This window comes from Pseudonocardia sp. ICBG1034 (assembly GCF_020131375.1).
In the GTDB taxonomy this organism is placed as follows: domain Bacteria; phylum Actinomycetota; class Actinomycetes; order Mycobacteriales; family Pseudonocardiaceae; genus Pseudonocardia; species Pseudonocardia alni.
Window position 1 is genome coordinate 1 of the sequence record NZ_JAHLEK010000027.1, and the last position, 56859, is coordinate 56859.

The window sequence follows — 56859 nt, forward strand, 5'->3', positions numbered from 1 at the left end:
AGGCGGACAGCCCCTCGCGGGCGTCGTCGGTGCCGAGCGCGCGCAGGAAGTTGTGGCGTTCGGTCGCCAGCCCTTCCCGCAGCGGCTGGTCGTGGGCTCGGCGGGCGGCGTCCGCGGCGAGTGCCACGGCGCGCGGCGCGTTCCCGGCGATGCGGCGGGCCAGCCCGATCGCGGCCGGGACGACCTCGTCATCGTCGACCACGTCGGCGACCAGCCCGGCGTCGCAGGCCCATGCGGCGTCGACCGCGTCGCCGGACAGCAGCATGCGCATCGCCTTGGCCTTGCCGACGGCGTGCACGAGCCGCTGCGTGCCACCGGCCCCGGGAATGACCCCGAGCTTGACCTCGGGGACGGCGAACCGGGCCGAATGGCCGGCGATCGCGATGTCGCAGGCCAACGCCAGCTCGCACCCGCCGCCGTACGCGATGCCGCGCACGGCCGCGACCGTCGGTGTCGGGTAGTCGGTGAGGACGTCGAAGAGCCGGTCGAACGGCAGCTCGTCGGTCGGCGCGGCGCCGATCATGGCCGGGACCTCGGCGATGTCGGCGCCGGCGCAGAACGCCGGGCCGGCGCCGGTGACGACCACGACGCGCACATCCGGGTCGGCGGCCGCGTCGGTGAGCCGGCCGGTCAGCTCGGCGACCAGGTCGCGGCCGAGCGCGTTGTAGGACCCGACGTGCTCCAGCGTGAGCAGTGCGACCGGGCCGTGCCGCTCGGCGGAGACCAGGGTCTCGGTGGGCTGCTCAGTCATCGGTACCGCCGTAGTGACCGGCCCACGTCGTGCGGATGGTCTTCTTGTCGCACTTGCCGACGCTGGTGCGGGGGATCTCGCTGACCGTGATGAAGGACTCCGGCAGCTGCCAGGACGCGAACGCCGACGACAGGTGCGCATGCAGGTCCGCGAGCGTCACCTCGTGCCCGGGGGTCGGGACGATGAGCACGAACGGCCGCTCCTGCCACTTGGGGTGCGGCAGCCCGACGACCGCCGCCTGGGCGACGGCGGGGTGGCCGGCCAGCAGGTTCTCCATGTCGATGGAGGAGATCCACTCGCCGCCGCTCTTGATCACGTCCTTGAGCCGGTCGGTGACCTTGAGGTAGCCGTCCGGGTCGATCGTGCCGACGTCGCCGCTGCGCCACCAGCCGCCCGTGAAACGGTCGTCGGCATCGGCCATGTTGTGATAGCGCGTGGTGATCCACGGGCCGCGCACACAGATCTCGCCCTGGGCGACGCCGTCGTGCGGGACGTCCTCGCCGGCCGCGTCGACGAGCCGGACGTCGACCAGGGTGGCGGGGAGCCCCTGCTTGCGCTTGAGCTCGAGCAGGTCGTCACCGGACAGCCGGGCACGCACGCCCGGCTTGTACCGGTTCATGGTGACCAGCGGCGTGGTCTCGGTCGCGCCGTAGGCGTGCACGATCTCCGCGCCGGTCAGCTCGGCGAAGCCGCGCATCAACGACAGCGGCGGCTCGGTCGCGCCCGACATCATCCGCAGCCGTCCCAGGTCGGGCTTGTCCTCGAGCGAGCGGATGTAGTCCAGCATCGGCCCGAAGATCGCGGGAGCACCGTTGGTGACGGTCACGTCCTCGGCGATCAGCGCGTCGGTGAGCGGCCTGGTGTCCTCGGCCGTGTACCGGCCCGGCAAGACGATCTTGTTGGCGGTCAGGGTGGCCGCCTGCGGCAGGCCCCAGGCCTGTCCGTGGAACATCGGCGTGATCAGCATCGTGCAGTCGTCGAGGGTCATGCCGATGTTCGTGGCGAGCGAGAAGGAGTGCAGGCAGATCGCGCGGTGCGAGTAGTAGACGCCCTTCGGCCGGCCGGTGGTGCCGGTCGTGTAGCAGGCGCCGTAGGCGGAGCGTTCGTCGATCTCCGGCCAGTCGATCCGGGGCGCCGCGGCAGCGACGAGGTCCTCGTAGTGGTGCACGTTCGGCAGCGTCGTGCTGATCTGGTCGAGCGGCTTGTCCGTCAGCACGACCCACGCGGTGACGTCGGGCAGCATCGGGGCCACGGCCTCGGCGACCGGCAGCAGCGTCTCGTCCACGCAGACGATCGAGGTCCCGCTGTCGGCGACGACGAAGGAGAGGTCCTCGGGCCCCAGGCGCAGGTTGAGCTGCACCATCACCGACCCGAGACCGGGGATCGCCCAGTAGAGCTCGTAGTGACGGCGGCTGTTCCAGTCGAGGATGCCGACCCGGGTGGCCGGGCCGGCGCCGAGGCCGGCCAGGGCGTTCGCCCCGCGCACGATGCGGTCGTAGGCGTCGGCGTAGGTGTAGCGGCCCCAGCCGCCGTCCGGGAGCCGGTAGACGATCTCGCGGTCGCCGTGGGTCCGGGCGGCGTGCCGGATCAGGGTGGTGGTGTTGAGCTGGACGTCGTCGCCCATCGTGGACGGGTATCCGGTCACGACGGTGCGGGTGGGTGCCGGCACGAGGGACTCCTTCGTCGGTGCGCGGGTGGGGTCAGGGGAGGCGTTCGATGACGGTGGCGTTGGCCATGCCGGCGGCTTCGCAGACGGTGAGTAGGCCGTAGCGGGCCTCGCGACGCTCCAGCTCGTCGAGGAGCTGGGTGAGCAGGCGTCCGCCGGTCGAGCCGAGCGGGTGGCCGATCGCGATCGAGCCGCCGTTCACGTTGAGCTGGTCGTCCGGGTAGCCGAACTCGTCGCGCCAGAGCATCGGGACGGGCGCGAACGCCTCGTTGACCTCGGCCAGGTCGATGTCAACGATCGTCAGCCCGGCCCGGTCGAGCGCGGCGCGGGTGGCGGCGAGGATCGCGGTGAACTGCAGAACCGGGTCGTCGGCGGCGACCGCCATCGACACGATCCGCGCCCGCGCCCGCAGGCCCACCGCCTCCGCGTACGACCGGTCGGCGACGAGCAGCGCGGCGGCGCCGTCGCTGATCTGGGACGAGTTCGCGGCGGTGATCGCGCCCGCCGGGTCGAAGACCGGCGTCAACGTGGCCATCCGCTGCCGGTCGGGCGCGGCGCGGATGCCCTCGTCGCGGGTCATCGGGCCGTCGACGCCCTCCAGCGGCACGAGCTGCGCCGCGAAGTGCCCGGCGTCGGTCGCCGCGGCGGCCCGCTGGTGGCTGCGGACGGCGAAGTCGTCGAGCTGGTCGCGGGTGTAGCCCCACTTGGCGACGACCAGCTCGGCGGACGGACCCTGGGCAGGCAGGTTGCCCTCGAACCGGGCGAGCGCCCGCTCGCCGTACCACTCGCCCCGCGGCCCGCTCGGGTCGAACAGCGGACCGAGATCGACCCGCGACATCGACTCGACACCGGCGCCGATCGCGACGTCGTACTCGCCGGAGCGCACGCCCTGCGCCGCGAAATGGACCGACTGCTGACCGGAGCCGCACTGCCGGTCCAGGGTGGTGCCGGGCAGACCGATCGGCAGCCCGGCGCCGAGCAGCGCGGTGCGGGCGACGTTGCCGGTCTGCTCGCCGCGTTGCAGGGCGCAGCCCACGATCACGTCGGCCAGCGAGTCCGGGGCCACGCCGGTGCGGTCGACGAGGTGGGTGAGGGTGTGCGCGAGCAGGTCGACCGGGTGCCAGTCGCGCAGCTGCCCGCCGCGCTTGCCGACCGGGGTGCGGACGGCGTCGACGATCACGGCTTCTCGGGTCATGCGGCGTCTCCTGTCAGCGGGTGCGGGAATCCTTCACGTTCCTCAGCCATCCAGGGCCCCCCGGAGCCGGTGCTTGAGGATCTTGCCGGACGGGTTGCGCGGCACGGCGCCGATCGTGAGCTCCCGCGGGAGCTTGTAGCCGCTGAGATGCGTGCGGCCGTACTCGCGCAGCTCGTCGAGCGTGAGCGTGGCGCCCGGGGCGAGGTCGACGACGGCGACGGCGATCTCGCCGTACTCCTCGCTCCGGCGCCCGACGACGGCCAGGTCGCCGACCGCGGGGTGTGCGGCGAGGACACCCTCCACCTCCGCGGAGTAGACGTTGGCCCCGCCGGTGATGATGAGGTCCTTCAGGCGGTCGACGAGGGTGATGTAGCCGTCCTCGTCGATCCGGGCGAGGTCGCCGGTGTGGACCCATCCGTCGCGCACGGTCTCGGCGGTCGCCTCCGGCTTGCGCCAGTAGCCCTTCATCATCGACTCGCCGCGCATGATCATCTCGCCGACGGTGCCCGGCTCGACGTCGTTCCCGCTCGGGTCGACGATCCGCACCTCGGTGTTGGGCACCGCGACCCGACCGCTGGCCTCCGGGCGCGCGACGACGTCGTCGTGGTGCAGCAGGATGCCGCCCGGGCCGCCCTCGGTCTGGCCGCACGCCTGCACGATCCAGGCGTCGGGCAGCGCTGCGACCAGGGCCTCGGCGGTGCGGGCGGGCATCGGTGCGGCGCCGTAGAGGCAGATCCGCAGGCGCGAGAGATCGCGAGCGGCGAGGTCCGGCAGCCGCAGCAGGTGGGTGTACATCGTCGGGACGCCGAAGAAGAACGTGATCCGCTCGCGGGCGAGGGTGTCGGCCACCGTGGCCGGTTCGAACGCCGGGAGGATCACGTGGGTCGCTCCGAGCATCACCCCGTTCAGTAGCAGCATGTTGAGGCTCGCCGAGTGGTACAGCGGTGCGACGTGCAGCATCCGCTCCCCGTCCCGCAGACCCATGCCGATGCTGGAGTTGATCCCGACCCACAGCACCCGGCGATGGTCGAACAGTGCCCCCTTGGGCCGCCCGGTGGTCCCGGACGTGTAGATGATCAGAGCGTCGTCGTCCTCGGAGACCTCGACGTGGGTGGGCCGGGCGGCGTGGTCCCGGGCGGCCGCGCGGACGTCCTCGTATCCCTCGACGGTGCCCAGCGCCAGCGGCTCCGCGTCGCCCGTCCGGTCGGGCAGCGAGTGCCACGCCCGGACGCCGTCGGCGACCTCGGGCCCGAACAGCAGGAGCCGGGCCCCGGTGTCGGTGACCAGGTAGTCGATCTCCGTCGGTGCCGAGCGCGGGTTGATCGGCACCACGATCGCGTCCAGGCGGAGTCCGGCGTAGACGGCGACGACGAACGCGTCGCTGTTGCCGGCCAGCAGGAGCATGCGGTCGCCCTGCTCGAGACCACGCCCGGCCAGCTCGGCCGCCAGCTCGTCCACCGCGCGGTCCAGCTCGGCGTAGGTGAGCGCCACGTCGCCGAACTGCACGGCGACCCGGTCGGGACAGCGGCGGGCGGTGCGGGCGAGGACGCCGGCGAGGGTGGTCATCGCATCTCCTGGAGGGTGTCGTCGACGGTGGGCCCGACCGAGACGATCGGGATGTCGAGCTCGTTGCCGAGCTCCTGCCAGTGCGTGCTGTCCGCCGTGGCGAACCGCGCGGCGAGCTCGGTACGGGTGCGGCCGACGGCGTCACCCAGCCGCGCGACGAAGTGCGGCTCGACCGCGCCGACGGCGACGTATCCGTCGGTCGTCGGGTAGATCCCGTACCCGGGGCTCCCCCCGCCGAGCACGTCGCCGGGCCCGGTCAGCCCGTGCCGCACGCCGGCGGCCGCGTCCCGGGCGACCCGGTCGAGCACGACCGGCTGGTGCACCGCGGCACCGCTGCGATCACGCAGGCGCAGACCAGCGACGGCGGCGAGGGCGGCCCGCTCCCCGCCGAGGAGGTCCGCGACCGGGACGGTTGGGACTGCCGGCGGCTGCAGCGTGCCGTGCGCGGCCTGGTAGGTCAGGTCGTGCCCGGCCTCGCCGGCGCGCTCGCCGTCGTAGCCGACGATCTCGACGTGCACCAGCCGGTGACGGCTCACGCTCTCGCGCAGGCCCAGCCGGTCCAGTGCCGCCGGGCGCATCGCGGTGAGCAGGACGTCGGCCGTCGCGAGCCGCTGCTCGAGCCGCTCGCGGTCGGGCGCGTCGCGCAGGTCGAGGGGCACGACCTGCTGCCGGGCGGTCAGCTCGCGGTACCAACCAGGCGCCGCGACCTGCAACGCGTCCCCGGCCGGCGGCTCCACCTTGACGACGTCGGCGCCGAGGTCGGCGAGCCGTGCCGCGGCCACCGGGCCCGGGACGTTCACCGCCAGCGACACCACGCGCACGCCGTCCAGCGGCGCGGCCGCCCCTCGGTCCACGTCGTCTCCCATCCTCGAAAATGACTATACATACGTACAGTAACCTAGGTGAAGCGTATAGTTCGCGGTGTGATCGACACAAGGGGCGGGGTCGTACTATGCGTGCCGTGACGGTGCAAGCCCGGTTGGCGACATGAGCGAGCGATCGCGGCCGCGCCGGACCGAGGACCTCACGGCCCGGGCACGGATCCGTCACGCCGCGCTGGAGCTGTTCGCGGAGCGCGGGGTGGCGGGCACGCCGATGCGCGCCGTCGCGGCCCGGGTGGGGGTCACGGTCGGGCTGATCGTCCACCACTTCGGCACGAAGGAAGCGCTGCGTGAGGCGGTCGAGCTCGACATCGTCGACCGGTTCGCCGACGCGATCCTGTCCGCGCCGGCGGACGGCTCGGGTGCGGATGTGGCCGCGGCCCGCGACCGTGCCGTGGCCGCCATGCTCGCGGAGAGCCCGGCCGTCGTGGACTACCTGCGGCGCGCGGTCTTGGACCCGCACGGCGAACGCGGCGACCTCGTCAGCAAGCTCAGCGCGCTGGCCGCGGACCAGGTGGGCGAGCTGCGCCGCCGTGGCCTCGCCTCACAGCGCAGCACGATCGGCGAGCAGGTCCTGACGATCATGATCAGGCAGCTGGGGCAGGTGTTCCTGCAGCCGCTCGCCGACCGGATCATCGACGAGTTCGGCGAGAGTTCGGACGACGCGCCGTCGCCCCTGATTGTCGTGCGCCTGGAGCACCGAATCGACACGTTCCCCGGTCAGTGAACCCGCGACGCCTGGAGACGTCCGGGCGCGCGGCCGCGGTCAAGTCGCATTGCGACTCCGTCACGGCTGGCTCTGGTTCTGGCGGTCAGGAGGACCCCGCCGCGTGACCGCCAGCGTTCACTGAGCGTCCCGCAAAGCGATCGGCTTACGGCACACTTTTGGACTCGCTGCTCGGCTGGCTGCGCCCGGCTTGTGAACGATCAGAACAGGGTGTCGCGCACGCGCAGCGGCCGGTACCCGGTGGGGTCGAGCTGGGCCAGCTCGCCATCGATGTCGACGTCGATCGTGCCGAAGAAGTTGATGTTCTCGCTGTGCGCCGGCGAGATGTGCGCGAGCACCTCATCGTCGATGCGCCGGCCCGCCGCGCGCATCGACTCCACCGCCAGGCCGTAGTACTCGGTCGTCCAGGCCACGACGGCGTTGGTGACCAGGGTGAGACACCACGCCTGCTCGGTCTGGGCCTGCAGCTGTCGGGCACGCACGGTTCCCTCGTGGGCGTAGAGCAGGTCGCGCTTGAGCGCGTGCAGCGACTCGCCCTTGTTGAGCTGACGAGAGATCCTGCGCCGGTAGGTCGGGTCGGACAGGTAGCGGGCGGCGTAGATCGTGCGCCGCAGCGCCCCGTACTCCTTGAGCGCGGCGGCCAGCGCGTTCTGCCGAGACGACGCCGAGAGTTCCCGACGATCAGCGACGCGGTGGCGTGCCCGAACTTCAGCGACCCGGCCAGGCGCAGCAGGTCGTCCCAGTGCTCGGCGATCAGCTCGACGTTCACCCGCCGGGTGAGCAGCGGCCCGACGTGGGGGTAGTCGGTCTCGGCGCGGGCCTTCGCGGCGATCCGGTGCAGCGTGATCTTGCCCAGGTCCCGGATCCGGGGCGAGAGCTGCAGGCCGAGCAGGTCGAACAGGCCGAAGTTGACCAGGGTGACGCCGTGGGTGTCGGTGGCGTGCTCGGTGATCGGGGTGTCGGTGGCGTTGCCGAGGATCTCGTCGAGCACGTAGTGGGCCTCGCGCTTGGTCGCGACGATGATCTTCGTGCCGTAGGTGGTGTGCTGGTCGGTGACGTGGGTGTAGGTCGAGAGGACCTGCCCGCCGTGGATGGTCATCTCCCGCCCGGTCGTCGTCTTGCCCCGCACCGGGAACCGTTGCCCGTCCGAGGAGGACAGGGTGCCGGTGCCGAACACCTCGGCCAGGGGCATCCGCTGGTGGTGGTCGATGATCGCGAGGTTCGCCGCGCGCAGCGTCTCCTCGCGCACGTACCACTCGGCGGTCCAGGCGAGGATGTCGTAGGAGATCCCGCACGCATCGGCCATCCGGGTCAGCCCGAGGTTGGTGGAGTGGCTGAGCAGCACCGCGATCAGGTTCCGCTTCAACTCCGGAGAACGGGTCTGCTTCCCGCCGGCGTGGGTGAAGCAGTCCAACAACCCGATCCGCCCGTCGAGCTCGATCAGCAGCGACACGATCGGCGCGAACGGCAACATGTCGGTGAGCTCGGCCTTGAGCGCGACCGCCTCGCCGGGGATGTCCTCGGCGGTCAGCGGGGAGATCACCAGGTCGCCGGCGTCGTCGAGGCGGACCGGGCCGTCACCGGTGGCCAGGACCTGCTCGAGCTCGCCGAGCGCGCCGGTCAGCTCGTCGCCGACCGCGGCCAGCGCGACCGCCGGGTCGGCGGACTTGCCGACGAGCCCGCAGAACGACGCGCGCTGCAACGACCACTGATCGGCGGTGAGCAGGTAGGCGGCGGGGTCGGCGTAGCGGCGCGAGCCGGGCACGTACACGTCCCCGGTGCGCAGCCCGTCGCGGAGCCCGAGCAGGGTGCACAGCTCCCAGAAGTGCCGGTAGGCGCTGGTGTTCCCCGATGCGTGGGCCGCGTCGAGGTAGCCGCGCCAGCGCGTGGGCACGAATCCCGTCAGGGCACCGGCCGGGACCCGGCGGGCGCCGGTGGCGTTGAGCCCGCGCAGGATCTCCACCGCCGCGAGCAGCTCGGCCGCCGCGGTGCCGCCTGCGAACTCCACCGCGGCCAGGACCTGCGGGGTGAACTGCCGCAAGTACCCGTAGGACGACACGTCGAGCGCGCCGAGGTGGCCGTGATCGCGGGGAAGGCGGGGAACGGCTTGGGCCATCGCCGCCCGGATTCGTGTCCATCCGATCCGTTCACCCCGGAGCACGCTGCCGATGTCCTCGTCGGCAATCGTGGTGTCGGCGATGACGGCCAGCAGCTCGTCGAGCAGCGCCTGGCGGTCCTCGCCGGCCTTGCCCCGTTCGGCCAGCGCGTCGCGCATCGTGCGCTCGGCCTTGCCCTCGCGCGCCGACACCGCCTGGTCGAACAGGCTCACTACCTCGTCGAGCACGTCGGTTGCGGACTGGGCCAGCAGCGTGAGCAGGATCGGGTAGCGGCGCTGCGGCTCCCGCCGCTCGAGGGCTTGGGCGGTCAGCCGGCGCCCGACCGTGGCCAGGAAGCGGCGCCGCTCGGCCGGCAGGACCGACAGATCCAGGGCGTCGGCGCCCAGCCCGCGCAGGAACTCCAGCTTCGTGACCTCGGCCTTGATCCCGGCTGGTGAGGCCTCGACCGGGGCGGTGCTCAGCCATCGCAGCCGGGTCATCCCGACCGCAGGATCGACCACCAGCAGCCCGTCGAGCCCGGCACAGCGCTGCGGCGTGAACTCGTGCGCGAGCCGGTCGTAGGTCTCTCGCTGGGCCTCTGCGCGGGCGTGCGCGACCCGCTCCAGCACGGTCACCGGGCCCGGCCGGATCACCTGTACCGAGATCAAGTACTCACACGCCAGCCGGAACAACAACGTCGGCGAGTCGTGCTCCATCGCCCGCGCCAACAGGAACTCGTCGAACTCCTTGAACTCCAGCGACGTCGGCACCCGCCAGCCGCGGTACTGCGCTACCAGTCGTAGATGCTCGGTGCGGGTCTTCGCCCGCCGGCCGTAGTGCCGCAGCACGCCCGGATCGACGGCGAGCTGGTCAGCCAGCCGGGCGACCGCCACCGGTGGCGCGGCGGCGACGTCGTCGGGCACGAACCCCAGCCACGGCAGCGTGCACAACGCCACCGACAGACCCAACCGGTCCGCCGGTCCGCGGCCCCGGCCCGGGTCGACGAACGCGACATCCGCCGGCGCCAGCGTGAAGAACCGGAACAACTCCTCCCGGCCGATCTCCGGGAACCCCCGCAGCCGCTCCAGCTCCTCGTCCGAGAACACCTGCGTCGCCAACCGCGACCTCCCCCGCGCGACCACCATCCGCAGCTCAGGAGGCTACTCAGCCGTATCCGCCCGATCTTCGGCGAGTACTACGGCGACCCCTGCCAGGTCCGACCTCGTTACCGGTGAACCGGTTCCCACCGGATCCAAGATCGTTCCCACCCGATCCACAGAACTTCCCCGGGCCGAGGACTCCCCCGCCCGGACCTGGCGGTCTGCCCCCCTGCGGCGCTCGGGGGTGAGCCGCGTCGCGGGACGCTGGTCGTCGACGACCCGGCGCCCGGCCGACCGACCGCACCGCGGCCAGGCCTCTGGTCCGCACCCGGAGCACGACGACCGGACCGGGCAGCCAGCAGCGGGACCCACCCGGCCGTCGGTGCCGCGCCGGTGTCGCGGAGCACCTCGTCCAGGCAGCGCCACCGAAGCGCCACCCCGATGGGGGGTGACGGTCAGCGGGGGCGAGCCTCCGATGTCGTGCAGGAACGACACCGGAGGCCGTGCGTCGGGGTAGGGGTCGGCCGGGAACTCGCGGTCCGGCCGGGGGACGGGGTCCATGCGCTCGGACCGTAGAGCAGCGGACGTCGTGCGCTCAGCGGCGTACCCGGGGGTGGAGGCGGCGCAGCAGCGCGATCGCCAGCGCGAACAGCACCAGCACCGAGGCCGCGGTGGCGACGACGACCACCGGCATCGGGGTGCCCGCGGGCAGCAGGAACTGCGGCCACAGGATCGCGACCAGCATGCACACGCCGGCGATCAGGCCGCGCTGAAGCGCCGAGACCTCTGGCGGGAAGAAGATCAGCCGTCGCAGGGTGGACATCCGGCGATGCTACGGGGCTGTCGGGAACCGATCACTGGTTCCCGTCATCCGTCGGTGATGGCCACGTACACCACGCGGGGAGAACCGGACATCGCGAGCCGCATGGCGAGCGTCGGGGTGTGGAATGTCCGGGCTCGGCGGCTGTGTCAGCGGTGGGTCAGGGTGCACCACATCGCAGTGGTGCCGGTTTGCAGCGCGGACAGGGTGAGGGTGTTGTCCTCGACGGTGTAGCGGCCGGTTCCGGGGAAGGCCCGGTACTCGGGCGGTTCGGTGAAGGTCAGACTGAGCTGGTCGTCGTCGGTGGAGTACGACCCGGACGCCAAGATCGAGCGTCTCACCAGTAGGGACGTGAAGGTGAAGGTGTCGTCGTCGGCGAAGTCGAGGGTCAGCGGCGCCTGGACCGCGGAGGCCTGGGGTGAGGCCGAACAGGTGCCGACCCACTGTCCGCGTAGGTCGGAATCGGGTCCGGCGCAGCCGGTGAGTCCACCGGCGATCAGGAAGACGGTCAGTGCCGCGATCCGGAGCCGGCCGCACCGCGCGACGCCCCGGACGGCTCGCTTGATGATTCCGGCCGGTGTGATCCTCTGACTCAGCTGGTTCGGGCTCATGCGGGGCGCTCTTGGGAGACACGGGGGCCGGGGTGGCAGTCGGGACAGACCGGCCCGGCGGGGCCGGTCAGCCGCCAGCCCACGGCGGTCAGCCAGGTGCGGGCGGGCGCGGGCAGCGCCTCGTCGGGGCCGGCGGCGAGCTCGCCGACCAGTAGCGGCCCGTCGCCGCAGAGCAGGCAGGTCAGGTCGGTGATCGGCCCGGCGGGCGGGCAGGCCCGGCAGTAGCGCGCGGTGGTCGGGCCGTCGGGGCCGGGGATCAGCCACACCGCGCTCATCAGGATCTGCTGCAGCGGGTCGGCCGCGGCCTGTCCGCACCGGTCGCAGCACAGCGACGGCCCGGCGCCCGGGGCGTGAGCGGGCGGCCCGGTCGGGGTGGCCATCACCGGTCGCGGCGGGGCGGTGGGCCCCCGGTGTGGGGGAGGACCAGCCTGATGAGCAGGGGGAGGGGATGCGGGTCCGGTGGGGAAGGCGGAGTTCACGGGGCCTCACTCCTGAGCATCGGGGGCGATGGGTCGGATCTCGTCGGCAGGTGCGGTGTCGGTCGTGGTGACGGGTGTGGTGGCGGTGGGGCCGGGCCGGCGCTGCGCCGCCCGGGGTCGGGCCTGACGTCCGCTCGTGCCTCGACGGGACCCGGAGTCGGTCGCGAGGCCGGTGTCGGGTTCCGGAGTCCGGCCGGTCACCTGTCCGCGCAGCCGCGCGAGGTCGGTGCGCAGCTCGGCGAGCTGGGCGCGGTGGCGGGTCTCGGCGTCGGCGAGGCGCTGTTCGCCGTAGGCGCGTTCGCGGTCGACGTCGTGGGCGAGCTGCTCGCGAAGGGCGGCCAGGCTGCTCTCCGCCGCGGCGCGTGCGGCCCGGTGCTCGACGGCCTGTTCGCGGACCTCGTGCAGCTCGTCGGCCAACCGGGCGCGGTCGGTCTCGGCCCGGTCGAGGTCACGGCGGGCCGCACCCAGATCTGCGGCGGCGGTGTCGCGTTCGCCGACCAGCACCTCCACCTGCCGGCGGGCGTCGGCGAGCTCGGTCTCGACGCGAGTGTGCTCGCGGGCCAGCGCTGCCAGGTCGGCGGTGACCCGGGCGGACTCCGCGGTCGCGGTGTCGCGGGCGGCGATCGCGGAGTCACGTGCGGCGGTGAGCGTGTCCCGCTCGGCGAGGGCTGCGGCCAACTCGGTGTCGCGCTGCTCGAGCTCGGCGCGGACCTGCGCGACCTCGCCCTCGAGGACCTCCCGCGCGGCGATCGCGGTATCCCGGGCGAGCTCGGCGTCGGCGCGGGCCTCGGCGGCGTCGGCGGCTTCGGCATCGGACGCGGCCGCGGAGCGTCGCGCGGCCTCGGCGTCGGCGCGAGCGGCGCGGGCCTGGGCGCGGGCCTCGTCGGCCACGGCCTGCGCGGCGTCGACCTCGGCGCGCGCGGCCCGCTGGGCCGCGGCGATCTCCGCCGCGACCGCCTCGGGATCGGCCAGCGTGTCCAGGGCGTCGCGCAGCTCGCTGCTGCTGTGGTCCAGGCGCGCGATGAGCGCAGCGACCTGGTCGGTCACACTCTGACCGGCGCGGGCGATCGGGCGGGCCAGCGCGTCGTCGACCTCACCACGGCGCCGGGCGGGCGTGCCGCCGTCGAGGATCCGCTTGGCGTTGACGCGGTCGTGCATGACCCCGCCCACGACCTGATAGCAGTACTTCGGCCGTCGCCCGGACCCCGCGTACTCCATGGTGTTCGCGCACCCGCCCGGGAACTGGCACGGCTCCAGCTCGGGCCGGCGCAGCTGCGCCCGCCACGCCGGCCCGCCCGAGGACCCCTCGGCCGCGAGAGCGCCGGCCGCGGTCGGGGCCTCGGCGTCGGCTCGGACGTCCGCCGCCGCGCCGTCATCGGCCGGGATGCCCGCAGAGGGCTGCTCGCTCACGACGCCGATCCTCCGGCAAACGTATCGTTACGTCAATAGTTATGTAATAAGTAATGTTGCACCGCAACGATACAAAACACCTTCAGGCTTGGCGGGATCATGCAGGGAGTGCCGCCGAGCAGAGCTGCGTGCCAGGCGACAGAAGCAACGTTATGTTGCGTAGCATCTCGATGCGGGTGTACCGGCATCTCTGTCGTCGCATAGAGCGGCCTGTCAGGTAGTGGACACATCTGCGCTAGACTCGGTGGTATGTCGGAGCAGGTAGACGATGCGGGACATGCCGAGGTCGTCGTCAATCGGGACGGTCGGATCCTGATCCCCGCGCAGGTGCGTCGTGACCTGGGGTTGGCTGCCGGGTCGACGCTGTTGCTGTCGGTTGAGGACGGGCGGGTGGTGATGGAGTCCCGGGCGCAGCTGGTCGCGCGGATGCGCCGGGAGATCGCCGCGGAGTGGCAGGGCGACCCGCAGGACTCGGCTGCCGACGAGCTGATCGCCGAGCGCCGGGCCGAGGCCGCGACCGAGGACACCTCCTCGTGACCGGGCCGGACCGGGCTGCGGTCAGCGAGTCCCCTGGCTCCCGCGGCCCGGCGGTGCTGGACGCCTCGGCGGTGCTGGCCTGGCTGCGCGCCGAGCCCGGCGCCGATGTCGTCGAGAGCTACCTTGAGGCGGCGGTGATCTCGGCGGTGAACCTGTCGGAGGTCTACCAGAAGCTGGCCCAGCGCGGCGTCGACGCCGACCGCACCCTGCGCCAGCTGCGCACCCTGGGGATCGGCATCGAACCGGTCACCGCCACCGACGCCGTCACCGCCGCGACCCTGTGGCCGGCCACCCGCACCGCTGGACTCTCCCTTGGCGACCGGTGCTGCCTGGCCCTGGCCACCCGCCTCGCCGGCCCGGCGGTCACCGCCGACACCGCCTGGACACAGCTCGACGTCGGGGTGGCGGTCGTACCCATCCGGTAGACCCCCTGGGTGCCGGCACCCCACCTGTTCGCCAGACGAGCAAGGGGGCACGGACATGTCCACGCCGCACGCTTCCCCGTCTACCCCGCACCCCCGCCTGCGCTCCCGGTCGACGTGAGCGACCTGTGGGGTGCACCGCCACTGGTTGCTCGCTCCCTCACCCCTCCGGCAGGTGTCAGGTCAGTCGAGCGCCGTCACTCATCGACGGCCGCCGTCGTCCCTCGCATATGGTCTGGTCGGTCGCCTGCCGTCGCGGTCGTCTAGGTGGTAGAAGGACCCATCATGGCAACCGCAGTGCTTGCTCCGGACCTCCAATCGAGTGTGGACCGATTCGCTCGATCGCTGATCGTGCCCCGCCGGCTCCTTGCCTTGCATCCCCGAAAGCAGGGTGGTGCTGGCGACGCGGCGGCCCTGGCCCCAGCCATCACGCAGTGCGTCATTCCAGCGTTTGAGGGCTTTGTCGAAGACTTTTTCGCCACCGTGCTGTATCGACAAGGTCAAAGCTTCGCCCAGATCGTCAAGAAGATGAATCTTACCAACCCGGACATCGCCGAGTTCACTGGCTTGGTGGTGAAGGAGTTCCCCGAACTAAAGCGACTGGTCGGAACTGACTTCGAGGTAACTGTGTTCGCGCCACCCCCCGTAGGCAAGAGTTTCTGGACCGACAAAGATCTGGTGTGGAATGAGGCGGTGGAAGCCGCACGGGGTTGGATGCAGGTGCGCCATTGCCTAGCTCACGGACTCGCCAGTGGCTGGCGCAGCGAAGTCTGGCCGGGACCAGTTAAGAAGGAAGTGCCCCCGGCGTCGTCGGTGCTGCGCCGGATGCCCACCGGCAAACACTCCCTAGCACTGCACGGTGCTATCAGTTGCGCTCGGATCTATCTAGCCGGCGCCCAGCACCTCGGTGACCTAGTTGCCAATCACCTGCATGAGACGCTGAACTGGTCGGGAGTTCCCGAGTTCCCGCTTCGTGCTGCTCCGGCAGCCGATTAGCGCCCGAAGCGCTCCAGGTCGTCGTTGTGCGGGTTCCGGCGTGGTGGCGGGCGCCGCTCTCGGTGACCTTGTAGCCGATGCTGTAGGCCTGCGACGGGCCGTAGGCGCAGGCGACACTGCAGGATTGATGAGGCGCCCTGAAGTGACCCCCGTCAGCCGGGCAGCCCCGGGTGGCACCTACCCGGCGCGGGGTCCCGGCGAAGTCGGCCCGGCCCGCTACCGTCGCTGATCGTGTCCGACGGTCTGTCCCACGAGCGCGCTCCGGCGGCGACGCCGGCCGGGCTGCTGCCAGTCACCGACCTCGACGACAGTCCGCTCTCAGCCGAAGAGATCGCCTACGGCCAGGCCTCGAAAGCCTCGGCCACGATCGAGGCCTACCGCACCGACTGGCAGGAGTTCTGCGACTGGTGCGCCCGCGAGCACCACGCCCCGGCACCGGCCCCACCGGCCGCGGTCAGCGGGTACCTGACCGCCCTGGCACGGGCCGGCGCGAAGGTCTCCACGATGAGCCGGCGCATGGCCGCGATCCGGTTCTTCCACGCCCTGCAGGACCTGCCCGACCCGACCAGCCCGGCCCGGGTCACCACGGTCTGGGAGGGCATCCGCCGCGTCCATGGCGCCCCACCCGACCAGGCGCCGCCGCTGATGCCCCCACAGCTGTTCGACCTCGTCGCAGCCACCGCCACCACCCGCGACTTCCGCACCCGCCCATCCGAGCCCGACCTCGCCGGCGCCCGCGACCGCGCCCTGCTGCTGGTCGGGTTCTTCTCTGCGCTGCGCTGCTCCGAACTCTGCGCGCTGACCGTCGACAACGTCCTGCCCCACGAGCGCGGCCGGACCCTGGTCATCCCCTCGTCGAAGACCAACCAGCGCGGCGAGCAGACCGAGCTCGTCGTCCTGCCCTACGCCAGCCACCCCGATGCCTGCCCCGTGCGCGCCCTCGACGCCTGGCTCCAGCTCTCCGGAATCACCGAGGGCCCGCTGCTGCGCCGGGTCTCCACCGGCAACCGGCCCGCCCCCACCGGGCTTCATCGGGCCTCGGTCAACCGCCGCATCACCGAGCTCGCCGCCGCCGCCGGCCACGCCGAGCAGGGCTACTCCCCGCACTCCCTGCGAGCCGGGTTCGTGACCTGGGCACATCTGCGCGGTGCCTCCGACCGCGAGATCGCCGCCCAGACCCGACACCGCTCCCTGGCCTCGGTCGGCGGCTACGTCCGCGTGCAGACCGCATGGAGCTCGAACGCCGCCACCAACATGGGGCTGTAGTCCCTCAAGTAGGAAATGATGCGCCTGGTGCAACAACACGACAGCTCGTGACAGCGCAGCACTGTGTAGGTCATGCGCGGCGGCGCCAGTACGTGCTCCGTTGGGAGGTTTCAGCGTCCGAGCAGCCCCGGGATCCATGCGGCGGCGCGGGGGGCGGGCTGCCCACGATAGGCGGGCGCAGCACCGCCGTCCTGCAATTAGGACGTTGGCGCGCCAGCGATCTCAGCCGGTGAAGTTGTAGAGACGTGGACCACGTGGCGTTTCGGATTCAATGGATAGCGAGACATCCGAGTATTCTCCAGGCGTCTCCGCGCAGATCTCGGGAGTCGATTAAATCCCGCGTAACCAGGACGGCCATCGTTTCCGCGGCCGCAGTCGATCAGTGGTGCGACCAATCGTGTCGACATCATTCGACCCATCCAGCGACGAGGAGTCGATGCCCGCGGGGTCGCGGTCGTCGACGTGGGTGTCGCCTGAGGGAGGAAGGGTAGCGGTGCACAGCCACCGCACCGAGACCGCCCGTGGATCGAATTCCTCGATATCAGATGTGCGATGTTCGGCGATGACGTCGAGCAATGAGGGACTGAGCAGAAATCGATAGCGCGCAATTTGTTGCAATAGCATCCGGGTATCCGGGTCTGCCGTTGGATCGTCACCCATACTGGTCCGGCAGATCTTGAAATTGCCGACTCCGTGCAGACGAGCAGCTTTTATCAGCAGTATCAACGTGGTCTGTCGATCGACCTCCCGAGTGACGAGTGGGTCGACCAGATAGTGGGGCGGCAGACGCAGCGCCGGCGCCACCGCCGCCCCATCGTCAGGGCTGTGCCTACCGGACAGGACCGCCGCGACCTGACGCTCCAGGGCGGGCTGCAGAGGGGGATCGAGCGCGCTGACGTGGGCGATGACCGTGCGCCGGCGGGCCACGTCGAGGTCGTCGTCGAGCAGATCAGTCACCACGTCCATAGGCAGCCTCACCATTCGTGCATGAAGAAGTCTCCGCTGGGCCTCAGCATCTCAGCGCCCATCAACCAGCGGCGGGTCAGGTACTGGCGTGGTCCTCGCCGATGTCGGCCATGCGGGCGTCGAGGAAGTACTCCCACCAGTACTCCGGGCGACTCGCCGGTGCCGGTGTCTCGGCGTCGAGCAGCGCTACCTGGGTCGGGCGGGCGCCATAGCTGGAGTCGTGGCCCCGCAGTGGCGGGAACCGGTCAGGGAAGTACCGGGGGCGATTAGCTCCCCGCTCGATGGTCAGCGCTGGCGGCTGCCGGCCGTCGGAGCCGGCCTCGTTGAGGGTGTCGTCGTAGCGGCGGCGTTCCTCCTCGGTCACGCGATGCTTACCCGGGGCGCACTCGCGCCGGTCGATCGCGATCGCGAGGTTGGTGACCGCGGCCGGGAGCCAGCGCACGTGCCACTCGGCCACCAGCTCCGCGCGGGTGCCGGGGGCGCTGGAGGAGATATAGAGGCTACGCAGCCACGCGAGCTCACGCACCGCGCGCGGGTGCACCGGCCAGCAGTCGGGCAGCTCGAGACGTGTGAGCTGATAGTCGTTGTTGAGCACTTCGGAGACGAATCCCGCCAGGGCGTCCCACGCGGCGTGCTTGTCGCCTCGGTCCAGCTGCGACCAGCGCAGCGCCGGGGTCAGCGACAGCGCCTCGTCCTCTGCGTCGCCCGCGCCCGTCGCGGCCGCCTCGACCGCGCCCCCGAGGGCGGCCACAGCCTGCTCGACGTCGTCAAGCCTGGGGCTCATGCGGCCGAGGATGTCGGCGATCTCAGCGACGTGACCTGCGGTCTCGTCGCTCTGCCGGGTCGTGGCGTCGAGCTGTCGCAGAACCTGGCGCAGCTGCTCACCGACCTGCACTGCCCACGGCCGGGCCGCGCCGGGAGCGGGTCGCTCCCCACCCGACGGCGGGACGGGGCCATCGCTGGTCACGGTGACCGATCTCCTCTCGTCTCAACGACATAGCAGTGGCTGGTCCGGCGCACGTGGGCGCCGGACCAGCCAGAACTAGGCGGCCACCTGATCTGCAGCATGCCCGGCGGCACGAACAGCAACGCTCGTGGGAGCCTGCGTGATGATCGCAGGCGGCGGGCGCAGGTCAGACCGTTCCCACACCGGGCTGACCCGCACCATCGTGGCCGGGGTCGCGCGATGGATCAGCAGCGCGTGCCACTGCGGGATCGTGCGCACCCGGTCAACCGGACACACCCGCACCTTCTCGTAGCGCTCCTCACCATCACCGGTGGGCACCGGCTCGTGCCGGTCCCCGCACAGCACCGAGGCCTTCTCCAAGTCCTCACGCAGCGACAGCCCCCCGAAAATGACCTTGGCGTTGGTGGCGTTCCAGATCGTCTCGCCACCCTTGGCGCCCCAACGCTGGGCGAGCTGAGACGGTGACTGCACCGCCCACTCGATGTGGATCCCACGGCCACCAGCGTCGGCCACCCAGCGGTCCAGCGGCACCGGAGTGATCAACGCAGCCTCATCGAGGAACAACCCCAGCGGCGGATCCAGACGCCCCTTCGGCCGCGACGACGCGACCCGTTTTGCCGTCTCGAACAGGTGGCCGGTCATCGCCGCCAGCAGCGGCGCGATCGAGGCATGCTCGCGGTCCGAACCGACCACGAACAACGATCCGCGACCAGCGAGGAGCTGTTCGGCATCGAGCTCCTGACCACCATCACTACCAGTGACCAGGGCAGCAACCTGCGGATCGGTCATGAACTTCACCGCTTCGGACAAGGTCATGAAGATCGAATCGCGGGTCTTGCGGGCATCGGTCGCCAGAACCTGACGCAGAGCATCCAGCGTCCCCTCCGGGACACGTCCGCCGGGATTCCGGCCCAGGATCTGCAGAGCCTCACCGGCTCCGCCACTGCGCGCGTCACTCGTCGGGGAGAACACCCAACGGGCAACCCTGGCCATATCCGCGCCGGACAGGTCCGCGGCCATCAGCAGCGCGGTGAGCACACTGACCGACCACTGATCCCAGCGATCACCACCGTCCTCGCTCGTCGACACACCACCAACCATCAACCCAGCCCGCACCGCAGCCACCTGCGCGTCCGCGCACCCCGACACCGGAGACCACCACACCGAGGACCTCAGATCACCGAGCTGCTCGGGGTTGAACAACCACACCGGGCCCTGCTGGGCTCGTTTCCCGGCGCAATAGTTGTACAGATCAGGTTTGGTCGAGGTCGCCAGCAGCGGGCCGTCGTGATCGAGGATGTGATGCCCCATCAACGCCGTCTTACCGGTCTGGGGCGGGGCCACCAGCCCGATCACATCCCGATGCGGCGCGTAGCAGTCGGTACCGATCACCGGTCCGACCACCGAACGACCCAGCCAGGTCCCGCACCGGCGCACCGGCAGCCGCTCCACCAGCCCGGGCACCAGCACTCCTCCGGGGGCGGGCCAGCTGACCTCCGCGGTGACGCTGGGGCGGGTCGCCGCCGCGGCGAGACGCACCGCGTGCGCAGACAGGTGCCGATGCAGGTCCCACCACCCGGCCCACCCCTCGCCGCCGAAGCCGGTCCGCACCCGAGCCCGCTCGGTATGGGCATACGCCGCCCGGCCGGGCGGGATTGCCAGCACCGCCACCCCGACCGCCGTCAGGACAGCACCGGTGACCACGACCATCACATCGGGCAGGATCAGCAGTCCTACCCCCAGCACCAGCCCTGCTGCCGACACCGCGCCAGGCAGGGCCTGGCGCCACAGCAGCAGCGCCGACGCGGCCGCGGCGAGCGCGCCGACCACGGTCGCCACAGTCGCCGGACCACACAACAGCACCAGGCCCAGCAGCAGGCAGCAGGCAGCGGCTGCCTGGACCAGGCCCCGGGACAGGGCCCTCGCCATACGCTCGCCGAGGCCCGCCCACACCGCGGAGGCCACGATCGAACGGGCCAGCGGTAGCAGGACCCACCACCACACCCGGCTGACAGCCCGCCGCATCGAGACCAACGCAGCAGCTCCCTGCCTCGAAGGCTCCGAGGAGCGACCCGACGTCGAGTCGTGGTGCTGATCGTCGGCCGTCCCCGCTCGGTCCTGTCCGACCTCGACGGTTGCCGTGGACTCAGGGTCGTGGGCCATGCTGTGCAACTCGGCGGGGTTCATGCGCCCACACCCACCGTCTCGCCACGATCATGCCCGACGAGGACCAGCGCATCGGAACCACCGGACGAGCAGGCGTGCTCCGGGGCGGTAGACATGCCGGAGGGCCGGGGCTGATCGGTAGTGCGCTCACTCTGTCCCATGCCGAGCTGGCGCTCGGCTTCCTCAATATCGCGGCGGCCGGTGCGTGGAGACTGGCCGAAGATCGCGCCGACCTGGGATCCGGTGAGCTCCACCGACGGTACGAGGCCTGCGCGGATCAGGTCCTTCACCTGCTCGACCCGGACTGCGGGGTCCGCGCGGAGCAGTTCCTCACGCTCCCAACGCACCCCGCCGCCCGCGCAGGCCACCGGGAGACCCTGCGGCTCGGCAGCACCGTCCTCGAGCGCTGCCGAAGCTCGCGGCTCCGCAGCCTCCACCACGGCCGGTTCGGCGGCAGCGATACCCGCCGCCACGGCAGCCTCAGCCACCGTCACCGGACCGTCTCCCGAGTCCGCTGCAGCAGCCTTGACCGCCGCGGTGAGACGATCCCGGATCTCTGGCGCAGCCTCGGTCGCGACGAACACGACCAGCGGCGGAACCGAGTGCAGCAAGATCAGCCCCGGATCCAGCGCTCCCCACGCCTTCCAGGTGTTCATCGCATACGTCGCGCCCAGCGTCGCCCAGCGAGCACGACGAGCCCAGGCCGGCGTCGCCAGCTGCCACCGGGAGGTCGTCTGCTCCGCCAGGACCACCGCGATCAACACCAGTGACACCATCGGATCGAGCAGCCATGCCGCCCACCAGCCCGGCGACCACTCCTCGGTCCCCTCGGCGCCGAACTCCTGCACGTTTGTCATGCAGAACGCCATCCCGAGCACGATCCCGGTCCACATCAACCGGTTCACCTGGCTCCGGACGCGCTCCACCTGAAGGGCAATCACATCCGGGTGCGTCGACAAGGCGCGTACCTGCGCCGAGTGCTCGGCCTCGGCGGCCAGTTCCGCAGCCTGTTCGCGCAGCGACTGCGCGGACTTACGCGGCCACATCGAGACCACCCGCCGACGTTGCGAGACGAGCCGTCCGAGCCCGAAGGCCACGCAGCCAACTCGCCGTCTCACGTCGAGACCTCTGCGCATCTTGCCCCGCAAGATCCGGGGCGGGCGCCGCCTCGACGGCGCACCCGCGGCACGGCACACCGGCCGCCACGGTCAATGACGCCGGATCGACCAGCAGGCCACACAGCGCGCGGTAGCGCCCGGTGGCCCGGCCGACGGTGAGCTCGTCCGCTGCAACCTCGTGCTCGAGTCCGTCGCCGACAGCGGTCACCAGGACGTTGTCGTCCTGCCGGCTGCGAGCAGGCGGCCAGTCATTAGCGGTGAGGCGGGCATCGGCCGACCCTCCGAGTACCGCCACCACCGGGCGCGCGGGCCGCAGGTGAGGACTCGCGGGTGGGCCCTCGGGCCGGTGGTCTCGGTTTGGGATCCTTGACATGACGGTCGTGCTCCTCGTGCTCGACGGCTGGGTGAGCGCGATCTGTCAGGCCTCGGCGGATGTGGCTGCATCCGTCGGGGCCGCCCACCGGCACATGCCGGGGAATCGCACCTCCGCAGCTTATCCAGTGATACGATGGATAACAAGCGGCGATCTGACGGTTGGAGGGCGCCGCACCTGCTATCCAGTGAGCGATTGACTAGCTGGTCGAGACCGACCGACACTGACCTGGTCACACCCTGACCGGGAGGAACGCCGATGACCGAGCACGTGCCCCATCTCGAGATCCGCACGCTCGTAACCACCGCCAGCGAATGCGGCGAGAGCCGAGTCTGCCCGTCAGTCCACGAAGTCGTCGGCGACACCGAAGACCTGTGGGTCGTGTCCAAGCGGACCACCCCGGCCGAGGCTGCCCCTTTCCAACACCTGCTCGACAAGGGCGAAGTCGTCGGCTGGATGCCTGCCGGGCTGCTCCCGGCCGAGTGCGACGCAGTCGCGCGCACCCGTGGGGTTACTGGACCTGGCCTCCATCCGGATCGGGTGTACGTGATCTCATCCGAGGTCACCGGAGAGGTCGAGCTCATCGCCTTCGCGGAGCTGTTCGACCCCATCACCGAACAGCTCGGGACGGTCAAGGCACAGGTCCTGGAGGGAGTAGCAGCATGATCGACGAACAGCAGCTCGAAGCTGCCATCGACAAGCACTTCCACCACGCCGGGGACCGTCTGTTCCGGATGGAGTGCCTCCCCCGCTACATGGCGAGCGAGGGCGAGGAGAGCGACTTCCAGCGCTACCTCGCCGGGGCTGACGGACCCGACATGGAACGCAAGGAGCAGTGGCTTGCCATCCTGCGGGGCGAAGAGGCCCGCGGGCTGATCTCTTATCGCGTGCGCGCCTTCTCCAACGCCATGACCGAGTACGAGCGGTACGAAGCTGACTGGTGCTACGTCCACAACGCCGCAGCCGGGGAGGACATCTCCGTACTCCGCGCTGGCGAGCACGACACCCCAGCGACGTTCATCCGCGAAGACTTCTGGCTGGTCAATGACGCGCTGCTGATCCCGATGCAGTACGACGAGCACGGCCGCTTTCTGAGCGCCGACATCGTCACCGACCCCGACCTGATCGCGCCGTACCTGCGGGCACGCGACGACGCCCACTCGGCGGCGGAACCGTTTCGCGTGTGGTGGGACCGGCACCCCGAGCTGCACCACCGCCAGAGGGCAGCCTGAGCTCAGTGCCCGATGCGCAGTCGAGTAGCTCACCGGACAGCCTCCCGCTGTCCGGTGAGCTACTGCGCGCGCTGCGCGAGCAGACCGGCCTCAGCCAGAACCAAGCACGCAAGGCAGCCGGCGTCGGGCAGTCCTCGCTGTCCCGCACCGAGGCCGGCGAGTCTCGACCGACCCCACGACTGGTGCGCGCGGTGCTGCAGGTTTACGCGCAGCAGGGCGTCGACTCACTGACCCCCAAGCGCATCGACGAGCTCGTCGAGCAGGCACGAGCCCTCGAGGCCGAGCGTGTGGACGCCCGTGTCGTCCTGCAGAGCGGGAGCGCCCATCGGTTCCAGTGGCGCATTCACGAGGCCGAGCGAGTCGCCCGCCTGGTGCGCTCCTACCACCCCTCGGTGATCATCGGCCCGCTGCAGACACGACGCTACGCAGGCGCGGTGTTCACCCCCGACGCACAGCTCGACGAGCAGGACGCGGCTCAGTCCGTCGACGCCCGCATGGAGCGGGCGCAGCTACTCGCCGATCCCGGTCGCTCCTGGCAGATGGTGCAGAATGAACAGGCCCTGCGCTGGCCGGTCGGCAGCTACGGGCAACAGGCCGAGCAGCTGGAAAGCATCGCGCGCATCGCTGCCCAACCGAACGTCATCTTCCGGGTGCTGGCTCTGGACACTGTTGCACCCCGTCCCGCGCCGGTGTCGGGCTTCCACCTCTACGACGACACACAGGCACTCGTCGGCACCGAATCCGGCAGCACCTTGATCCAGGACCCCGACCTCATCGCCATGTACGCGCAGCTGCACGCCGAACTCTCAGAACTCGCTCTATCCGAAGCCGAGTCACTGGAGCTGGTGCGACACCTGGTGGACGACTACCGAGAACGAAGCTAGCCACCTGCCGCTTGCACATGCGACAGACTGAGGCAGCACTCATCCGAGGAGACACAGCCACCACACACCACACCGCGGACAAGCAGGCGCCGGCCGCAGCTGCGATCGAGCAGGCGCGGCGCCTGGATCCAGCGCTGCGCGCGTTCCTCTCCATCGGTCTCGACACCGGCGCGCCACCTCATCCAGGCGACACAGCTGAGTCTCCGCTGGACGGTCTACCGATCACGGTCAAGGGCGAACGAGGCGCCCGGCTCCCTGGCGTACAAGGTCTTCTCCGAGCCGGCGCCGTGCCCATCGGGGCCACAACCGTCCCTCGTGGCCGGCGCGGCTACCAGACCTGGGGCTACACCGATCGCGGTCCGACGCGTAACCCGTGGCGCTCGGATCTGTCTCCCGGCGGGTCGTCGGCCGGCGCGGCCGCGGCAGTCGCGGCCGGGATCGTCCCGCTGTCCTGCGGTAGTGACGGGGCCGGGTCGGTCCGGATCCCGGCAGCGTGGTGTCACGTGATCGGCTTCAAGCCGAGCACCGGCCGCGCCCCCACCTCCGACCCGACTGGGCTCGCCGTACCCGGTGTGCTGGTCCGCGAACCCGCCCTACTGCGGCCCTGGGCCGCAGCCGTGCTCCTCGACTGGTCCCTGCATGCAGCGATGTCAGAGACCCCTCTGGCGGCCGCAGGCTGGTCGGCCACCCTCGGTTTCGCGGGGCCGCACCTCGACCCCGAGGTCGCCGAGATTGCCGAGCGGGCAGCTCAGGCCCTGTGCGCCCGCGCCGGCCTGGCCCTGTCCCGACCGGGGGTCCACCTAACCGATCCCGAGAGCGCGTGGATGACTCTGCGCAGCTCCACCTCGAGCGCAGCAGACCGGCGCCTCGCACAGCGAACGCGACACGACAACAACAATCGGCTCGCCGAGCTTCTCCAGAACTTCGACCTGTTGATGACGCCCACGACCCCCGGGCGAGCACATGGCCACGACGGTCCCGGCGCACACCTGAGCGTCGCACTCACCTGGGGCATCAACCTCTCCGGGCACCCCGCAGTGAGCGTCCCGGCCGGTTTCACCGCCGACGGCTGCCCGGTCGGTCTGCAGATCATCGCCCGCCCCCGCGGCGACGAGCTGCTGCTGCAGCTCCTCGAGAACCACGTACCGCCGGCCCCGATCGCTCCCCTCGCGCAGCAGGCCATGACGAACCTGGAGCCGTGAACGATGATGACCGCTATGACTACGGCCCACACCCACGGCCTGACGCTGGCCAGCGACGCGATCCTGAGCTGGCCGCACCGCTACGGGGCGACCACGTCGTGCCTGGCGCGCCTGCGCGGCACCCGCGACCCGGCAGCAACCGACCGCCTGCTGCTGACCGTCGTGCTCAGCGAGCTGCGCGGCCAACCCCGCGGCCACTACGTCCTCTCCGACGTCGCCGGCGCCGCGAACAGCGCACGCGCCCAGCTCGTGCCGGGCAGCGTCGACCCGGGCGCGATCACGTGGCTGGTGCACCACGGCGAGTTCTCCAGCGCCGACCCGACCGGACCGGAATCGCTGACCCGCGTCGACCTGCACTGGACCCTCGACCGCTACAGCGTCCCGGCCTGGGACGAGGTGACCCGACTCGACTACGACGACTCCCGCCAGCTACTCGACGGGCTCCGCCTGCGCCCGGTCGACGAAGTCCTCGCCGCAATGCCCTGGGACATCCCCCGACCCCGACAGGACGGCGGCGACACTGGCGCACATCAGGGATGATCGACACACCCCAGCCCCGCACGATCCCCGGCCGCGCGATCCTGGCCGAGGTGCGTGACACCTACCGCGACGCCTACGCCGCCACCCTGCAGCAACACGGGACTCGCATGATGGTCGTGCGGTTCGCGCCGACCACCCATGACACCGTCTGGGCCGCCCGGATGGAGGCATCCCGCGTCTCGGCCGAGCAGAAGGTGCGCACTTTCACCGCGCTCGGCGCCACCCCAGACCACATCGTCGTGCCCGACAGCGCCGGCATCAGCGAGATCGCCGGCATCATCCACCGCGCCAACGACGACCCCCAGGTCGCCGGGATCATCGTCCAGGCCCCGCCACCGCAGCCCGTGCTCGCGCTGCTCAACGAGATCGACCCCGCCAAGGACATCGACGCCCTCGGCATCTTCGCGCCACGCACGGCGTGCGCGACCGCCGACGGCGTCGTACGCGTCGCCGAGCCCTACCTACCCGACGCCCGCATCGCGGTCGTCGGCAGCAGCGGCTTCGTCGGCTCCGGTGTCGTAACGCTCCTGCGCCAGGGCGGCCACGATCCGATGCTGTTTGAGAACGGGGACGACCTGCGCCGTCTCCGCGACGCCGACGTCGTGCTCTCGACCACCGGGAGCCCGTGGCTGCTGACGCCCGACCACATCCACCCCGGGCACCGCCTGGTCGTCGACTCAGGATTCACCCCACACCCGGACGGGCCCCGCGGTGACCTCCACCCTGATGCTGCAGCTCAGCCGCAGGTCGTCACCCCTGTGCCCGGCGGAATCGGGCCGGTGGAGATGGCGGTACTCGCCGAACGCCTGCTGCATCAACGCGCCGCTCCCGAGCTCGGTGCCTGGCGGTTCCACGGACTGGACACGCAGCACCAAACCCTGACGACAGTGCACGACGATGTTGACCATCAGCTACAGCATCGCCACGAGCTCCAAGGCCGGGAGCCTGAAGCCCAAGAGCTGGGCTACGACCGCAACGAGGAGAACGGGCTCGACCTGAGCTGATAGGCGCACTACTCCGCCCTTCCGGCGGGGGCTCGGGTCGGGGAGCCGGGCGAAACACGGAGTCGCGGCGCGTCGGCTCAGCTGTATCAGAAACCTGTGGCAAGATCCCGCGCATGCCGAAACGGGAAGCCCACGGCGGGCGCCCCTCCAAGGGGGCCCGCGACACGATGGTGACCCGGCTGCCTGCCAACGAGGGCGCCGCGGTCCGTCAGCTGGCCGTCGACCTCGACTGGAGTTACTCCGACACGCTGGCAGCCTTGATCAGGCTCGGCATGCAGCACCGTGAACAGCTGCCGATCACATCCACCAGCCACGATCAGGAGGAGCTGCCTCTGAACAAGGCCTCCTAGACAAGAACGAGGCGACCCCCCGGCCAGGGGGCCGCCTCGGTTCGTTCTCGCATCAGGTCGGACCAGCACCCGCCTGACGCCGTAGCCCCGGCGAACCGGGGCCAATCCCCCACCTACGAAGAAGGGGCGCTTTCGCGTGTCCAGGATACATCCTGGGCCGGGAGCCAACCACCACAGACACGGGGCGAGTTCGTCGTGCCCAGAACCAGAGCGCTCGCCAGCAGCGGGCACCGGGTTCTGCACTCTGTGTTACGAGCACGGCGCATTCACCCTGGCCTCCGGTCCTTCCCAGCTCTGCCTGCTCCACCAACTGCCACTCAATGCTCAGCGGGCAACCGACAACTTCGGCATCCGCGCCGCGGTCGCACCGAGCCGTACTCCTCGGGGTAAGGCCGCCCGCCGCCGCAGCGGACCTGCCAGCGGCCCCGGCCGTAGGAGTCGGGCGCTACCGCCGAGCAGACGGGCGCAGGCTCGCGGTGTCGCCAGAGCCCGCGCTCGCCACCGCGCCGGGTTCGTCCCGCACCCTGGCTGGCGCCACTTCATCGACCGCGAGTACCGGGTCCTGACCGCCCAGCCCGAGGCCCTCGACCACGTCGCTCGCCTCGTCGACGACGAGGACTGGCGCTCGGACAAACGCCGCAGCTGGTCAGCGATCCTGCACAGGCTGGTGTGCCACATGGACTGGGAGACCGGACTGATCACCGGACTCACCACAGAACGGCTGGGCGCCGCAGGCGGCCGGGCCGAGCGCACGGTCTCCCGCGTCTTGGCCTGGGCCCGCGACTGCGGGCTGCTCGTCGTCGTCGAACCCGGCGCGAGCGCGGAATTCCTCGGCACCGACACCGGCCGGACCCCCACCTACGCGCTGGTCGCCCACAGCCCGCTGCCCCGCCTCGACGCTGGTCTGACCCTCGACGACGAGGCTGCCGATGAGCAGCGTGGATCCCAAGGTCAGAGCACTGTGGATGAAAGTGGCGACCTCCCCACTACTCACGTGTCTACTAAGCCCTTGTCGGGCGGCAGACGGCCGCAACTCGGCTCATCACCCGCCTGGCACCCCTACGACGTCCCCGGCACCGCCGGTGCGAGAAACGCGGCCACCCTCTCGTTGATCACACTTCTCGGCCTAGGAGGCCGGAAAGGCCGCAAGATCGAGATTTGGCGTGCCCGGGCTCTGCTCAAGCCGTGGTGGGAGGCCGGTGCCACCGTCGCCGGGCTCCGGCACGCCCTCGAGCATCACCCCGACCGGCCCGACCAGGCCCGTGGACCGGTCACCACCGATGCCCGCGACCCGCTGCGGGTCATGGGAGCACGGCTGCGGCCCTGGCGCGGCAGGTTGCACGAGATCCGCGCCGTCCAGATCGGACGCATGCGCAGTATCGCCGCGGCGGGGCCCGAGCGCCGGGAGCCACCGGTCCTGCACCGAGGAGCTGAGCCGGTAGTGAAGCTCGACCGGGCGCTGCTCGACCGGCCGGCCGGCCGGGAAGCGCGGCAGGCTGCACGCGAAGCGCTCAGTGAGCATCTGCGCCAGCTCCGGGAAGCTCGCTTGTGAGCCCGGGCTGTAGCCCCCGGCCGGGGCGCCGGCCACGTGCCCTGACCGGGCACAGAGCGGCCGCGGCGGATCCCAGACGGCGCGGCTAGTGACCAAAACCGCTGGTGAGACCCTTGCGCGTGCGCCCACGCGGATCATTAGGGCCATCTGGGCCCGTGAGTTCGCGCCGCGCCGCGGCCAGTGCATCGCGGCGGACCTGGTCGGGGACCTGATCCAGCGTCACAGACAGGCTGTCGAACACAGCGGCCATCGCCAGCCCGACGTCCTGGCCGTGCAACCCGGCGTAGGTGTCCTGCACCGCGCGTCGCCGCAGCTGCTGGGCGAACTGGGCGAGCAGGAGGCGGTCATCACGGAGCTGGACCGCGGCACGTTCCTCGGAGGCGCGCATCACCGCTCCCTACTCGTACGAGGATCGAGTTGGGCGCGGAGCGCATCAGCGGTCCAACGCACCGTGCGCCGCAGCTGCAGCGGCACCGGCCGACCTGCCGAGAGCTCGGCGGCCGCAGCCCGCAGGATCCCCGCGACCCGCCCGGCGACCACCCGGTCCGGGATCGGCGGAGCACCCTGCTCGACCAGGCCGGCCACGACGCGCAGCGCCGAGGCCTCGGCTTCGGTCTCGGCGTCGACACGGTGGGCGTAGCGGTCGTAACGACTGTTCTCGCCCATCCCCCAGCCTCCCGCCGCGGCGTCCAGCTCTGTGGTCCGTCGGGGTGCTTCCCCCACCCCGACGGACCGGCGCAGCCTAACCCAGATGGGAACAATAGTTCGAACTATGGGGTTCTGCGTGGTCGTTCGGTGAGCGCAGGGTTCCGGTGAGGTCGCGACCGCAGCCGGGTGGGCCGTGGTGACTCTGCACCCCGCGGTCCGGCTTACCCGCCGATGCCGCGCTTGGCCGCACCCGACGCGGGTGACACCACCAGGTCTGTGTCGTCGGCTTCCGGTCGCGTGGTCGGGGTGGTGTCACGCCGGTCGGGCGAGCGCGCGGCCCCGTCGCGCCGGACCGCGGGGTGCGGGCGAGTCACGTCCCACCGCAGCGGTCGGGACCGCACCGGCCCCGCTTCCCCAGGGGCCGGTGCGTACGTCCGAGAGAACGGAACCCCGTCATGGAGCAGATCACCGACCAGAACATCGGCGAGAACGCGGTCTCGCTGACCGCCCGCAACGCTGACCTGAGCAGCATGGTCGAGCTGCTGCGGACCCAGCAGGCCGCCAAGACCGACCATGTCGTCGCCGCGTCGGCCTTGGCAGCCCTGGGCGGGCAGATGCTGGTGCACGGCGCCGGCAGGAGCGAGCTGTCGATGGACGGGGTCACCACCGGTGATCTGACCCTCACCCCGACCCGTACCGCCGACAGCGGCATCGCCGACAAGCTCGGCATCCCGGTCGCCTACCTGCGGCGGACCCGCGAGCAGAACATCGACCTCTACGACGCCAACGTCAACGGCTGGCTCACCCACCGGCCCGAGCGCCGGTTCCTGGTGCGCGGTCTGGCCGACGGCGACGGACGGCACGGGGTGATGCGGGCACTGCTGTCGGACCGCTACCGCCCCATCGAGAACCTCGACGTGTTGATGACCTGCCTGGACGGCATCCGGGAGGCCGACCACCCCGTTGACGTCGTCTCGGCGGACCTGTCCGAGTCCCGCATGTACGTCAAGATCCGCTCCACCGCGGTCGCGGCGATGGCGCCGGCACTGCTGACCGGCTACACCTCCCCGTTCTCCGGGGACCGCGGCGCCGACAACCCGACGGTGTTCGCCGGGTTCGTCCTGACCAACTCCGAGACCGGGCAGGGCAAGTTCCGCCTCATCCCCCAGCTCACCGTCCAGATCTGCAACAACGGCATGACCCTGACCCGCCACGCCATCGACGAGGTCCACGCCGGCGGGCGCCTCGAGCACGGCCAGATCGACTGGTCGGCCGACACCCAGGCCGCCAGCCTGGCCCTGGCGAAGAAGATGACCCGCGACGCCGTCGGGAAGTTCCTCGACCCGGTCTGGGTCGCCGAGCGCATCGCCGAGATCGAGGCCGACGCCGGGGTCGAGGTCACCCGCCCCCAGCAGACCATCGAGCACGTCAGCAAGAAGCTGCGCTTCTCCACCGCCGCCCAGGACTCGATCCTGACCCACTTCATCCGCGGTGGGGCCCCGACCTCGGGTGGGGTGCTGCACGCGGTCACCGCGGCCGCCCAGAGCATCCCCGACGTCGACGAGGCCTACGAGGTCGAGTCCCGCGGCATCGAGGCCATGCAGCTCTCGGCCACCTTCGCCGCGGCCGCGAGCTGACCGCTCCCCACCTCGGCAACCCGTCCGACCGGCACCCGCTCGTAGTCAGCGGGGTGCCGGTCGGCGGGTCCGGGGCGTGTCTGACCACCATCCCCCTTGCGAACAGGAGCTCCAGCGATGACCACGATTGCCGACATCCGGCGGATCTTCTCCGTGCGCGGTATCGATCCCGACCAGCTCACCCAGACCCCACCCGACAGTCACGGCACACCCGCGTTCGTGCTCACCACACCGGACGGGACACGGGTGTGGTTCGCCCCGCTCGAGCGGGCCGGCTGGCGGATCGGCTGGCACTACCTCGTCACCGCCCACGGTGCGCTGGTCGAGCACGGCCGTACCGATTCCACCATGGCGGAGAGCGTCCTACCGGTCCTGCACCGCCACACCAACCGGCGTGCCGCGTGATCCCCGCCGTGCTCGCCCGCCTCGCCCCGCCGGCCGCGCACCGGCCGTTCCCGCTTCGCGCCGACGGCCCTGCCGAGCGGTGGATTCTCGGACTGTTCGTGGCCTGGCGGGACCTCCAGGACGTCGGCGGCGGATCGATCAGCGGGGCCGACCTGGTCGGCCACCTCGATGAGATGTTCACCGCGATCGGGCTGAACGACGACAGCAGCCTGCTCTATCTCGCGGAACAGGCACACAACGGGCAGGTGCGGTCATGACCAGCGCCGCGCAGCTGAGCGACAGCGATGTTACTGGTGACATCGCTTCTGCCGTGGCCGCGGCATTGACCGCGATCGACGAGGACAGCTGGACGGTCAGCACCCAGCAGCGCGGGGTGCTGCTCACCGCGGCCGACGGCGCCGTCCTGCGGATGAGCATCGGCCGACACGGCACGGAGACCGGGCGGCTGATCGTGGCCTGCGAGTCACCGTCGGACGCCCGGGACGTGCCGGGCGCCGAGGCCCTGCGGGCCCGGGCGACGGCCGATCCGGCCCGTCCCGCGGCCCGGATCGCCGCCGATCTGCATCGTCGCCTGGTCGAGCCCTACCGCGCCGCCCGGCCTGCGGCGCGGGAATGGCGGCGCGCCGCCGACGCCCGCACCGCCGCCGAGGAATCGATCCTGGCCGAGGTCCGCTCCAACCTGGCCGGGCTTCGGGGCCAGGTGCGGCGCGGCGCGGACGGCGTCGGTGCGGGAGTGCTGCTGCATTCGGCGCACCCGCACGCCGGACCCATCGATCAGGTTCATGTCGCCGAGCCGTCGCTGGAACACGAGATCCGAGCTGCCCACGCCAACCGTGAGGTCGGCGGGATCGGCGCATCACCGCTCTACACCGAGGTCCGGCTGCGGGTGCACCCGCGGCTGCTGCCCGACCTGTCGAGAGCCCTCGCGGTACTCGGCTGGGCGGCTGACATCAGCTCTGTGCCAGCACACCAGTGCCCGCACTCCCACGAGCCGCTGTGCCGGCACGGCCACGACCACCGCGCCATCGCGGAGCGGTAGGTGCTGCCGGTACGTGGGTCCGCCCCGCAGTAAGGGGGCGGACCCACGCTGGCATCCCGACGGGTGGCTCGGTGATGAACCTGCCGCGGGGTCCCCGCGGGTGAACCCGCCCCCGCAGCTACTCGCATGCGCAGCACCACCGCCCGGCGGGTCCACGCCACCGCGACCACGGCAGAACCCCCACCGAACCACTCGTCGGGCCGCCGGAGACGCGCAGCGCGCCCCCGGCCATCGGGGACGCACCACCCGGCCAGCGACGCCGGGTGGCCATCACCGGTGAGTGAAAGGCCTGCTGCCCATGACCACAGAACCGACCACCGAACTGACCACCGAAGCGACCACAGAAGCGACGGTCGGCACCGACGACCAGCCCGACACCGAGTTCGACACCACCCGCCCGGGGTTCGACACCAGCGAGGCCCTCAGCACGCTCGACCAGCTCGGTGAGCTGGCCTGGGCCGACCCCGCCGAGCTGGTGTTGGAGGTCAACACCCGCACCGAGGTGCATCTCGACCCGCACTTCTGTGCCTCGGTCCGCGACCGCGGGGTGCGCGAGCCGATCAGCGTCTACCGACGCGACGACGGCGACGGCGACGGGGTCAGCGTGCTGGTCGTGCGTAAGGGCCAGCGTCGCACCCTGGCCGCGCTCAAGGCCGGCCTGGCACGCGTGAGGGTCCTCATCGAACCCCAGCCGAGCACCGCGGACATCGACACTGAACCGGAGCGGGCTCGACGCACTCACGAGGCCGAACGGATCATCGACCAGCTCACGGAGAACCAGCACCGCGCCGACATCTCCGACGCCGAACAGGTCACCGCGCACCAGCAGCTGCTCGGGCTCGGGATGTCCGCGGCACAGATCGCGCGCACCACGCGGACCCCGGCCAAGCGGGTCCGCCAGACCACCGCAGTCGCCAGGAACCCTCACGCGGTCGAGGTCGGCGCCCGCTACGACCTCGATCTGGTGCAGATGTCGGTGATCGCCGAGTTCAGCGACGACGACGACGCCGTCGCCCAGCTCACCGAGACCGCGCTACAGCGGCCCCACCATCTCGCCCACACCGCGCAGCGGCTGCGTGACACCCGCGCCGAGCGAGCCCTGTGCGCCGAGCTCGAAGACCAGCTGCGCGAGGACGGTGTCACCGTCCTGAGTCGTGACGACGCCGGTCACGACACCGCGATGACCTTGGCCCGGCTACGGCCTTCCGGGGACGACCCGTCGGGTACCGAGCTCACGGAGGACGCTCACCGCGACTGCCCGGGCCATGCCGCGACGGTCACGGTGCGCTTCGACTTCGACCAGGGCAGGACCGCCCACACGCTGTGGGTGTGCACCGACCCCGCCACCCACGGCCACGTCGAACGCTACGACCGCCCCAGCAGCCAGAAGCCGGCGGCGCCGGTCGGGGAGACCGACGAGCAGCGTCAGACCCGGGAGGACCGCGAACGTGAGGCCGCGCGCGAGACGCGCCGCACGGTGATCGCGAACAACAAGGCGTGGGAGTCCGCGCAGGTCGTGCGCCGCGACTGGCTGCGCGAGCTGTTCGCCCGCAAGGCCGCCCCGAAGGGGGCGGCGATCTTCGTCGCCGCCGAGTTCGCCCAGGGCGACCACGACCTGCGCCGGGCGATGGAGACCGGCAACGCCCTCGCCTCAACACTGCTCGGGCTCGGCGACGCAGGTGGCTACGGCTACTACAGCGGCAGGCCCAACCCCATCGCCGAGGCCGCACGCTCCGGCTCCGCGGCCCGGGCCACCATGCTCGCGCTCGCCCTGGTGCTGGCCGCCTACGAGGCCGGCACCACCCGCGACAGTTGGCGCAACCCGACCCCGGCGACGCGCCGCTACTTCGCCCAGCTGCGCGATTGGGGCTACGCCCTGGCCGACGTCGAGCAGCTCGTCCTCACCGACGACACCACCGACGTCCTCCAGGACCCCGGCGACGATGTTGATGCTGAGGAGCAGGATGCACCCGAGGGCGAGGAGCACACCGAGGCTGCGGCCCTTGGCTGATCGTCACCGCTTCCGGGGCGGGGCGCGCTGAGGCGCCCCGCCCCGTTGTGCGCCCGGCACGAGCTGTCGGTGGCGGGCCGGGTCCTGGCGCCGGGAGGGCTCGGGCCGGATCGCCCACAGGTCAGCACACCGGCGGTGGGGTGCGCGGCGATGAACCCGTCCGACCCGGCCGGGTGAGACCGCCAGGACGAGGCGGGCCGTAGCGGAGCCGGTCAGCCCGGTGCCGGCTGCGAGCTCCCGGGGTGCCGCTCGGGAGGGGCTGCCGGTCACCTGCCGGGCCCGCAGCCGGGAGCAGGCCGGTTGCGCCTGTTCCCGGCCGGGTCGTGGTCCGCTCGCGGTCTCACACCGTCGGGGCCAGACCGAACCCCCGCCGCCCCCTGCGGGGCCCCACCGCCGGCGTGCTGAGGCAGAGCCGCGTTCCAGCCGCCGAGCCTCACCGACCCCGTGGAGGGCCACCATGACGATCACCAACACGAGCAGCAGCGGCGCCCACGTCGGCGAGGCGTTGAGCCTCGACCGGCTCCGGGAGCGCTCGACCCGGTTCGACGGGCTGGGCGTCCACATCGCGCCGGATCCGCACTGGATCCGGCTGGTCGTCTCCGACGACCACGGCGCGGTGGAGATGCGCTGGCTCGCAGACTCGTGGGCCACGCGCACGAGGACCGACGGGCTCTCGGTCACCCTGCACTCGGTCCACCCGCTGTGCGCGGACCGGGGGGCCGAGGAGCTGGGCGAGGACTGCGAGCTCACCGGCGACGAGGTCACCGTCGGGATCTGTTATCCCGACACGCTCGCCGACGATGCCCTGGCCCGCGACATCCGGCCGATCTTCGACGCCAGCGACCTCGGCCCCGTGATCGTGGTCCTGGCCGGCTACCACCGCGACCTGCTCAACCGCTGACCCCCGGTGAGCCCCGGCCCAGCCAGGGCCGGGGCCCGTGTCGCCTCCCATCCCACCTTCTCCAGAGGGGTCATTCGTCATGCCTACCTTCGCCATCACCGAGGACCAGCTCACCGCTGCGCTGCACGCCGTGGTCGCTGACCGCGGCCTGAACTGGACCTACCCCGACATCGACACCGATCCCGAGGCCTACGTCGACCCGCAGGATCACCACCCGCTGTTCGCCGAGAACAGCGTCGAGCACGGGCTGTCCTCGTGCCGCTACGTCAGCGCCGACGGCCACCGCCCGATGTGCCTGATCGGCGCCGCGCTGCACCGCGCCGGGGTCCCCCTGCGCGTGCTCGCCGACCACGAAGGCGCCCTCGCCGACGTCGTCCTCGATCTCGTGATCGAGCCGGTCCTGCCCAGCCTCGTCGCCGACGCCACCCGCGCGGCGCAGAACGTCCAGGACGACGGCGGCACCAGCGGCGACGCCCTCACCGCCTACCACAACGTCCTGATCGCGGGGCGCGTGATGAACCGCGCGAGCCCCTGACCACCTCCGGCCACGAGGGCCGAGAGCTAGCCGGGCCTTCCGCCCACCAGGTGCGGGGCGAGCACCTCATCGGGGCTCGCCCCGCACCTGTCCACCTACGCCACTGTCCGATCCTGACGAGGAGACGTCCCCATGCAACGGCACGACCAGATCAACCGCGCCGCCCGATTCCTGCCCCAGACCACCGACGACGAGGTGCCGGCCATCAGCGTCGGCGGCGCCCTGGTCGCGGTGTACTGGACCGCCGAGCACCAGCTGCGCGTCAGCATCGGCACCCGCGATGGCCACACCGACCACTACGCGGGCAACGACGAGGACGACGACGAGCCCGACGAGTCCACCGACAACCCGCCGATGCAGGTCACGCTGCACGAGGCCACGATCTACCAGATCCCCGCAGCACCGGCGCCGAGCGCGGTGGCCCGGCTCGACGACGCCGAGTTGTTCGCCCAGCTCGCACTCAGCGAGTACACCGAGCTTCACGGCGGTGCCGGGCTCGACTACCCCGTCGACGCCCTGGCCGCGGAGATCGAACGCCGGATCCCCGGCAGCCTGGACCGAGTCGCCGCGCACCTGCACCGCTCGACGCCGGCCGAGGCAGTCCGGGCGTGGATGACCCAGCCCGACACGCTGCTCGCCATCGCACGCGCCGAACCCACCCCCGTCGAAGCACACCCCGAGCCGCGCTACACCACCTGCACCGCCTGCTACCGCCCGGTGGACCGCCATCAGCCGCACCGGGTCCGAGCCGACACCTGTGAAACCCACGATGGCCAGGGATCGGTTCAAGTTCTCGCCCACAGCGTGATCGCCATCCGGCACGCCTTCTGCCCACCCGACCCCGTCGGGCAGTGATGACCGATGAGCCCAGACCACTGCTGGTGCTAGCCCCCGATTGTCACGCCTGCGGCGCGTGGCTGTGGTGACCGCGGTGGGCTGATCCCCGAGGTTCCCGGGGCCCGGTGTGGAGACGCCCGAAGGTCAGCACACCGCGATGGGGTGCGCGGCGATGAACCGGCACCGACACCGAGCGGGTGGGACAAGCCTCGCCCGAGGGGCTCGGACCGCTGCCGCGGTTCCCACCCGCTCGGGCCAGTACCGAACCCCCGCCGCCCCTGCGGGCCCCACCACGCCGTGCTGAGGCAGGGCCGCGTCACCAACCAGCCCGAGATCCTCAGGAGGCACCCCATGAACGAGATCACCCTGGCCGGGAACGTCGGCAAGGCGCCCGAGCTGCTCTACAGCGAGCGCAACGGAGAGCCGGTGCTGCGGTTCTCCATCGCACAGAACGATCGCTACTACGACCGCCGCAGCGGTGAGTGGCGCGAGAACAAGCCCGTCTGGACCGATGTGGTCGCCTTCGGCGACCTGGCCCAGAACCTCTTCGACTCCATCGCCGCCGGCGACGCAGTGATCATGATCGGCAAGCTCGTCGACAACTCGTTCACCCCCACCGGGCAGGACCACCCGGTCCGGCGCACCGAGCTGCGAGCCCAGGCCGGCGGCCCGGACCTGCGCCGCGCGACCGCCACGGTCACCCGCAAGCCCCGCGCCGAACGCGCCAGCTCGACCACCGCTCCCCAGACGGCCGACTGACCCCCGGTCGGCCACCGGGCGGGGCACCAGCCATCCCCTCAGGCGGTGCCCCGCCCGGTCTCCATCCGCCCTACACCGAAAGAGGTGAGTAGCAATGAGCTTCCTGACCAACGACCTGCCCTGCCGGGACGAGGACCCGGAGCTCTTCTTCGTCACCGGGCCTGGGGCCGCCTCCGCGCACCAGCTCGCCGAGGCCAAGGCCGTCTGCCGACTGTGCCCGGCCGCCGCGGCCTGCCTGGAGTGGGCGCTGTCCACGGGGCAGGACTTCGGGGTCTGGGGTGGGCTGGACGAGGACGAGCGCCGCGCCCTGAGGCGCGAGCACACCAACTCCCGGGCCTGCCGCGCGAGCCACCGGAGCGCACGAGCGCAGCGGCGAGCCGCTGCCCTCGACCGAATCGAACAGGGCGACCGGCCCGACGACGTCGCCACCCAGATCGGCGTCAGCCGCCGCACCCTCGACCGGTGGCGGGCCGACGCTCGCACCAGCGCATGACCAGACGGGACGCGAGTCCCGCCCAGCGAGACCCCCGCCTACCGGGGGATCTGCTCGGCGCTACCTACACCCGGGACCGATCTCCGGCACCGACGGAGCCGATGACAACGACCTGGAGGCGTTCCATGCCGATCACCCTGTGCGGGCCCGCCTGCACCCTCGACATCAAGAACAGCGGACGGCGCTGCGGCGACCCACAGCAGTCCCACGTCGGAGCTGTGCTCGAGACCTACGAGCACAACGGCTACGACGACAGCGACTTCATCGCCGTGGTCTGGGACGGCGAACAGATCAGCGCCCGCGAGTACGCCAGCACCCGCGGGTGGACCTACCACAATGGCGCCGAGGTCGACGCGACTGAGCAGGTCCGGGCCACAGCCCTGGCCTGGTACCGGCAGCGGCTGCTGCCGCACCTGATCGAGACCGAGCAGACCCGGGCCACCACGCCCCGGATCGGGTGCAACGTCCGGTCGCTCACCAAGCGCGGCTGCAACGTCGGGGTCACCGGAGCGGTCCGGTGGATCGGACCCGATCGCTACACCCGCGACGGTGGCGACCGCATCGGCATCGCAGTCGACGGCGAGGACAAGCTGCGGTTCCTGCCTGCCCGCAGCGTCGCAGTCCTCGACCCCGCCCCCGTCGACGAACAGAAACTGCGCGACTGCGCCGCGACCGCCCGCCCCGACAGCTGGCGCGTGGCGCTCGACCTCCGCTGAGCCGGGCCCACCGCCCGGTCAGTGATCTGCCCAGGAACCGACAAGGGCCCAGGGACACAACCGTTGAAGGGACGCATCGATGAACTCCATCAACGACCACGCCGCCGCCGGGCGGCCCACCTCGCACGCCGAGCGCGTGCCAGGGCTGTATCGCCGCCAGCAGCTCACCCGGGCACGTGAGGCCGCTCGCCGAAGCCACACCCGCTACCGGCAGGCCATGACCACCGCCTACGGCTCCGACGGCGACCGCGAGCCCAGTCCTACCGAACACGGCGAGATCGATGACCTCGCGCGCAGCACCGCAGACGCCACCGGCGAGCTGCTCGACCTGCTCGACGCCGAACCCCACATGTGACCTGATCGATCCAAGCGCTCCAACGACAGCTGCCCGGCCAGGACGAAGGAGAATCTGCGATGACCGAACAGCCCACCACCCCAGGTCAGAACGTCTACGACCACAACCTGCACACGACCCGTGCGCACGCCGACGCGATCGACCAGCGCATGCGACAACTCGGCGACCCGCGGGGCCCTGCAGCGCGGCCGGGCTACGACCTCTATTACGGGCACGGCATGCCCGAGAGCTACGACGCCCATGCCGTCGAGGAGCTCGGGCTCATGCCGGACGGCACGTTCCAGCATCCGCGGATCGCGCGCGCCGCAGACGAGGTCGACCGCGCCCGCACCGAACTGGGCAACCTCGAGGACATGCGCGACCAGGGCGAACCCGTACACAACGATGTCTGTCAGGCACGAGCCGACCTCGCGCGAGCGCAGCGCGCGCTCACCGAGGCCGAAGCCACCTACGACGACGCCCAGTTCGTCGCCGACGCACAGGGCCAGTACGCCGGGCACAACCGGGCGCACCAGGAGCCGGAGTCAGAGCCTGAGTGATCCCCGGCGCGGGCCGGACCGGTGCCCGGTCCGGCCCCGGTCGAGACTGCCGGCACCGCCGGCATGGAACGACACAAACACCCCCGCAACCCCGCTGACGGAGCGGCTTCGCCGCGCTGCATGCCTCGACGGTGTCGAGCCGATGGTGCGGGTGTGCTCCTCACGCGTCCAGGGCGCATCCGCGTCGCTACGCGACAGCCCTGGCGGGCTGCCCTGGACCCGCGAGCCTCGGCACACCCTGCGGCACGCCCCAAGGGGCAGGCACACACAGCCTGCCCCCACCGGGCGGCCCGACACCGACCCCCTCGCCGCCGCAGCCACGAATGGAGACCAGCGCTCATGACCACTCCGACCAGCACCGACATCTCCCGCAGCCGCGGTGGCCGGTGCGATGCTGAGCCCCAGCGGGTGAGCTGGGAGGGAGACCACCGCATGCCACGCACGCGCCGCCGCCGTCGGCACGACCCGGAGGTGGCGCGACTTCGCCAGGTCGCGCTCGACGCCGCAGCCGCCGGCCTGTACGTGTTCCCGGTCAAGGCACAGTCGAAGATTCCCGCCTTCCACGGTGAGACCCGCTGCCGCCGTGCCGGGGTCTGCGCCGACGGGCACCAGGGGTGGGAGCAGCGCGCCACCCGCGATAGCGCCCAGATCCGGCGCTGGTGGTCGGGCGAGACCCGCTTCAACGTCGGCGTGGCCTGTGGCCCCTCGGGCCTGGTGGTGATCGACCTCGACACCAGCAGCGAACCGCTGCCCGACTGGGACGGGGCCACCACCGGGCGCGAGGTCCTCGACCAGCTCGCTGCCCGGCACGGCGGCCAGCTGCCCGAGACCTACTCGGTGCGTACGCCGACCGATGGTGAGCACATCTACTTTCGGATGCCGGCCGGGGTCGAGCTGCGCAACACCCAGGGCGGGCACGGGCACAGCCTCGGCCCGCTCGTAGATACTCGGGCGATCGGCGGATTTGTCGTCGGGGCCGGGAGCGTCCGCGCCGAGGGCGCCTACTTCGTCGCCGAACACGGCCGGATCGCCGAGCTGCCCGCCTGGCTGGCCACGCTGCTCACCCCACCGCCGGCGCCGCAGCCCACGAACCCGACCTCCCTGAGGCTGCCCACCAAGCGCGCGAACGCCTACATCGCGGCGATCCTCGCCGACGAATCCCACAAGGTCACCGCCGCCGCGAAGGGACAGCGCCAGATCACCCTGCTCACCGCAGCCCGGGTGTTCGGCCAGCTGGTCGGCGGAGGGGAACTCGACGCCGACAACGCCCGCGCCGTCCTGCTCGAGGCCGCAACCGTGCACATCGGGGTCGACGACTTCACCCGCGCCGAGGCCGAGCTCACGGTGACGCGCGGGATGCGCTTCGGCATGCAGGCCCCGCGCACCATCGACCACCGCCACAGCACCACCAGCGGTGACGCGGCCGCGGGTGAGAAGACGCCCTGAACAGCGCCCGGGTCCCCGCGCCGGCGCACTGACTCCAACCAACCACGACCCGCGGCCCGACCCGCTCGGCGACGCCACCACCGGCGAAGCACCGCACCAACCCTGCCGCGCTGCCCGACGAGCGCGCCACCATCACCTGAGGAGAACCTGCGATGGACCTGCCCACCGCGATCGAGATGGTCGCCGAGGACACCCGTACCGAAGCCCCCGACACCCCCTACACCAACAGCGACGCCGTACAGCTCGCTCGCCGCGAACTGGTCATGGACGACATCTACGCGGTCGTCGACGACACCGAGCTCCGGGACACCTACCGGACGGTGCTGTCCGCCGAGCCCAACGACCTCACCGCTGCACTCGACGAGCAGGCGGAGATCGGTGAGCAGGCGGAGATCGGCGAGCAAGACCCCGCTGAGGAAGAGCTCGAGCGCTCAGGCGGCCGCCGGCGGTGGTGACCGCTGCAGGTTTGCACGACCCCGGGCCGGCCACGCGCGATGAACCGCTCGCTGACGCCATCCGGGTGGGATCACCGCGCCAGTGGGCACCGTCGGTCCTGGTCGACCACGGGTGATCCCACACCGGATCGGCCACCGGCGAACCCCCGCCGGACCGGCCCGGGGTCGTGCCGGACGGCGCTGTCACCACAGCCGTTACGACCTGGAGGCAGCAGAGATGACGACCCACTACGAGCCCGGCAACGACATGCGCGACGCCGCTGCGCTGGGCCAGTTCACCCTGGGCAGCGACACGCTCTACCGATGCGTCTGCTCGACCGGGCCCGCCCGGCTCCACCTGGCCGACGAGCGGGGCCGGATCGTCGCCGACCCCACCTGGGATCAGCACCGCACCATCACCTGCAGCGGGTGCGGCCGCTACGGCCGGTCCGACCCCGACGACCGGGCCCGCGAGGCAGTGCCGGTGCTCGGGATAGCGCCGCTGCCGGCGGGCTGCAGCGACTGCGGGGCCGAGACCGCCGAGCCCTGCCGGAACCCGTTCTGCCCCGGACAGGACGTCCTCGACCCCGTGGACCCCGACTCCGAGTCGGTGGCCTACAGCAGCACGGCGTTGCTGTCCGCGGTTCCCCCGACGAGCGCGATCTGGCGGTACTGGGCCAGCCAGGCCATCAACCCGGATCGGCGGGACAGGGCCGCCGAGCTGCGCAGCGCGGTCCAGGCCACGAGAGAGGCATGGCGGCTGCGCCGCGGCCTGCGGCGCGGGCCCGGCACCATCTGGTCCGCGGCGCTCACCGACGGGCTCGACATCAACGAGCTGATGGACTGTCTTAGCGGCCGGTGCAGTCACAGCGACCAGAAGCAGGCATTGTTCGCGCTGCGTATGACCCGGGGCTGGGGCGCCTCGGTCGGAGCGGACCTGATCGACGCCGCCGCGATCGTGCAGGCCGAGGGCCACGCACCGTTCTGACCGCCCAGATCGGTCCACTACACGGGAGGGGGTGCGTGGTGTCGCTGACGTCGCAGCTGCGCGCGGGTGCACTTGCCCGCTGGTGCGCCACGCACCTTCCCGGAACCACCGAGACCACTCACCACGTCCGCACGGCTGCAGCAGACGCCCCGGTCCACGCTGTTGGCCGGGCGAGGGCCGGGCACGGGGCCGCGGTCGGGGCGGTGGTCGGGGCCCGGTTCGCCGCGCTGGTGGAGGACGCTCCGCCCTACGCGTCCCTGAGCGGGTTCTGCGCGGCCGGGTTGTGCTCCCCGGCCGCAACGCACCGCATCGCTGCCGGATATCCGTCTCTGCGAGCCGCGCTCGAACAGCAGCCCGACCTGGCCGCAGTCGCGGCCGGGATCCGGCCGACCCCGAGCGACGTCGTGGTCATCACCGGCCCGTCACCGGACCCACCGCGCCGAGGCTGGGGTGACACGGCGCTGTCAGAGCTCGCCGAGCGCGGTCGCCGCTTCCACACCACCCACGCCCCGACCGGCACGATCGGCGCCGCCGGGGCCGAGACGGGCCTGGCACGCGCCTACGGCGCCTGGGCGCTGGGCGAGGACCGCTACCGCGCCGGGACCACCCCGCGAGCCCTAGCCTCGCTGGCCGGGTCCACCACAGCCCCGACCATGGAGGAGCTGCGGAGGCTGTGCCCGGACCCGGTCGTCGACGACGCCGCCGGCGTCGCCCGACACTTGGAGGAGTCCGGAACCCTGGCCCGGTGGCGCCGCTGGGCCGGTGACCCGGCCCCCGGCAAGAGGCTCGGCTACGCCAGCCCGCTGCTGGTCCCACACTGGGCCGAAGCCGACCTACTCGTCGGCGACACACTGATCGAGGTCAAGACCGTGCTGCGCGCGGACCAGCCCGCGCGGATCGCGCGGTGGCTGTGGCAGCTGCTCGGCTACGTCTGGCTCGACACCAGCGACCGGTGGCAGATCCGTCGGGCCGCGCTCTACCTCGCCCGCCACGGCATCACCGTGGCCTGGCCGGTCACCGAACTCGAGGCCCGGATGGTCGGCGACCCCGACCGAGTCGAGGAGGCGCGCCACGCGTTCCGCCGACTCGCCCAGCAGACTGCGCTCGCCGAGGGCGCGACTCTGCTGCCGCCACCCTGACCAACCCCAGGACCGAATCCCCGGGAAAGAGTGTTCGGTGGGAAGTCCTCCGTGTGCTCGGCCGGCACGACTGGACCGCCCGAAGGTCAGCACACCCCGGGGCGGGCGGCGCGCCGATAACCCGCCGCCGACCCGCCCGGGTGATCCCGCCCCAGCACGCTGCGGTGAGCCTCCGGCGCCGGTGAGCCCGTCCCTGACCACGCGGAATGTGTGGCTGACCCCGGCGCTCCCGTGAGCACGACCTCGGTATGGGGCCACGGGCGCGGCCCGACTGGGTCCAGGCCCCGTCGGGGTGGGGAGGCGGTCTCACGCCGGTCGGGCCAGCACCGGGTTCCCGCCGTCCCTTCGGGACCCGCCCCGGGCCGTGCTGAGGCTGCGCCGCGTTCCAGCCGCACAGACCGAGCACACGGAGGTGGCCACGATGGCCGAGGAGTTCCGGATGGAGAACGGGCTGCTGCTCAGCGATGGGCACACGCTCGTCGAGTTCGCCGACGGGTGCGCCGACGGGGGCGGACTGATCCCCGGGGTGCACGAGGTCGACGCCGTCGTCCCCTGCCCAGACTGCGAGGCCGAGCACCGCGTGAGCAACGCGCTGGTCATCCCGACCGCGCACAACATCACGATCAGCGAGGTCGAGCCGGAGGACGAGCCCGGCGACTGACCCCACAACCGCGGATCGCGGCTCCTTACCGGTGCCCGGGGTGGCAGGCCACCCCGGGCACGCCCGTCTCCACACCCACGTCCTGACCAGTGAGAGGTGCCTGATGCTGACCAACACCCACCCGTCGATCCCCGGCCCCATGCACGGCCCGAAGTCCGGTCCGGACCCGCTGGCCGAGATCCGCGCCGCGCGCGCGTTCCTGATGCGGCTTATCGATCGCTACTGCCCCGACCTGGAGCATCTCGTGCTGCACATCGGGCCGCTCGCCGCGGCCGAGCGCCTCCGCAGCGGCGACATCCCCGGGATCCTGAGAGAGCAGGTGACCCCGGACGGCGTACGGGCCGCGGCCGCCGCTGTCGAGGTCGACGCGGAGACCAGCGCCCGGTGCGGAGCGCGGCTGCTGATTCCCGAGGACGAGCAGTGGCCCACGGCCCTGGCCGCGACCATGGGGATTCCCGGAGCCCAGGGAATGTGGGTGCGTGGCCGCGCCGGGCTGGAGATGCTGTCCCAGCCCTCGGTGGTCGTCTCGGGGGCACGCGCCGCCAGCGGCTACGGCATCCACGTCGCCACCGATCTCGCCGGCGAGCTCTCCGGTGCCGGGCGAGTGATCATGTCGGGCGCCGGGTTCGGGATCGACGCGGCAGCACACCGGGGCGCGCTGGCTGCGCAGGGCACCACGGTGGCTGTGCTGCCCTGTGGCATCGATCGGGCGCACCCTTCCGCACACGAGCACCTGCTCGACCGGATCGCCGAGAACGGGCTGGTCGTCTCCGCGCAGCCGCCCCGCACGATGATGACGCGGGCCCGCGTGCTCGACCGGAACCGGCTGCTCGCCGCGCTTGGTGACGCCACGGTGGTCGTCGAGGCCGCGGCTCGGTCCGGGGTCCTGCACCTCGCCGGGGCCGCGAACGCGTCCGGTCGACCGGTCATGGCGGTGCCTGGCCCCGTCACTTCGGCCTTGTCGGTCGGGACCCACCGGTTGATCCGGGACGGCGCGACGATGGTGACTGGGAGCGGCGATGTGATCGCCGGCCTCAGGCAGCCGTGGTACCCCTGAACTGACGGTCTATCGAGGACAGGCCACGGCCGTGAGCCTCGACAGCTTCGCTGTCGACATCCTGGGCGGAAGTCCTGACCCCGCCGGTGCCGGTCGGCAAGGGCCGTCACCAGCGCGGTGCCGGTCGGGTGGGTCGGTCACCAGCTCGGTGCTGGTGGGCACCGTCGGGCGGCGGCGGGGCCGGTAGCGGTGCGGGGTGGGGCCTCCGGTGGTCGGCACGTCTGGATCGCCCGGAGGTCAGCACACCCGCGCCGGGGCGTAGCGCCGATGAGCCGCCGCCGACCCGTGCGGGTGATACCGCCCGCCAAGGTCGCCCCGGGTGCGCGGAGGCCGACTCGCAGTCACCCGTGACGCGCGCGCTCGCCGCGTCGGGGGGTCGCCGTCCCTGCCCGCCGGTGGGCGCGCATGGGCGCCGGCGGGTGACCGCCACGGGTTCGCGCGAGGTCGGTAGGCGGTCTCACCCGCACGGGCCAGCACCGGCTCCCCGCCGTCCCTTCGGGACCCCGGCACGGGCGTGCTGAGGCTGCGCCGCGTTCCAGCCGCACCGACCACCGGAGGCCCCAGATGAGCACTGCCACTCTCGACATCGCCGACGGCTACACCGAGCGCGACGCCCAGATCTTCACCGACATCCGCGAGGACGCGATCTGGAACCACAACGGCCCCTACCCGCCCGCTGAGAGCGCCGACGACCTCGACGAGGAGCCGCCCTTCTAGGCGGCCGGGCCCGCGAGGGGGCCCCGCCCGCCGGGCGGGGCCCTGCCCTGTGTTCCTGCGAGGAGGCCACGGCCGATGCAGATCGAGATCCACCAGACCCACACCGCGAAGATCCGGGCAGGAGACCTGTTGCCGCTGGACACCATCGACCGGATGCGACACGACTACGACGGCATCCCCGCCCGGGTGGACACGACCAGATGTGCGCGGGTGGCCGACGTCGTACACCACGGCCCGGACGAGCCTGTGACCGTCCTGCTCGAGGGTGGAGCCAGCATTGAGGCCCGGTCGGGTCGGATGATCGTGCTCGTCCGCGAGACCACGCCACACGGCCAAGGCTGATCCTTGGTCCACGGTGCCGTCGGAAAGAGTGCCGCGCCGGGTACGCCGGGGTGTCGGTGGGCGCCGGCGGCCGGCGGCCGGGTAGTGGCGCTCAAGGCCGCGCCGGGCCGAGAAACCCCGGGGACCCGCCTTCGGCGGGACGGATGGGCCTCCCGGCCCTAAAGCTGAACACGGCCTCACTCCACATCAAGGGCGCTCCGCTGACGCTCCGCGTCGCCTTCGGCGACAGCCCTTCGGGCTGCCCTTGACGTCGAGCCTCGGAGGCCGTGTGACCGCCGCGAAGCGGCAGCGGGGACGACGCCCGCTGCCCCTCACGGGCCGAGAGGCCCACCCACTCCTGATCACCGGCCAGCAAGGGAGCGAGTCGCGATGGACACCACGACCGATACGACGACCACCACGGCGACGGTCGACGCCGCCGAGCAGCTGCGCCAGGTGGCCGACCTGATCGCCGCGGGCGCGGTCCGCGAGGCGCGACGCCGAACCGCCCGGCTCGCCGACGGCGCGACCACCGACACCCGCGCCCTGCTGGGCCAGATCCTCGACGCCCTGGAGAAGCACCCGGCTGTCGCCCTGCCGCAGTTGCGCCACCTGTGGAAGGTCAGCGGCACCGCCGGGCGCGAGCTGGTCGAGGCGTGCGCCCCGCGGCCGGAGCGCCGCGCCGAGGCCGCCACCCAGACCGACCGCGCCGTGCGCGCCACCCGGGCCGAGCGTCGCGAATACGCCCGCCACGCGCCCCGTGACCTGACCACCCGCCAGGGCGTGCCGCGCCAGCGCCGCAGCCAGCGCAGCGCCGACAACGACGCCGCGGCGCGCCGCTACTTCGCCGACCGCACCGACCCGGCCGAGGACACCGACGAGCAGTCCACTTACGACCAGCTCGACAACGAAGCCGCGGCCGTACCGCCGATGTGTGGCCTGCCGTGCGTGGCCTGCGGGGTGGAGCGCTCGACCCGCGATCAGCAGCGCACCCGCGACGACGGGCTGTGCGAGGACTGCCGCGACAGCGGGGCCGCCGGTGTTCCGATCCTGCCCGCCACCGCGACCCGCGCCGAGGTCCTGGTGGCGCGTTGCGACCACATCGCCGCCACCTCAACGAGCCCGGCCGAGCGGAACGCGCGGCTCAACCGCGACTGGCGGACCATGCGCCGCAGCGACCGATTCATCGTCTCCGACTGGCACACCCGCCAGCCCGCCTAATCGTTCGCTACGAGGAGGGGCCCCGCCGATGGCGGGGCCCCTTTCGTGCGCCTGCCTCATCCCGGTCGGCGCGAACAGTCCCGACACCTCAGGTCCGCCGACCGATGACGCTTGCCAGTCCGAGGACGCCGGCGCCGGAGGCGCTCAAGGACCGCGCCGGGCCGAGGGTTTGGCGGACCCGCCTGCGGCGGCACAGTGCTGTCTACGCGGCCACGCTCGACGCCGCCGAGCACGGCGAGGACTCACTCACCCGATCTCCCGCTCGGGCCCCTGCGCGGCCGGGACTGTGGCCAGAGCGACGGTGGACTCGGCCGCCGTGGCCGTTGGGGTGGCCCCATCTTCTGCCGCGCGCGCCTGCGGCGCGGTCGCGGGACCGGCAGCCCCGGCCGGTGGCCGGCCCTGCCGTAGAAGGGAACGGACCACGCTTGACCGCGATCCCGAACATCGCGGCCAGGTCATCGGCCTTGCGCCCCGAGCGGTTCAGCTCGGCAAGGATCTCGCCCCGCCGCTGCTCGATCTCGTCGAGCCGCGTGGCGGCGGCCTCGCTCACCCGCTCGCGCTGCGCCGCCAGTTCGGCAAGCGCCGCGTCGCGCTCCGCCACCACCCGGTCCGCGTCGGCGTCCGCGTAGGCGTACTGCTTGAAGGCATCATCCTCGCGCCTGCGCCGCTCGGCCTCGTCCGCGTCGAGCCGGTCCCGAGCAGCCGCCAGTTCCGCTACTCGATCCCGGACGCGGCGGTCCGTCTTCGCCTTACCTCGGTTCGCCATCGCGCTCCCTCCTTGCGCTCGCCTTGGTCCGCGCGGCAGCCCGATGGGGTCACTACATGGTGCCCTCCATCGGCAGCAGAGAGGCCACGAACTCGTGGCCTAGCCCGGTGCCCGTGTGGTCAGCCGCCGCTGATCGCGGAGCGCTCCCATCCGCCACTTCGGCACTCGTCTCCGCTCCGTCTGCCTGTCGCCTCTCCTTGTGCCGATCCTGCTGAGCTACCTTCTGCTCTTCCTGACTCTTCTTGATCGACTTTTCTGTCTGCCCTGTCTTGATCTTATCGTCTGCCTGTCAACCACGCAACGCCTCACACCTATGCATCAAATGATCTTGCCGGATGCGGTGCTGGTCGCGTAGCGTTCTCGCCATGGGCGTCGTGCGGGTCACTGCGATGGCGCCCGGGTCTGTCGAGTACCTGCTCCACGGGTGCGATTCGCGCCCCGAACAGGGCCACGAGCACGGTTCGGAACAGGGTGTCGAGAACGCCGGGGATGGCTTTCAGCGGATCCCCGGGGCGGCCGAGTATCTGACCTCTGCGGCCGAGCGCGGCGAGCCCGACGGCGTCTGGTTCGGTGCCGGTTTCGAGGGGCTCGGACTGCCGTTCGAGGCCGGCGCCACGGCTGCAGCGGATGACGTTCGGGCGGTGTTCGGGCAGCTGCGTTATCCAGAGCACGTGCTCGCGGGGTCGACCGAGAAGACGCCGGTCTACCTCGGTTCGAAGCCGCGGAAGTTCCGCACGGCAGCCCAGATCGTGGCCGACGCACTCAAGGAGGAACCGACCGCGTCGGCGGAGCGGCGTTTCGAGATCGAGACGTCGGCGAACCGCAATACCCGGACGCCGACGGCCTACTACGACGTGACGTTCTCGCCGGTGAAGTCGGTGTCGATGTACTACACGGCGTTGCTCGCCGCGGGCGACAGCGACGGCGCGGAGACGGTGCGCTGGGCGCACGACGAGGCGGTGCGGATCGCGTTGTCGTCGGTGCAGTCCGACGTGGCGTATGTCCGCTCTGGCCGCCACGAGGGTCGGGGTCCGTCGGGGCGGACAGTGGGTCAGTGGGAGGCGGCCACGGGCCTGGCCGCCGTGGTCTATGGGCACCACACCAACCGTGACGGTGAGCCGCAGTTGCACTCGCATGCCGGGGTGCTGAACCGTGCTGCGACCGCGGATGGGCGGGTGCTGGCGCTGGATGGGCAGGCGTTCCGGCCGGTGAAGGAGGCGCTGTCGGCGGCCTACACGCGGGCCTATCAGCAGCTGCTGACCGAGCGGATGGGGGTGCTGTTCCAGCTGCGGCCTGACGGGCTGGCGCGGGAGATCGTCGGGTTCGACCCGGAGCTGCTGGCGCAGGCGAGCACTCGCACCTTGGAGCGTGTCCGGCCGGCGGTCGCGGAGCTGGTGGAGGCCTACACGGCCCGGCACGGGCGGGCCCCGGGGCCGCGGGCGCGGCGGGCGCTGGTGGAGCAGGCGGTCAAGGGCACCCGTGAGCCGAAGCGCGGGCTGGCCGGTCCGGCCGCGGTACTGGCGTGGACGACCGGACAGCCGGGGCGGGCGGCCAGGCTCGCGGCCGCGCTGGACGCGGTCGACGAGGTGGTCATGGCCGCGGCGGCCAACGGTACCCATCCGGTGTCCGCACGTGGTGACCAGGCGCTGGCTAGGGACGGCCGGGAGGCTGCGCTGGAGGTGCTGGCAGTCATCGGCGCAGGCCGGGCGGTGTCCGGTCAGAACACGCCTGTCGGCGAGCGCGCGGCCACACTCGCGGGGACAGTGGCCAACGCCATCGAGGGCGGCGTGGCCGATGTCCAGAGCCGGTATGCGACGTGGACGGTCGGGAACCTGACCGCGGCCATCGACGACCACCTCGGTGACCACGCGGCCGCGCTCGGGGTGGCGGCGGCCGCCCGTCCGGCGTTCATGGCCACCCTCACCGAGGCGGTGCTGGCCGCACCTGGTCAGTTCGGGATCGTGCAGGTTTCCGCGTCCGACCCGGTGCCAGTGCCGGACGAGCTGCGTCGCCTCGGCGCCGGCGGTGACGGCCGGTCGATGTTCCGCGCCCACATCGACGAGCGCTACGCGACCACCGCGGCGGTCACCGCTGAGGAGCGGCTGCTGGGCTACAGCCGGACCGACAGCCTCACCCCGCTTCCGGCCAACCGGCTCGTCGAACTCGGTGCGGTGCTCGGCGTCCAGAAGCTGTCTGCTGATCAGGCTGCCGTGGTGGCTGGGGTGTTGGGATCCGGTCGGACCGTCGACGTGCTGGTCGGGCCGGCGGGCACCGGGAAGTCGCACACCGTCGGGGCCCTGTCGGCCGTGTGGGCGGGTGAGCACGGTGGCCGGGTGCTGGGCTTGGCGACCGCGGAGATGGCCGCGCGGAACCTGGCCGAGCTCGGCCTGGAGGGGATGAACACCGCACAGTGGCGGCAGCGGTTCCTACCGGACCCGAGCACCGGTGAGGTGCGTGATCGGCTGCGCGCCGGGGATCTGGTGGTCGTCGACGAGGCCGGTATGAGTACCACCGCCGAGCTGGTCGAGATCAGTGACGCCGCTGCGGCCGCCGGGGCCAAGGTGCTGCTGGTCGGCGATCACCACCAGCTCCAGCCGGTCGGCGCGGGCGGCATGTTCGCTCACCTCGCCGCCCAGGCCGGCGTCCTCGAGCTGGACACGGTCCACCGGTTCCGCCACGCCTGGGAGGCCGAGGCGTCGCTGCAGCTTCGGGTGGGCGACGTTGCAGCGGTCGCCGCGTACGCCGACCGGGGGCGGTTGCGCACGGGCACGGTGGAGGAGATGAGCGAGCACGCCGTGCGCGGGCACATGGCCGACATGATCGAGGGCAAGGACGCTCTGCTCATCGTCGGCACCAACCGGACAGCAGCGGAGATGTCGAGGCAGGTTCACGAGACCCTCGTCGACCTCGGACGCGTATCCCCCGACGTTCTGGCGACAGTGAGCCGCGGGGGTGTCGAGAACAAGATAGGGGTCGGGGACCTGATCCAGGCGACCCGCAACGACCGGCGACTGCGCGTGGATCCCGCTCCGGACGGCACCGTTGGCGAGGTCCTGAACAAGGAGCGTTACACCGTCATCGGCCTCAGCCGCGACGGCGCGATCCTCGCGCGAGACCAGCGCGGCGCGGTCGCGCATCTGACCCCCGAGTACGTCGAGAAGCACGTCATCCTCGGCTACGCCGTCACCGCCTATGCGGCCCAAGGCGTGACCGTCGATGTCGGGCGAGGGTTGCTCGACCGTGACGCGACCCGTGAGTCGGTGTATGTGCCGATCAGCCGCGGGAGGGAGAACAACCTGCTCTACATGGTCACCGAGCAGGCCCCGGACGGTCACGACCAGCGGCGCATCGAGGACACCCCCGTCCAGCGGCTCACCGACATCCTCGCGCGCACAGAGGTCGCGGAAGCGGCGCTGACCGTGCGCGAGGTCGCCGAGCACGACACTGCCTCGTTCGAGACTCTGGGTGCCCTGATCAACCAGGTCAGCATGCGTGCCTCCGGCGGCCGCAACGCCGGAATCCTCACAGAGCTGCTCACCGACGAGCAGATGGAACGCCTGCAGGGCGAGGACGCCTACGGACGCATGCTGGCCGCCGTCTACGCCGCCGAACTCGACGGACACGACCCGCGCGCGCTGCTCACCGAGGCCGTGCAACGCCGCGGGTTCGACGACGCCGAGTCCATCGCGAAGGTTCTGCACTGGCGCGTCGGTGAGCTCACCACCGACCGCGCACCGGAGAACGGAACTGTCGAGCCGGACCACGGCTGGACCGCGGTTGCCGACACCCTGGCCCCCGGCCCTGTCCGCGACTACCTCCACCAGCTCGGGGATCTGGCCGCCGACCGGCAGAGCGCGCTCGGAACCGAGATCGCTCTCGACCCGCCGCAGTGGGCGCTCGACCGGCTCCCGGACGTCCCTGACCAGGACGACACCGAGGCCCGCCACGCATGGGAGCACCGCGCCGGAGTGGTCGCGGCGTACCGGGAGTACCGAGGCATTCCCGAGCACCAGTCCTCGCTCGGGCAGGCGCCCCCGCCCCAGCAGCCCTTCGCCTACGCGCTGTGGCGCGAGGCCACCGAAGCTCTCGACCCGGACCCGACCGCGCTGGCCTGGCAGCACAAGACCGACAGCGAGCTCTACCAGGCCCGCGAAGCCTGGGCGCTCGCGTTGTATCACGCCGATGAGTACGGGCCCCGCGCGGTCGGCGAGGACCTGGCCGCCACCCAGCGGCTGGCCACCGAGATCAACGACGACGCCGTGCTCACCGCAGCCGAAGCAGACGCCACGGTCGACGGTCCCGACCGCGACGAGCTGATCGAGGCCGCCGACCGCTACCGCGCCCTCGCCCAGACCTACACCGCCCAAGCGGCGGACATGGCCGAGGAGTACGAGGCCCGGCAGCAGTGGTGGGACGAGGTTGCCCCGCTGCGCGAGGCCGACCAGGCCGCGGCCGGGGAACTGGAACGGCGCCAGCTCCCCGCCTGGCGCGACACCCCGACCCCCGCAACAGGGGAACAACTCACCTTGCCCACCGACGTCCCGGAACCCGCCGGGGCCGCAGAGCCCGAGAGCAGCCCAGCCGCCACGCAGTCGAGTGCCGAGCATGAGGGGCCGGGCGCGGACTCGGAGTCGGGGCCGGCCCCGGACCTCGGGCACCGCGTCGACTCTCCTGCGGTCGAACCGGACGTGCAGGAGCCGCGCGCGAGCGCGACACCCGAGGCCTCCCAGGAGGAACCCTCCGTGGACAACGGTGCTGGCCACAGCGGCGAGCGCGACCCGGGCGCGGCACGCGACGCAGTCGATGATCTACGCCGTGTGACCCGTGAGTCGCAGCTCCGAGAGCTGCACCAGCAGGCCCGTGTCCAGAACGACCAGCCCCACCAGGACCGCGACCTCGATAGTGGCTATGCCGAACGGGCCCACCGCGACCAGCTCGCCATCGAGAACGAACGCCACCAGCACCACAGTGGCCAGGCCGAGCAGATCCACGAACAGGTCCAGGAGCACGGCGCGGACTACGACCCCTACGACACCGACTACGGCTACGACGACTAATCCCGCCGCCCCGCAGGCGGCCCGGCGAGAAGCCAGGACCTCCGCACAAGAGCGCGGGGGGCTCCCCCACCGGGGGTGTCTCAGAACCCGCGGCAGTCTGCCCGGACGATACCTCCCGACACGGTGGAACGGCGGCGGTTGCCGCGCGGTCAGCGAGACCGCGGTGAAACCGCCGCATCACCGAGCAACTCGGCGTACCGCTCCATCAGCGACGGCGGCGACGGCTCGGGCTCGGATGCCCGCCGCTCCAGCTCCGCGCGCAGAAACACCTCCTGCTCCGCCGCAACACGCAGGCTCTCCTCGTCGGCCACAACCCGCACACCCTGGACCTCCCACGGCCCGGGACACACACCACGGACAGCCGAAGGACTGATGTGCTCGTGCCACGGCGGGTCCACGATCTCGTCCAGCTTGGCGCTCGGCCGAGGACGACCCCATGTCACGCCGAACTCGCGCTCCGCGAGCTCTCGCACGTCCCGGGTGTGGAACCCGTCAGCAAGGCCGAACACACCCCGCTGGATCTTCGGCACATAGACAGGGAACCGCTCCCCTGTGGCCAGCACGCACGCTGTAGACCCTATGTAGACGTGACAGTGCCACCGAGCTGCGTCGATCCCCGGGACCGCAGCCTCCACCACCGCGGCCAACTCCAGACGCGCCGGGCGCCCGACATCGGGGCTCGCTGGATCGGCCGCGTAGCCACACGCCTCCTGCACCCGACGCAGAACCTGCTCCTGCACCAGCTGCGTGTAGGCCGTCCCCCACGCCGCCACGTCCTCGTCCAAGCCAGCTGTGGCCATGCCGTCGAGCATCGCCGACAGCGAGAGGGGAATGCGGAACTGCACTTCATGGGAGTCGCCCGGCGGGGCCGCATGCGGATCACTGACATCGAAGAGCGGCGCCGGGGCGACATGCGTGTCACCGAACTGACCACGAATCATCTCGGCCTCCGATCATCGTCGCTGGTCCCGGCGTCGCTACTAGTGCAGGTAGCGGGCGTAATTCTAGTGCAAGAGTTGTCAGCGCGGTCCGCTTAACCTGGCCGGGACGCCGGAGCGGTCACCTCCGGAGCACAACCCGCGCATGACGAAGCCCCCGGTCTGCATCCTCACGGGTGTAGGCCGGGGGCCTTTGGTTGCTTCTTACTTCTAATGCATCGAGGGCATCATGGGCCTTCCTTGCCCTTTCGGCGCCTGTCCGGCGGCGGCATCGGGAACACGTCCCCGCCGTTGTAGCGCTGCTCCAGGTCCGTCGCGAGCTCGTCCATGAACGCCTCGACTGCGGCGGTCATGTTCTGTGGTACTTCGCCGATGGCCTCCGGGTTCCGGGACGCCCAAAAGATCGCGGCGCGGAACCGGAAGTACACCTCGTCGTGCACGTACTGGGACCGGTAGTAGCGGCGGCCCGGGATGCAGTCCGGGTCCTCCAGTGCGGTCTTGCCCTTCCAGGAGAGGTCCGGTGCTGCGGCCGCGACCGCGTTTCCCGGGCGGCGAGTCGCGCGGCGCGCTGCAGGGCGGCGGACCGTGGCGGGCTTCGCCGGCTCTGGCTCCGGCTGCGGGTCCGGTGCTGCGGAGGTTTTCTCCGCGGCTGGGCTGGGCTCTGCGGGTACGGGGTCCGGCTTCGGAACGGGCGGCGGGACGGGCACCGGCGCGAGCGTCGGGGCCGGAGCGTCCGGGTCGATCGCCGGGCCGCGGTTCATCCGCTGGCGGAGGCGGTCCGCCTTCCCCGGGCTCAACGGAGCACCCCGGCCGGGTGGTCGCCGCGCTGCATGAGGTCGCGCTCGAGGAACGCGCGGAAGATCCGCGCGAGCCCCTGAGCCGGGACATCGGTGCGGTCCCCGAGGCGATCCCCGATCTGAAACGCCTCGTTGACCGCGGCGCGACGCGGGACCTCCGCGCGGACCTCGTCACCGAAGGTCTCCAGGACCTCTGCCCGGATGGCGTCCTCGATGCCAGTGCGCGTGTCGAACCCGGTGATCACGACGCCCGCCCAGCGGAGGGAGTGCGACTTCTGGATCTTCTGGACGCGGGTGCGAGCCTCGACGGCCTTCCGGATCGCGTCCGTCGTCGGCGCGATCGGGGCGTACGCCACGTCGGCGGCGTACATGGCCTGGGTGACGAGCGCGCCGGTGCGGCCGCCGGTGTCGATGAGAATCAGGTCGTACCGCTCGTAGAGTTCGGCGTCTTCCAGGATGTCGTGCAGCAGGTAGGCGTCGCCGATCGCGACCTGCGAGAAGCCCTGGAGGCTCGCTCCGGCCGGGATGACGTCGACACCCGGCCAGGAGCTGGGGCGGATCTCCGCGGTCGCCCGCTTCGCGCCCTTCTCGGAGCTGTCCTCACCGGAGGCGATCCCGGCCTCGTTGAGGATCTCCCCTAGCCCGGTCGCGTGGGCCCCGGCGCCCTGGCGGACGGAAAGGTTCTGCTCTGGGTCGATGTCCAGCAGCAGCGTGCGATACCCGGCGCGTGATGCCTCGCCGGCCATCGTGAGCTGCCACAGCGTCTTGGCCGTCCCGCCCTTCCCTGACAGGACGACCGCGGTGACTGCGGTCATGTACTCCTCGCATCGCATGTATGGCGGACGTTCGGGGCCCGCGTTGCCCGGGAGACTAGCGGTGCGTTCCGGGCTCTCCTAGCCCCGCGGGCGTGTCGGGATTGGCAGGCTTGTTGTACCCCCTGGGCTGTTGGTGCGTTTCAGGCTGTACTAGCCCTGCATGCTTTGAGTGCGTGCAGTGCGTTACTGGCTATGCAGGCTCTGCACGCGTTGCAGGTTCGGGGTGCGTTCAGGGCTTGTGGAGCGTGAAGAGCCCGAGGGGCGTTGCGTGCTCTGTTTGCGTTGAGGGCTACTAGGGCTTTTATAGCTTGTAAGGCACTGGATGCGTTTCATGCTCTAAAAGCTGTTTAAGCCCTGAATGTTCCCGGAGCGTGCGCTGCTTTCCAGGCTTTCCAGGCTTTGCGTGCCCTCAATACTTCTCGGGCGTGAGATGCGTAGAGGGCTGACAAGGCCCGTCATGCTCTGCGGGTGTTGCAAGCCCTGTATGCCTGTGATGCATTGAGTGCTAGGCGTGCGTCAGGACCTTCAGCTCGGCGGCCTGCCGCTCCGAAGGCGGGGAAGATCCCGCGGCGGGCGAGGCGGGCCTTCACGTCCTGCGCGGTGCGCTTCCCGTCGACGACGCGGTCAGCTCGATGCCGCGGGTCCCCCCGGTGCAATAGCCGCGGTCGTCGATCGGGATCGCGGAGCCGTTCCGCAACGTGGCAACGTCGGCGTCAATCGTGGCGTTATCAGGGCGTTCGGTGACGTCGA

At 71.5% G+C, this 56859-nt stretch carries 55 protein-coding genes and 3 pseudogenes (1 of these 58 only partly in view); 37 read left to right on the forward strand and 21 right to left on the reverse strand.

The genetic code is table 11. From position 1 onward, the window contains the following. The 5 genes from KPF22_RS30760 to KPF22_RS30780 form a co-directional block, all read right to left on the reverse strand. On the reverse strand, positions 1-751 hold a 751-nt coding region (locus tag KPF22_RS30760; RefSeq protein WP_224404172.1), incomplete at its 3' end, for an enoyl-CoA hydratase/isomerase family protein. Then, on the reverse strand, positions 744-2420 hold the full coding sequence (locus tag KPF22_RS30765) for a long-chain-fatty-acid--CoA ligase (protein WP_224404173.1): 1677 nt from the start codon (positions 2418-2420) through the stop codon (positions 744-746). The genes KPF22_RS30765 and KPF22_RS30760, both read right to left, overlap by 8 nt. 31 nt (positions 2421-2451) lie before the next feature. Then, the gene (locus tag KPF22_RS30770; protein ID WP_161152137.1) at positions 2452-3612 is read right to left on the reverse strand and encodes a thiolase family protein; all 1161 of its coding nucleotides are present in this window, start codon (positions 3610-3612) and stop codon (positions 2452-2454) included. A 42-nt stretch (positions 3613-3654) separates the two neighbouring features. Then, a complete protein-coding gene (locus KPF22_RS30775; RefSeq protein WP_161152138.1) occupies positions 3655-5178 on the reverse strand; it encodes a class I adenylate-forming enzyme family protein in 1524 nt (507 codons plus the stop codon). Further along, entirely contained in the window at positions 5175-6032 is an 858-nt protein-coding gene (locus KPF22_RS30780) for a CoA transferase (protein ID WP_202417230.1), read from the reverse strand. The genes KPF22_RS30775 and KPF22_RS30780 overlap by 4 nt, the downstream gene beginning before the upstream one ends. Positions 6033-6165: 133 nt before the next feature. On the opposite strand from KPF22_RS30780, the gene KPF22_RS30785 reads away from it, so the two are divergent. Then, complete coding sequence (locus tag KPF22_RS30785; protein ID WP_161152140.1) at positions 6166-6786, forward strand: TetR/AcrR family transcriptional regulator; 621 nt, start codon at positions 6166-6168, stop codon at positions 6784-6786. A gap of 200 nt (positions 6787-6986) precedes the next feature. Here the strand turns inward: KPF22_RS30785 and KPF22_RS30790 are convergent. The 5 genes and pseudogenes from KPF22_RS30790 to KPF22_RS30810 form a co-directional block, all read right to left on the reverse strand. Then, positions 6987-10027, reverse strand: a pseudogene (locus KPF22_RS30790) (Tn3 family transposase). 550 nt (positions 10028-10577) lie between these two features. Beyond that, positions 10578-10805, reverse strand: a complete 228-nt coding sequence (locus tag KPF22_RS30795; protein ID WP_068801033.1) for a hypothetical protein — start codon at positions 10803-10805, stop codon at positions 10578-10580. A gap of 146 nt (positions 10806-10951) precedes the next feature. Further along, a complete protein-coding gene (locus KPF22_RS30800) occupies positions 10952-11413 on the reverse strand; it encodes a hypothetical protein (RefSeq protein ID WP_068801032.1) in 462 nt (153 codons plus the stop codon). Then, a complete protein-coding gene (locus KPF22_RS30805) occupies positions 11410-11793 on the reverse strand; it encodes a hypothetical protein (RefSeq protein WP_224404174.1) in 384 nt (127 codons plus the stop codon). Before KPF22_RS30805 ends, KPF22_RS30800 begins: the two co-directional genes overlap by 4 nt. Before the next feature lie 105 nt (positions 11794-11898). After that, entirely contained in the window at positions 11899-13302 is a 1404-nt protein-coding gene (locus KPF22_RS30810; protein WP_224404175.1) for a hypothetical protein, read from the reverse strand. A gap of 249 nt (positions 13303-13551) precedes the next feature. Between KPF22_RS30810 and KPF22_RS30815 the strand changes: the two genes are divergently transcribed. The 4 genes from KPF22_RS30815 to KPF22_RS30830 all read left to right on the forward strand — a co-directional run bounded on the left by KPF22_RS30815 (position 13552) and on the right by KPF22_RS30830 (position 16523). Further along, the gene (locus KPF22_RS30815) at positions 13552-13839 is read left to right on the forward strand and encodes an AbrB/MazE/SpoVT family DNA-binding domain-containing protein (protein WP_224404176.1); all 288 of its coding nucleotides are present in this window, start codon (positions 13552-13554) and stop codon (positions 13837-13839) included. Further along, entirely contained in the window at positions 13836-14264 is a 429-nt protein-coding gene (locus KPF22_RS30820; RefSeq protein WP_224404177.1) for a type II toxin-antitoxin system VapC family toxin, read from the forward strand. Before KPF22_RS30815 ends, KPF22_RS30820 begins: the two co-directional genes overlap by 4 nt. Before the next feature lie 282 nt (positions 14265-14546). Further along, the gene (locus tag KPF22_RS30825; protein ID WP_083276267.1) at positions 14547-15257 is read left to right on the forward strand and encodes a hypothetical protein; all 711 of its coding nucleotides are present in this window, start codon (positions 14547-14549) and stop codon (positions 15255-15257) included. Between the two features lie 231 nt (positions 15258-15488). Further along, positions 15489-16523 carry a site-specific integrase gene (locus KPF22_RS30830; protein WP_224404178.1) on the forward strand — a complete coding sequence of 345 codons (1035 nt, stop codon included), beginning with the start codon at positions 15489-15491 and terminating at the stop codon, positions 16521-16523. A gap of 330 nt (positions 16524-16853) precedes the next feature. Here the strand turns inward: KPF22_RS30830 and KPF22_RS30835 are convergent, their stop codons facing one another. The 4 genes from KPF22_RS30835 to KPF22_RS30850 all read right to left on the reverse strand — a co-directional run bounded on the left by KPF22_RS30835 (position 16854) and on the right by KPF22_RS30850 (position 21719). Continuing rightward, on the reverse strand, positions 16854-17489 hold the full coding sequence (locus KPF22_RS30835) for a hypothetical protein (RefSeq protein ID WP_224404179.1): 636 nt from the start codon (positions 17487-17489) through the stop codon (positions 16854-16856). A gap of 76 nt (positions 17490-17565) precedes the next feature. Beyond that, positions 17566-18456 (reverse strand): hypothetical protein, encoded by an 891-nt coding sequence (locus tag KPF22_RS30840; RefSeq protein WP_224404180.1) that lies wholly within the window; start codon positions 18454-18456, stop codon positions 17566-17568. Between the two features lie 75 nt (positions 18457-18531). Next, positions 18532-20643, reverse strand: coding sequence for a type IV secretory system conjugative DNA transfer family protein (locus KPF22_RS30845; protein ID WP_224404181.1), 2112 nt, complete (start codon positions 20641-20643; stop codon positions 18532-18534). Then, positions 20640-21719, reverse strand: a complete 1080-nt coding sequence (locus KPF22_RS30850) for a hypothetical protein (RefSeq protein ID WP_224404182.1) — start codon at positions 21717-21719, stop codon at positions 20640-20642. The genes KPF22_RS30845 and KPF22_RS30850 overlap by 4 nt, the downstream gene beginning before the upstream one ends. Before the next feature lie 652 nt (positions 21720-22371). On the opposite strand from KPF22_RS30850, the gene KPF22_RS30855 reads away from it, so the two are divergent. The 8 genes from KPF22_RS30855 (at position 22372) to KPF22_RS30895 (ending at position 28877) form a co-directional block, all read left to right on the forward strand. Then, positions 22372-22779, forward strand: coding sequence for a hypothetical protein (locus tag KPF22_RS30855; protein WP_068801021.1), 408 nt, complete (start codon positions 22372-22374; stop codon positions 22777-22779). After that, positions 22776-23345 (forward strand): DUF6879 family protein, encoded by a 570-nt coding sequence (locus KPF22_RS30860; protein ID WP_068801020.1) that lies wholly within the window; start codon positions 22776-22778, stop codon positions 23343-23345. The genes KPF22_RS30855 and KPF22_RS30860 overlap by 4 nt, the downstream gene beginning before the upstream one ends. A gap of 5 nt (positions 23346-23350) precedes the next feature. Then, positions 23351-24229, forward strand: coding sequence for a helix-turn-helix transcriptional regulator (locus KPF22_RS30865; RefSeq protein WP_224404183.1), 879 nt, complete (start codon positions 23351-23353; stop codon positions 24227-24229). A gap of 17 nt (positions 24230-24246) precedes the next feature. Next, positions 24247-25431, forward strand: a complete 1185-nt coding sequence (locus KPF22_RS32820; RefSeq protein ID WP_083276263.1) for an amidase — start codon at positions 24247-24249, stop codon at positions 25429-25431. 15 nt (positions 25432-25446) lie between these two features. Next, entirely contained in the window at positions 25447-25971 is a 525-nt protein-coding gene (locus KPF22_RS30880) for a hypothetical protein (protein WP_224404184.1), read from the forward strand. Next, the gene (locus KPF22_RS30885; protein WP_224404185.1) at positions 25968-26975 is read left to right on the forward strand and encodes a tetrahydrofolate dehydrogenase/cyclohydrolase catalytic domain-containing protein; all 1008 of its coding nucleotides are present in this window, start codon (positions 25968-25970) and stop codon (positions 26973-26975) included. The genes KPF22_RS30880 and KPF22_RS30885 overlap by 4 nt, the downstream gene beginning before the upstream one ends. 113 nt (positions 26976-27088) lie before the next feature. Then, a complete protein-coding gene (locus KPF22_RS30890) occupies positions 27089-27325 on the forward strand; it encodes a hypothetical protein (protein ID WP_224404186.1) in 237 nt (78 codons plus the stop codon). Between the two features lie 676 nt (positions 27326-28001). Continuing rightward, complete coding sequence (locus tag KPF22_RS30895) at positions 28002-28877, forward strand: hypothetical protein (RefSeq protein WP_224404187.1); 876 nt, start codon at positions 28002-28004, stop codon at positions 28875-28877. A gap of 85 nt (positions 28878-28962) precedes the next feature. Here the strand turns inward: KPF22_RS30895 and KPF22_RS30900 are convergent, their stop codons facing one another. After that, entirely contained in the window at positions 28963-29265 is a 303-nt protein-coding gene (locus KPF22_RS30900; RefSeq protein WP_224404188.1) for a hypothetical protein, read from the reverse strand. Then, a complete protein-coding gene (locus KPF22_RS30905; RefSeq protein ID WP_224404189.1) occupies positions 29265-29543 on the reverse strand; it encodes a hypothetical protein in 279 nt (92 codons plus the stop codon). Before KPF22_RS30905 ends, KPF22_RS30900 begins: the two co-directional genes overlap by 1 nt. 437 nt (positions 29544-29980) lie before the next feature. On the opposite strand from KPF22_RS30905, the gene KPF22_RS30910 reads away from it, so the two are divergent. From KPF22_RS30910 to KPF22_RS31020, 23 genes and pseudogenes are all read left to right on the forward strand, one after another. Next, a complete protein-coding gene (locus KPF22_RS30910; protein WP_224404190.1) occupies positions 29981-31162 on the forward strand; it encodes a DUF932 domain-containing protein in 1182 nt (393 codons plus the stop codon). Positions 31163-31279: 117 nt separating this feature from the next. Further along, positions 31280-31567, forward strand: coding sequence for a hypothetical protein (locus KPF22_RS30915; protein ID WP_224404191.1), 288 nt, complete (start codon positions 31280-31282; stop codon positions 31565-31567). Beyond that, positions 31564-31824, forward strand: coding sequence for a hypothetical protein (locus KPF22_RS30920; RefSeq protein ID WP_224404192.1), 261 nt, complete (start codon positions 31564-31566; stop codon positions 31822-31824). The genes KPF22_RS30915 and KPF22_RS30920 overlap by 4 nt, the downstream gene beginning before the upstream one ends. Continuing rightward, positions 31821-32606 (forward strand): hypothetical protein, encoded by a 786-nt coding sequence (locus KPF22_RS30925; RefSeq protein WP_224404193.1) that lies wholly within the window; start codon positions 31821-31823, stop codon positions 32604-32606. Before KPF22_RS30920 ends, KPF22_RS30925 begins: the two co-directional genes overlap by 4 nt. A gap of 298 nt (positions 32607-32904) precedes the next feature. Continuing rightward, positions 32905-34617, forward strand: coding sequence for a chromosome partitioning protein ParB (locus tag KPF22_RS30930; protein WP_224404194.1), 1713 nt, complete (start codon positions 32905-32907; stop codon positions 34615-34617). 457 nt (positions 34618-35074) lie between these two features. Then, entirely contained in the window at positions 35075-35518 is a 444-nt protein-coding gene (locus KPF22_RS30935) for a hypothetical protein (RefSeq protein ID WP_224404195.1), read from the forward strand. Positions 35519-35597: 79 nt separating this feature from the next. Next, positions 35598-36053 carry a hypothetical protein gene (locus tag KPF22_RS30940; protein ID WP_224404196.1) on the forward strand — a complete coding sequence of 152 codons (456 nt, stop codon included), beginning with the start codon at positions 35598-35600 and terminating at the stop codon, positions 36051-36053. A 132-nt stretch (positions 36054-36185) separates the two neighbouring features. After that, a complete protein-coding gene (locus KPF22_RS30945) occupies positions 36186-36908 on the forward strand; it encodes a hypothetical protein (protein WP_224404197.1) in 723 nt (240 codons plus the stop codon). 333 nt (positions 36909-37241) lie between these two features. Then, complete coding sequence (locus tag KPF22_RS30950) at positions 37242-37649, forward strand: single-stranded DNA-binding protein (protein ID WP_224404198.1); 408 nt, start codon at positions 37242-37244, stop codon at positions 37647-37649. 94 nt (positions 37650-37743) lie between these two features. Continuing rightward, positions 37744-37998, forward strand: a pseudogene (locus KPF22_RS30955) (WhiB family transcriptional regulator); the annotation flags it as partial. A gap of 18 nt (positions 37999-38016) precedes the next feature. After that, positions 38017-38142 (forward strand): annotated as a pseudogene (locus KPF22_RS30960) (helix-turn-helix domain-containing protein); the annotation flags it as partial. A gap of 125 nt (positions 38143-38267) precedes the next feature. After that, entirely contained in the window at positions 38268-38858 is a 591-nt protein-coding gene (locus tag KPF22_RS30965; RefSeq protein ID WP_224404199.1) for a hypothetical protein, read from the forward strand. A gap of 79 nt (positions 38859-38937) precedes the next feature. Beyond that, positions 38938-39213, forward strand: a complete 276-nt coding sequence (locus tag KPF22_RS30970; protein ID WP_224404200.1) for a hypothetical protein — start codon at positions 38938-38940, stop codon at positions 39211-39213. A 59-nt stretch (positions 39214-39272) separates the two neighbouring features. Continuing rightward, entirely contained in the window at positions 39273-39752 is a 480-nt protein-coding gene (locus tag KPF22_RS30975) for a hypothetical protein (protein WP_224404201.1), read from the forward strand. Positions 39753-40184: 432 nt separating this feature from the next. After that, on the forward strand, positions 40185-41198 hold the full coding sequence (locus KPF22_RS30980) for a bifunctional DNA primase/polymerase (RefSeq protein ID WP_224404202.1): 1014 nt from the start codon (positions 40185-40187) through the stop codon (positions 41196-41198). Positions 41199-41350: 152 nt separating this feature from the next. After that, positions 41351-41653: a hypothetical protein gene (locus tag KPF22_RS30985; RefSeq protein ID WP_224404203.1), complete on the forward strand. Its 303-nt coding sequence runs from the start codon at positions 41351-41353 to the stop codon at positions 41651-41653. 217 nt (positions 41654-41870) lie between these two features. After that, positions 41871-42620, forward strand: coding sequence for a hypothetical protein (locus tag KPF22_RS30990; RefSeq protein WP_224404204.1), 750 nt, complete (start codon positions 41871-41873; stop codon positions 42618-42620). Positions 42621-42823: 203 nt separating this feature from the next. After that, positions 42824-43759 carry a hypothetical protein gene (locus tag KPF22_RS30995; protein ID WP_224404205.1) on the forward strand — a complete coding sequence of 312 codons (936 nt, stop codon included), beginning with the start codon at positions 42824-42826 and terminating at the stop codon, positions 43757-43759. 421 nt (positions 43760-44180) lie between these two features. Beyond that, complete coding sequence (locus KPF22_RS31000) at positions 44181-44420, forward strand: hypothetical protein (protein WP_224404206.1); 240 nt, start codon at positions 44181-44183, stop codon at positions 44418-44420. A 103-nt stretch (positions 44421-44523) separates the two neighbouring features. Further along, on the forward strand, positions 44524-45477 hold the full coding sequence (locus KPF22_RS31005) for a DNA-processing protein DprA (RefSeq protein WP_224404207.1): 954 nt from the start codon (positions 44524-44526) through the stop codon (positions 45475-45477). 564 nt (positions 45478-46041) lie between these two features. Further along, positions 46042-46194 (forward strand): hypothetical protein, encoded by a 153-nt coding sequence (locus KPF22_RS31010; protein ID WP_224404208.1) that lies wholly within the window; start codon positions 46042-46044, stop codon positions 46192-46194. A gap of 75 nt (positions 46195-46269) precedes the next feature. After that, the gene (locus tag KPF22_RS31015) at positions 46270-46536 is read left to right on the forward strand and encodes a hypothetical protein (RefSeq protein WP_224404209.1); all 267 of its coding nucleotides are present in this window, start codon (positions 46270-46272) and stop codon (positions 46534-46536) included. Between the two features lie 369 nt (positions 46537-46905). Continuing rightward, positions 46906-47736, forward strand: coding sequence for a hypothetical protein (locus KPF22_RS31020; protein ID WP_224404210.1), 831 nt, complete (start codon positions 46906-46908; stop codon positions 47734-47736). A 202-nt stretch (positions 47737-47938) separates the two neighbouring features. Here KPF22_RS31020 and KPF22_RS31025 read toward each other — a convergent pair whose 3' ends face one another. After that, positions 47939-48502, reverse strand: coding sequence for a translation initiation factor IF-2 (locus tag KPF22_RS31025; RefSeq protein ID WP_224404211.1), 564 nt, complete (start codon positions 48500-48502; stop codon positions 47939-47941). 365 nt (positions 48503-48867) lie between these two features. On the opposite strand from KPF22_RS31025, the gene mobF reads away from it, so the two are divergent. Next, positions 48868-53559, forward strand: a complete 4692-nt coding sequence (gene mobF, locus KPF22_RS31030) for a MobF family relaxase (RefSeq protein WP_224404212.1) — start codon at positions 48868-48870, stop codon at positions 53557-53559. Between the two features lie 149 nt (positions 53560-53708). On the opposite strand, the gene KPF22_RS31035 is transcribed toward mobF, so the two are convergent. From KPF22_RS31035 to KPF22_RS31050, 4 genes are all read right to left on the reverse strand, one after another. Then, positions 53709-54500 (reverse strand): hypothetical protein, encoded by a 792-nt coding sequence (locus tag KPF22_RS31035; protein ID WP_224404213.1) that lies wholly within the window; start codon positions 54498-54500, stop codon positions 53709-53711. A 224-nt stretch (positions 54501-54724) separates the two neighbouring features. After that, a complete protein-coding gene (locus tag KPF22_RS31040; protein ID WP_224404214.1) occupies positions 54725-55294 on the reverse strand; it encodes a hypothetical protein in 570 nt (189 codons plus the stop codon). Then, positions 55291-56109: a ParA family protein gene (locus tag KPF22_RS31045; protein ID WP_224404215.1), complete on the reverse strand. Its 819-nt coding sequence runs from the start codon at positions 56107-56109 to the stop codon at positions 55291-55293. The genes KPF22_RS31040 and KPF22_RS31045 overlap by 4 nt, the downstream gene beginning before the upstream one ends. Before the next feature lie 586 nt (positions 56110-56695). Then, positions 56696-56859: the end of a type IV secretory system conjugative DNA transfer family protein gene (locus KPF22_RS31050; protein ID WP_224404245.1), read on the reverse strand. Its footprint extends 1795 nt past the window's final position; 164 of the gene's 1959 nt are visible here — the last part of the coding sequence; the start codon falls outside the window, past its right edge; it ends in the stop codon at positions 56696-56698.

Excerpts from the sequence above, each read along its gene's own strand:
- KPF22_RS31000 (WP_224404206.1), top strand. The coding sequence starts at position 44,181 with ATGGCCGAGGAGTTCCGGATGGAGAACGGGCTGCTGCTCAGCGATGGG.
- KPF22_RS30930 (WP_224404194.1), top strand. The coding sequence starts at position 32,905 with ATGACCACAGAACCGACCACCGAACTGACCACCGAAGCGACCACAGAA.
- KPF22_RS31020 (WP_224404210.1), top strand. The coding sequence starts at position 46,906 with ATGGACACCACGACCGATACGACGACCACCACGGCGACGGTCGACGCC.
- KPF22_RS32820 (WP_083276263.1), top strand. The coding sequence starts at position 24,247 with ATGCGACAGACTGAGGCAGCACTCATCCGAGGAGACACAGCCACCACA.
- mobF (WP_224404212.1), top strand. The coding sequence starts at position 48,868 with ATGGGCGTCGTGCGGGTCACTGCGATGGCGCCCGGGTCTGTCGAGTAC.
- KPF22_RS30825 (WP_083276267.1), top strand. The coding sequence starts at position 14,547 with ATGGCAACCGCAGTGCTTGCTCCGGACCTCCAATCGAGTGTGGACCGA.
- KPF22_RS30815 (WP_224404176.1), top strand. The coding sequence starts at position 13,552 with ATGTCGGAGCAGGTAGACGATGCGGGACATGCCGAGGTCGTCGTCAAT.
- KPF22_RS30805 (WP_224404174.1), bottom strand. The coding sequence starts at position 11,793 with ATGGCCACCCCGACCGGGCCGCCCGCTCACGCCCCGGGCGCCGGGCCG.
- KPF22_RS30885 (WP_224404185.1), top strand. The coding sequence starts at position 25,968 with ATGATCGACACACCCCAGCCCCGCACGATCCCCGGCCGCGCGATCCTG.
- KPF22_RS30880 (WP_224404184.1), top strand. The coding sequence starts at position 25,447 with ATGACTACGGCCCACACCCACGGCCTGACGCTGGCCAGCGACGCGATC.
- KPF22_RS30800 (WP_068801032.1), bottom strand. The coding sequence starts at position 11,413 with ATGAGCCCGAACCAGCTGAGTCAGAGGATCACACCGGCCGGAATCATC.
- KPF22_RS30905 (WP_224404189.1), bottom strand. The coding sequence starts at position 29,543 with ATGGGCGAGAACAGTCGTTACGACCGCTACGCCCACCGTGTCGACGCC.
- KPF22_RS30895 (WP_224404187.1), top strand. The coding sequence starts at position 28,002 with ATGGACTGGGAGACCGGACTGATCACCGGACTCACCACAGAACGGCTG.
- KPF22_RS31045 (WP_224404215.1), bottom strand. The coding sequence starts at position 56,109 with ATGACCGCAGTCACCGCGGTCGTCCTGTCAGGGAAGGGCGGGACGGCC.
- KPF22_RS30965 (WP_224404199.1), top strand. The coding sequence starts at position 38,268 with ATGCCGATCACCCTGTGCGGGCCCGCCTGCACCCTCGACATCAAGAAC.
- KPF22_RS30945 (WP_224404197.1), top strand. The coding sequence starts at position 36,186 with ATGCAACGGCACGACCAGATCAACCGCGCCGCCCGATTCCTGCCCCAG.
- KPF22_RS30915 (WP_224404191.1), top strand. The coding sequence starts at position 31,280 with ATGACCACGATTGCCGACATCCGGCGGATCTTCTCCGTGCGCGGTATC.
- KPF22_RS30785 (WP_161152140.1), top strand. The coding sequence starts at position 6,166 with ATGAGCGAGCGATCGCGGCCGCGCCGGACCGAGGACCTCACGGCCCGG.
- KPF22_RS30975 (WP_224404201.1), top strand. The coding sequence starts at position 39,273 with ATGACCGAACAGCCCACCACCCCAGGTCAGAACGTCTACGACCACAAC.
- KPF22_RS30835 (WP_224404179.1), bottom strand. The coding sequence starts at position 17,489 with ATGGACGTGGTGACTGATCTGCTCGACGACGACCTCGACGTGGCCCGC.
- KPF22_RS30770 (WP_161152137.1), bottom strand. The coding sequence starts at position 3,612 with ATGACCCGAGAAGCCGTGATCGTCGACGCCGTCCGCACCCCGGTCGGC.
- KPF22_RS30775 (WP_161152138.1), bottom strand. The coding sequence starts at position 5,178 with ATGACCACCCTCGCCGGCGTCCTCGCCCGCACCGCCCGCCGCTGTCCC.
- KPF22_RS30910 (WP_224404190.1), top strand. The coding sequence starts at position 29,981 with ATGGAGCAGATCACCGACCAGAACATCGGCGAGAACGCGGTCTCGCTG.
- KPF22_RS30990 (WP_224404204.1), top strand. The coding sequence starts at position 41,871 with ATGACGACCCACTACGAGCCCGGCAACGACATGCGCGACGCCGCTGCG.
- KPF22_RS30925 (WP_224404193.1), top strand. The coding sequence starts at position 31,821 with ATGACCAGCGCCGCGCAGCTGAGCGACAGCGATGTTACTGGTGACATC.
- KPF22_RS31010 (WP_224404208.1), top strand. The coding sequence starts at position 46,042 with ATGAGCACTGCCACTCTCGACATCGCCGACGGCTACACCGAGCGCGAC.
- KPF22_RS30935 (WP_224404195.1), top strand. The coding sequence starts at position 35,075 with ATGACGATCACCAACACGAGCAGCAGCGGCGCCCACGTCGGCGAGGCG.
- KPF22_RS30940 (WP_224404196.1), top strand. The coding sequence starts at position 35,598 with ATGCCTACCTTCGCCATCACCGAGGACCAGCTCACCGCTGCGCTGCAC.
- KPF22_RS30890 (WP_224404186.1), top strand. The coding sequence starts at position 27,089 with ATGCCGAAACGGGAAGCCCACGGCGGGCGCCCCTCCAAGGGGGCCCGC.
- KPF22_RS30845 (WP_224404181.1), bottom strand. The coding sequence starts at position 20,643 with ATGAACCCCGCCGAGTTGCACAGCATGGCCCACGACCCTGAGTCCACG.
- KPF22_RS30950 (WP_224404198.1), top strand. The coding sequence starts at position 37,242 with ATGAACGAGATCACCCTGGCCGGGAACGTCGGCAAGGCGCCCGAGCTG.
- KPF22_RS31015 (WP_224404209.1), top strand. The coding sequence starts at position 46,270 with ATGCAGATCGAGATCCACCAGACCCACACCGCGAAGATCCGGGCAGGA.
- KPF22_RS30985 (WP_224404203.1), top strand. The coding sequence starts at position 41,351 with ATGGACCTGCCCACCGCGATCGAGATGGTCGCCGAGGACACCCGTACC.
- KPF22_RS30900 (WP_224404188.1), bottom strand. The coding sequence starts at position 29,265 with ATGCGCGCCTCCGAGGAACGTGCCGCGGTCCAGCTCCGTGATGACCGC.
- KPF22_RS31035 (WP_224404213.1), bottom strand. The coding sequence starts at position 54,500 with ATGATTCGTGGTCAGTTCGGTGACACGCATGTCGCCCCGGCGCCGCTC.
- KPF22_RS30970 (WP_224404200.1), top strand. The coding sequence starts at position 38,938 with ATGAACTCCATCAACGACCACGCCGCCGCCGGGCGGCCCACCTCGCAC.
- KPF22_RS31025 (WP_224404211.1), bottom strand. The coding sequence starts at position 48,502 with ATGGCGAACCGAGGTAAGGCGAAGACGGACCGCCGCGTCCGGGATCGA.
- KPF22_RS30980 (WP_224404202.1), top strand. The coding sequence starts at position 40,185 with ATGCCACGCACGCGCCGCCGCCGTCGGCACGACCCGGAGGTGGCGCGA.
- KPF22_RS30795 (WP_068801033.1), bottom strand. The coding sequence starts at position 10,805 with ATGTCCACCCTGCGACGGCTGATCTTCTTCCCGCCAGAGGTCTCGGCG.
- KPF22_RS30860 (WP_068801020.1), top strand. The coding sequence starts at position 22,776 with ATGATCGACGAACAGCAGCTCGAAGCTGCCATCGACAAGCACTTCCAC.
- KPF22_RS30855 (WP_068801021.1), top strand. The coding sequence starts at position 22,372 with ATGACCGAGCACGTGCCCCATCTCGAGATCCGCACGCTCGTAACCACC.
- KPF22_RS31005 (WP_224404207.1), top strand. The coding sequence starts at position 44,524 with ATGCTGACCAACACCCACCCGTCGATCCCCGGCCCCATGCACGGCCCG.